The 57,671-nt window shown below is 48.2% G+C and carries 52 protein-coding genes and 2 tRNA genes (1 of these 54 running past the window's edge); 20 read left to right on the top strand and 34 right to left on the bottom strand.

Going from position 1 to position 57,671, the window contains the following annotated elements:
• Nucleotides 1-609 carry the 3' portion of an amino acid ABC transporter permease gene (locus AAIH57_RS24490; RefSeq protein ID WP_413037157.1) on the top strand. 42 nt of this gene lie to the left of the window's left edge, so 609 of the gene's 651 nt are visible here — the last part of the coding sequence; its start codon lies off the left edge, out of view; its stop codon occupies nt 607-609.
• A 102-nt stretch (nt 610-711) separates the two neighbouring features.
• On the opposite strand, the gene AAIH57_RS24485 is transcribed toward AAIH57_RS24490, so the two are convergent.
• The 11 genes from AAIH57_RS24485 to AAIH57_RS24435 all read right to left on the bottom strand — a co-directional run bounded on the left by AAIH57_RS24485 (nt 712) and on the right by AAIH57_RS24435 (nt 12,675).
• The gene (locus AAIH57_RS24485) at nt 712-2,067 is read right to left on the bottom strand and encodes an FAD-dependent oxidoreductase (RefSeq protein ID WP_430023320.1); all 1,356 of its coding nucleotides are present in this window, start codon (nt 2,065-2,067) and stop codon (nt 712-714) included.
• Between the two features lie 29 nt (nt 2,068-2,096).
• The gene (locus AAIH57_RS24480; RefSeq protein WP_175395884.1) at nt 2,097-2,951 is read right to left on the bottom strand and encodes a carbohydrate ABC transporter permease; all 855 of its coding nucleotides are present in this window, start codon (nt 2,949-2,951) and stop codon (nt 2,097-2,099) included.
• Nucleotides 2,935-3,768 carry a carbohydrate ABC transporter permease gene (locus AAIH57_RS24475; RefSeq protein ID WP_430023486.1) on the bottom strand — a complete coding sequence of 278 codons (834 nt, stop codon included), beginning with the start codon at nt 3,766-3,768 and terminating at the stop codon, nt 2,935-2,937. Before AAIH57_RS24475 ends, AAIH57_RS24480 begins: the two co-directional genes overlap by 17 nt.
• Nucleotides 3,769-3,881: 113 nt before the next feature.
• A complete protein-coding gene (locus AAIH57_RS24470; protein WP_430023318.1) occupies nt 3,882-4,574 on the bottom strand; it encodes a hypothetical protein in 693 nt (230 codons plus the stop codon).
• A 32-nt stretch (nt 4,575-4,606) separates the two neighbouring features.
• Entirely contained in the window at nt 4,607-5,899 is a 1,293-nt protein-coding gene (locus tag AAIH57_RS24465; protein WP_430023316.1) for an ABC transporter substrate-binding protein, read from the bottom strand.
• 130 nt (nt 5,900-6,029) lie between these two features.
• A complete protein-coding gene (locus AAIH57_RS24460; RefSeq protein ID WP_175395887.1) occupies nt 6,030-6,806 on the bottom strand; it encodes a response regulator transcription factor in 777 nt (258 codons plus the stop codon).
• Entirely contained in the window at nt 6,799-8,634 is a 1,836-nt protein-coding gene (locus tag AAIH57_RS24455) for a cache domain-containing sensor histidine kinase (protein WP_175395888.1), read from the bottom strand. The genes AAIH57_RS24460 and AAIH57_RS24455 overlap by 8 nt, the downstream gene beginning before the upstream one ends.
• A gap of 295 nt (nt 8,635-8,929) precedes the next feature.
• Nucleotides 8,930-9,121: an aspartyl-phosphate phosphatase Spo0E family protein gene (locus AAIH57_RS24450; protein WP_095361627.1), complete on the bottom strand. Its 192-nt coding sequence runs from the start codon at nt 9,119-9,121 to the stop codon at nt 8,930-8,932.
• Between the two features lie 229 nt (nt 9,122-9,350).
• Complete coding sequence (locus AAIH57_RS24445; protein WP_175395889.1) at nt 9,351-9,527, bottom strand: aspartyl-phosphate phosphatase Spo0E family protein; 177 nt, start codon at nt 9,525-9,527, stop codon at nt 9,351-9,353.
• Nucleotides 9,528-9,666: 139 nt separating this feature from the next.
• Nucleotides 9,667-11,037 (bottom strand): hypothetical protein, encoded by a 1,371-nt coding sequence (locus AAIH57_RS24440; RefSeq protein ID WP_430023313.1) that lies wholly within the window; start codon nt 11,035-11,037, stop codon nt 9,667-9,669.
• A gap of 252 nt (nt 11,038-11,289) precedes the next feature.
• Nucleotides 11,290-12,675: a transcriptional regulator gene (locus AAIH57_RS24435; RefSeq protein WP_175395891.1), complete on the bottom strand. Its 1,386-nt coding sequence runs from the start codon at nt 12,673-12,675 to the stop codon at nt 11,290-11,292.
• Nucleotides 12,676-12,939: 264 nt separating this feature from the next.
• On the opposite strand from AAIH57_RS24435, the gene AAIH57_RS24430 reads away from it, so the two are divergent.
• A complete protein-coding gene (locus tag AAIH57_RS24430; RefSeq protein WP_430023311.1) occupies nt 12,940-14,064 on the top strand; it encodes an LLM class flavin-dependent oxidoreductase in 1,125 nt (374 codons plus the stop codon).
• Between the two features lie 86 nt (nt 14,065-14,150).
• Here the strand turns inward: AAIH57_RS24430 and AAIH57_RS24425 are convergent, their stop codons facing one another.
• Nucleotides 14,151-14,729 (bottom strand): TetR/AcrR family transcriptional regulator, encoded by a 579-nt coding sequence (locus tag AAIH57_RS24425; RefSeq protein WP_430023309.1) that lies wholly within the window; start codon nt 14,727-14,729, stop codon nt 14,151-14,153.
• Nucleotides 14,730-14,992: 263 nt separating this feature from the next.
• Between AAIH57_RS24425 and AAIH57_RS24420 the strand changes: the two genes are divergently transcribed.
• Both AAIH57_RS24420 and AAIH57_RS24415 read left to right on the top strand, forming a co-directional pair.
• On the top strand, nt 14,993-16,201 hold the full coding sequence (locus AAIH57_RS24420; protein ID WP_430023485.1) for an MFS transporter: 1,209 nt from the start codon (nt 14,993-14,995) through the stop codon (nt 16,199-16,201).
• A 209-nt stretch (nt 16,202-16,410) separates the two neighbouring features.
• Nucleotides 16,411-17,832: an erythromycin esterase family protein gene (locus AAIH57_RS24415; RefSeq protein WP_430023307.1), complete on the top strand. Its 1,422-nt coding sequence runs from the start codon at nt 16,411-16,413 to the stop codon at nt 17,830-17,832.
• A gap of 115 nt (nt 17,833-17,947) precedes the next feature.
• Here the strand turns inward: AAIH57_RS24415 and AAIH57_RS24410 are convergent, their stop codons facing one another.
• The 3 genes from AAIH57_RS24410 to AAIH57_RS24400 form a co-directional block, all read right to left on the bottom strand.
• The gene (locus tag AAIH57_RS24410; protein ID WP_175395897.1) at nt 17,948-19,054 is read right to left on the bottom strand and encodes a Glu/Leu/Phe/Val family dehydrogenase; all 1,107 of its coding nucleotides are present in this window, start codon (nt 19,052-19,054) and stop codon (nt 17,948-17,950) included.
• A 154-nt stretch (nt 19,055-19,208) separates the two neighbouring features.
• A complete protein-coding gene (cdaS, locus tag AAIH57_RS24405; RefSeq protein ID WP_175395898.1) occupies nt 19,209-19,838 on the bottom strand; it encodes a sporulation-specific diadenylate cyclase CdaS in 630 nt (209 codons plus the stop codon).
• Nucleotides 19,839-20,029: 191 nt separating this feature from the next.
• A complete protein-coding gene (locus AAIH57_RS24400; protein WP_430023484.1) occupies nt 20,030-21,559 on the bottom strand; it encodes a DUF6359 domain-containing protein in 1,530 nt (509 codons plus the stop codon).
• A gap of 215 nt (nt 21,560-21,774) precedes the next feature.
• Here AAIH57_RS24400 and AAIH57_RS24395 point away from each other — a divergent pair, with 215 nt between their 5' ends.
• From AAIH57_RS24395 to AAIH57_RS24385, 3 genes are all read left to right on the top strand, one after another.
• Entirely contained in the window at nt 21,775-22,065 is a 291-nt protein-coding gene (locus AAIH57_RS24395; protein ID WP_430023305.1) for a hypothetical protein, read from the top strand.
• A gap of 151 nt (nt 22,066-22,216) precedes the next feature.
• Nucleotides 22,217-22,372: a hypothetical protein gene (locus tag AAIH57_RS24390; protein ID WP_175395901.1), complete on the top strand. Its 156-nt coding sequence runs from the start codon at nt 22,217-22,219 to the stop codon at nt 22,370-22,372.
• A gap of 127 nt (nt 22,373-22,499) precedes the next feature.
• Nucleotides 22,500-23,042, top strand: coding sequence for a GNAT family N-acetyltransferase (locus AAIH57_RS24385; protein ID WP_175395902.1), 543 nt, complete (start codon nt 22,500-22,502; stop codon nt 23,040-23,042).
• A gap of 109 nt (nt 23,043-23,151) precedes the next feature.
• Here AAIH57_RS24385 and AAIH57_RS24380 read toward each other — a convergent pair whose 3' ends face one another.
• Nucleotides 23,152-23,928: a Crp/Fnr family transcriptional regulator gene (locus AAIH57_RS24380; RefSeq protein ID WP_175395903.1), complete on the bottom strand. Its 777-nt coding sequence runs from the start codon at nt 23,926-23,928 to the stop codon at nt 23,152-23,154.
• 375 nt (nt 23,929-24,303) lie between these two features.
• Between AAIH57_RS24380 and AAIH57_RS24375 the strand changes: the two genes are divergently transcribed.
• The 6 genes from AAIH57_RS24375 (at nt 24,304) to AAIH57_RS24350 (ending at nt 28,500) form a co-directional block, all read left to right on the top strand.
• Nucleotides 24,304-24,780 (top strand): GAF domain-containing protein, encoded by a 477-nt coding sequence (locus tag AAIH57_RS24375; RefSeq protein ID WP_175395904.1) that lies wholly within the window; start codon nt 24,304-24,306, stop codon nt 24,778-24,780.
• 65 nt (nt 24,781-24,845) lie between these two features.
• Nucleotides 24,846-25,496 carry a response regulator gene (locus AAIH57_RS24370; RefSeq protein WP_175395905.1) on the top strand — a complete coding sequence of 217 codons (651 nt, stop codon included), beginning with the start codon at nt 24,846-24,848 and terminating at the stop codon, nt 25,494-25,496.
• Nucleotides 25,489-26,598, top strand: a complete 1,110-nt coding sequence (locus AAIH57_RS24365; RefSeq protein ID WP_430023303.1) for a PAS domain-containing sensor histidine kinase — start codon at nt 25,489-25,491, stop codon at nt 26,596-26,598. The genes AAIH57_RS24370 and AAIH57_RS24365 overlap by 8 nt, the downstream gene beginning before the upstream one ends.
• A 258-nt stretch (nt 26,599-26,856) precedes the next feature.
• Nucleotides 26,857-27,351, top strand: a complete 495-nt coding sequence (locus AAIH57_RS24360; RefSeq protein WP_175395907.1) for an Lrp/AsnC family transcriptional regulator — start codon at nt 26,857-26,859, stop codon at nt 27,349-27,351.
• A gap of 12 nt (nt 27,352-27,363) precedes the next feature.
• Nucleotides 27,364-27,951 (top strand): chromate transporter, encoded by a 588-nt coding sequence (locus AAIH57_RS24355; protein ID WP_175395908.1) that lies wholly within the window; start codon nt 27,364-27,366, stop codon nt 27,949-27,951.
• A 3-nt stretch (nt 27,952-27,954) separates the two neighbouring features.
• Nucleotides 27,955-28,500: a chromate transporter gene (locus AAIH57_RS24350; RefSeq protein ID WP_430023301.1), complete on the top strand. Its 546-nt coding sequence runs from the start codon at nt 27,955-27,957 to the stop codon at nt 28,498-28,500.
• A gap of 190 nt (nt 28,501-28,690) precedes the next feature.
• Here AAIH57_RS24350 and AAIH57_RS24345 read toward each other — a convergent pair whose 3' ends face one another.
• Entirely contained in the window at nt 28,691-31,057 is a 2,367-nt protein-coding gene (locus AAIH57_RS24345; protein ID WP_430023300.1) for an Ig-like domain-containing protein, read from the bottom strand.
• 223 nt (nt 31,058-31,280) lie between these two features.
• Between AAIH57_RS24345 and AAIH57_RS24340 the strand changes: the two genes are divergently transcribed.
• On the top strand, nt 31,281-31,901 hold the full coding sequence (locus AAIH57_RS24340; RefSeq protein WP_430023299.1) for a class I SAM-dependent methyltransferase: 621 nt from the start codon (nt 31,281-31,283) through the stop codon (nt 31,899-31,901).
• 283 nt (nt 31,902-32,184) lie between these two features.
• Here the strand turns inward: AAIH57_RS24340 and AAIH57_RS24335 are convergent, their stop codons facing one another.
• From AAIH57_RS24335 to AAIH57_RS24325, 3 genes are all read right to left on the bottom strand, one after another.
• On the bottom strand, nt 32,185-33,327 hold the full coding sequence (locus AAIH57_RS24335) for a glycoside hydrolase family 88 protein (protein WP_175395912.1): 1,143 nt from the start codon (nt 33,325-33,327) through the stop codon (nt 32,185-32,187).
• Between the two features lie 76 nt (nt 33,328-33,403).
• A complete protein-coding gene (locus AAIH57_RS24330) occupies nt 33,404-35,296 on the bottom strand; it encodes a glycosyl hydrolase (protein WP_430023298.1) in 1,893 nt (630 codons plus the stop codon).
• 113 nt (nt 35,297-35,409) lie between these two features.
• Complete coding sequence (locus AAIH57_RS24325; RefSeq protein WP_430023296.1) at nt 35,410-37,338, bottom strand: heparinase II/III domain-containing protein; 1,929 nt, start codon at nt 37,336-37,338, stop codon at nt 35,410-35,412.
• A 334-nt stretch (nt 37,339-37,672) separates the two neighbouring features.
• On the opposite strand from AAIH57_RS24325, the gene AAIH57_RS24320 reads away from it, so the two are divergent.
• Entirely contained in the window at nt 37,673-37,990 is a 318-nt protein-coding gene (locus AAIH57_RS24320) for a hypothetical protein (RefSeq protein ID WP_246310869.1), read from the top strand.
• Nucleotides 37,991-38,097: 107 nt separating this feature from the next.
• Here AAIH57_RS24320 and AAIH57_RS24315 read toward each other — a convergent pair whose 3' ends face one another.
• The 7 genes from AAIH57_RS24315 to AAIH57_RS24285 form a co-directional block, all read right to left on the bottom strand.
• Entirely contained in the window at nt 38,098-38,445 is a 348-nt protein-coding gene (locus tag AAIH57_RS24315; RefSeq protein WP_062322363.1) for a KGG domain-containing protein, read from the bottom strand.
• 169 nt (nt 38,446-38,614) lie between these two features.
• The gene (locus AAIH57_RS24310) at nt 38,615-39,271 is read right to left on the bottom strand and encodes an SGNH/GDSL hydrolase family protein (protein ID WP_430023295.1); all 657 of its coding nucleotides are present in this window, start codon (nt 39,269-39,271) and stop codon (nt 38,615-38,617) included.
• A gap of 105 nt (nt 39,272-39,376) precedes the next feature.
• A complete protein-coding gene (locus AAIH57_RS24305) occupies nt 39,377-40,183 on the bottom strand; it encodes an NAD-dependent epimerase/dehydratase family protein (RefSeq protein ID WP_430023294.1) in 807 nt (268 codons plus the stop codon).
• Between the two features lie 108 nt (nt 40,184-40,291).
• A complete protein-coding gene (locus tag AAIH57_RS24300) occupies nt 40,292-40,621 on the bottom strand; it encodes an AzlD domain-containing protein (RefSeq protein WP_430023293.1) in 330 nt (109 codons plus the stop codon).
• On the bottom strand, nt 40,612-41,343 hold the full coding sequence (locus AAIH57_RS24295) for an AzlC family ABC transporter permease (protein ID WP_430023483.1): 732 nt from the start codon (nt 41,341-41,343) through the stop codon (nt 40,612-40,614). Before AAIH57_RS24295 ends, AAIH57_RS24300 begins: the two co-directional genes overlap by 10 nt.
• Nucleotides 41,344-41,560: 217 nt before the next feature.
• Nucleotides 41,561-42,763, bottom strand: a complete 1,203-nt coding sequence (locus AAIH57_RS24290; protein WP_430023292.1) for a DUF2087 domain-containing protein — start codon at nt 42,761-42,763, stop codon at nt 41,561-41,563.
• 274 nt (nt 42,764-43,037) lie between these two features.
• Nucleotides 43,038-45,011, bottom strand: a complete 1,974-nt coding sequence (locus AAIH57_RS24285) for a methyl-accepting chemotaxis protein (RefSeq protein WP_430023291.1) — start codon at nt 45,009-45,011, stop codon at nt 43,038-43,040.
• Nucleotides 45,012-45,246: 235 nt separating this feature from the next.
• Here AAIH57_RS24285 and AAIH57_RS24280 point away from each other — a divergent pair, with 235 nt between their 5' ends.
• From AAIH57_RS24280 to AAIH57_RS24270, 3 genes are all read left to right on the top strand, one after another.
• Complete coding sequence (locus AAIH57_RS24280) at nt 45,247-46,671, top strand: serine hydrolase (protein ID WP_430023290.1); 1,425 nt, start codon at nt 45,247-45,249, stop codon at nt 46,669-46,671.
• 330 nt (nt 46,672-47,001) lie between these two features.
• Nucleotides 47,002-48,417, top strand: coding sequence for an N-acetylmuramoyl-L-alanine amidase (locus tag AAIH57_RS24275; RefSeq protein ID WP_430023289.1), 1,416 nt, complete (start codon nt 47,002-47,004; stop codon nt 48,415-48,417).
• 35 nt (nt 48,418-48,452) lie between these two features.
• On the top strand, nt 48,453-49,016 hold the full coding sequence (locus tag AAIH57_RS24270; RefSeq protein WP_175395932.1) for a GerMN domain-containing protein: 564 nt from the start codon (nt 48,453-48,455) through the stop codon (nt 49,014-49,016).
• Nucleotides 49,017-49,087: 71 nt separating this feature from the next.
• Here the strand turns inward: AAIH57_RS24270 and AAIH57_RS24265 are convergent, their stop codons facing one another.
• The 4 genes from AAIH57_RS24265 to AAIH57_RS24250 all read right to left on the bottom strand — a co-directional run bounded on the left by AAIH57_RS24265 (nt 49,088) and on the right by AAIH57_RS24250 (nt 54,500).
• The gene (locus AAIH57_RS24265) at nt 49,088-50,599 is read right to left on the bottom strand and encodes an MBL fold metallo-hydrolase (RefSeq protein WP_430023288.1); all 1,512 of its coding nucleotides are present in this window, start codon (nt 50,597-50,599) and stop codon (nt 49,088-49,090) included.
• Nucleotides 50,596-52,281, bottom strand: coding sequence for an ABC transporter permease (locus AAIH57_RS24260; protein WP_175395959.1), 1,686 nt, complete (start codon nt 52,279-52,281; stop codon nt 50,596-50,598). Before AAIH57_RS24260 ends, AAIH57_RS24265 begins: the two co-directional genes overlap by 4 nt.
• 79 nt (nt 52,282-52,360) lie before the next feature.
• Nucleotides 52,361-53,431, bottom strand: a complete 1,071-nt coding sequence (locus tag AAIH57_RS24255; RefSeq protein WP_430023287.1) for an ABC transporter substrate-binding protein — start codon at nt 53,429-53,431, stop codon at nt 52,361-52,363.
• 55 nt (nt 53,432-53,486) lie between these two features.
• Nucleotides 53,487-54,500, bottom strand: a complete 1,014-nt coding sequence (locus AAIH57_RS24250; protein ID WP_430023286.1) for an ABC transporter ATP-binding protein — start codon at nt 54,498-54,500, stop codon at nt 53,487-53,489.
• Nucleotides 54,501-54,669: 169 nt separating this feature from the next.
• On the opposite strand from AAIH57_RS24250, the gene AAIH57_RS24245 reads away from it, so the two are divergent.
• Both AAIH57_RS24245 and AAIH57_RS24240 read left to right on the top strand, forming a co-directional pair.
• Nucleotides 54,670-55,587, top strand: a complete 918-nt coding sequence (locus AAIH57_RS24245) for a LysR substrate-binding domain-containing protein (RefSeq protein WP_430023285.1) — start codon at nt 54,670-54,672, stop codon at nt 55,585-55,587.
• A gap of 128 nt (nt 55,588-55,715) precedes the next feature.
• Nucleotides 55,716-56,573 carry a CYTH domain-containing protein gene (locus AAIH57_RS24240; protein WP_430023284.1) on the top strand — a complete coding sequence of 286 codons (858 nt, stop codon included), beginning with the start codon at nt 55,716-55,718 and terminating at the stop codon, nt 56,571-56,573.
• A gap of 57 nt (nt 56,574-56,630) precedes the next feature.
• On the opposite strand, the gene AAIH57_RS24235 is transcribed toward AAIH57_RS24240, so the two are convergent.
• The 3 genes from AAIH57_RS24235 to AAIH57_RS24225 all read right to left on the bottom strand — a co-directional run bounded on the left by AAIH57_RS24235 (nt 56,631) and on the right by AAIH57_RS24225 (nt 57,579).
• A complete protein-coding gene (locus AAIH57_RS24235; protein ID WP_430023283.1) occupies nt 56,631-57,236 on the bottom strand; it encodes a short chain dehydrogenase in 606 nt (201 codons plus the stop codon).
• A 186-nt stretch (nt 57,237-57,422) separates the two neighbouring features.
• Nucleotides 57,423-57,493, bottom strand: a tRNA-Gly gene (locus AAIH57_RS24230).
• 12 nt (nt 57,494-57,505) lie between these two features.
• Nucleotides 57,506-57,579: transfer RNA gene (locus AAIH57_RS24225), tRNA-Pro, on the bottom strand.
• Nucleotides 57,580-57,671: the final 92 nt, after the last annotated feature.

Below are 57,671 nucleotides of genomic sequence, written 5' to 3'. Positions count from 1 at the left end.
CTGCTGCACGGATTTCTGATCACCTTGCAAGTCGCAGGGCTGTCGATTGTTTTCAGCTTTGTCCTCGGCACCGTGCTGGGTACCGTCCGGTATACCCGGATTCCGGTCCTGTCTCAGATCGTTGCGGTTATCGTGGATACGATTCGAAATCTGCCGCTGCTGCTGATCATTTTCTTCATTCATATTGTACTGCCCCAGCTGGGGATTAAAATGTCTGTCTTCTGGTCCACTGTCGTTGGACTGAGTCTGTTCGAAGGCGCCATGATCGCAGAAATCGTTCGTAGCGGTCTCAAATCGGTTGAGCGCGGTCAGGTGGAAGCTGCCCGTTCTTCCGGCCTGAGTTACATGCAGACACTGGGCGGCATCATTATGCCGCAGGCTCTCCGCCGTATGTCACCACCGATGGTTAGCCAGTTCATCTCGCTCTTGAAGGATACGTCACTGGCAATCATCATCTCGCTGCCTGAGCTGATGCACAACGTGCAGATCCTTGGCGGCCAGAGCTTCGATTATGTCATCCCCGCTCTGCTGCTCGCAGCCGTATTGTATTTTGCCATCAACTACACACTGTCCATCGTGGCCCGGCGCCTTGAGGCAAGGATGAATTGATGCGCTCGGATCTACCGAAAATGGTGTTAGCACATAAAGAGTCCAGATAAACACACCTCTGTGTCGATCTGGACTCTTTAGTATTCCCGTATTGTTTCGAACTCAAATCGCTGCTCCGTTCCGTCGTAGTTCCTTCTGCAGCAGCGTCACCGGAAGTGACAGCGGCTCAAGCTGCATTTGCACTGCCAATGCTGCCGAAGTTCCAGCGGCCTCCCCCGTTGCCATGCAGCTAGGAGTCAGCCTTGTCGTAGCATGAGCCTCATGCGTGGTGGAGATGCAGCGCCCTGCTGCCAGCAGATTGCGGATATTGCTGGAGATCAGACAGCGGTATGGGATGTCGTACGCTCCGTCCCCTTCAATAAACGCAGCCACTACGCCTTGGCCAGAAGGATCATGTATATCAATGGGATAACCACTTCTGGCGATGACATCGTCAAACTTCCGCCCTGCAACCACATCCTCCCTCGTCAAAGAATAATGCCCAATGATCCGTCTGGATTCACGTATACCAATCTGCGGAGCTACTGCGGATATTGAAGCCCGTTCGAATCCAGGCACGTCGCGCTGCAAAAACTCGGCGATCATGAGTACCTGCTTCCTGCCTTCCTGTTCAGCAGAGGTCAGATCCTCTGCATCGGTAGCATCCAATCCCTGAACCCTGGTGCAGTTAATCAGCACTTCATCTTCAGCCGGCCCGGTAAAAAATAACACCTGATCACGGTTAATCGGAACACCCGACTTCTGCCATTGCGAATAAAAACCACTCACCCCGGTTAACGGAATACGATCCAGCTCTGCGATAGGTGTCTTGGCGTAAAAATCTTCCGGATGCTCCATCATATACTGCTTTACTCGCTCAAGGTTTACGCCACGCATCCGAAATTTCATGGTCATGGGCTGGGACTGATGATCTCCATCCCGACCCTTCGCAACAGCAGCGCCAGCAAGATAAGCTGCATCCGCATCGCCACTGGTATCGACAAATATTTTCGCCTTAAGCTCCATTCGGCCCGACTTGTTTGTCAATCGAACCGCCTCCACCCGATGATCCAGAACAATCACTTCATCCACGAAGCTGTGCAGCAGCAGCCGAACGCCTGCCTCTTGCAGCATATCGGCCGCAATAACCTGATAAATGGCCGGATGGTATGGTGTAACGGTGTGTACAAACCCAACTGTATCTCGGAGATGCCCTGGAGAGCCACCTCGCTCCTTCAGCCGGTCAACGATCTCCTGGGCAATGCCTCTGATCACCTGTTCGCCGCTCTCTGTGTGGAAAGTCATCCAAGGGTAGACCATGGCGGCGGTCGACATCCCGCCAACGAACCCATATCGCTCTATCAGCACCGTACGCACGCCCTGTCGTCCGGCAGCAATGGCCGCCGCAATGCCCGCGGGTCCGCCTCCCACAATAACAACATCGGCTTGCTCCGTCTTCATGCTTATCCGTTTGCTCATGTTCCACTCCTCCTCCATCGATTAGCCGCCTATTCTTTCAGCCCTGTCATTGCAACACCCTCAATGAATCGCCGCTGCGCTATGAAGAATACAACCAGAAGCGGTACGGTTGCCATGACGGTGGCGCTCATCAGATAATGCCATGCCGTACCCACTTCATCCGTGAACAGGGACAACCCTAGCGGCAGTGTCATCAACTCGCGCGAGTTAATAAATATCAGCGGGTCAAAAAACTCATTCCAGATGGTCACAAAGGTAAAAATGGTCAGTGTCGCCATGCCCGGTTTGGCAATGGGCAGCATAATCCGCGCATATATCCGGAATCGGTTGCAGCCATCAATCATCGCTGCTTCCTCCAGTTCGGTGGGGACTGTAATAAAGAACTGCCGCATCACAAAGATGCCGAATACGCCACCTGCCCCGAAGATGGGAAGTAAAATCAGCGGGAGATGTGTATCAATCCAGCCCAGCTGCCGCATGAATAAAAACATCGGAATTGCCGTCACCTCGTGGGGAATCATCATGGCGCTCAGCAGGATAAGGAACACCACATTGCGGCCCTTGAATGGAATCTTGGCAAATGCATATCCGGCAAGGGAAGCAAAAAACACTGTACCCAGCACGACCACAACAGCAATATACACACTATTAAAATAGAATCGATGAAACGGAATCAATCGAAAAACATCGATATAATTCTGAAAACGAAACGGTTCCGGGATCCACTGCGGTGGATACGTGAATATGCTCTGGGGCTCCTTGAAGGACGTAGATATCATCCAGATAAACGGCACAATCATAATCAGCGAAATCAGGGTCAGCAACAAATACGTACCAATTGCACCTCCTGCTGTCCGCACAGACGGCTTAGGCATCGCCTTCATTGAATACCCACCTCTTTCGAAGCTGCCATTGCAGCAGCGTCAGGATCAGTACGATAGCAAACAGCACATACGCCAATGCGGAGGCGTAACCAAACTGAAACAGCTTGAACGCTTTTTCCCATATATAGTAGACCAACACCTTGGTGCTATTGCTCGGACCTCCCTGTGTCATCACATATATCTGCCCGAACACTTTGAGCGAGCCAATGACCGTCATCACCATGGTCAAAAACACGGTTGGCGTAATCATGGGAAGCGTCACGTGGAAAAAGGCCCTCCGCCTGCCTGCACCGTCCAGTGTGGCCGCTTCGTACAATGATCGCGGCACCTGCTGAATGGCAGCTATGAACAATACCATATTCAGGCCAACATTTTTAAGCACACTGGTCACAATAACCGCGGGCATCGCCAGATCCTGATTGTAGAGCCAAGCCGGTCCCTTGATGCCCATCATCATCAGAAGCTGATTGATCAGTCCCGACTCGGTTGCATACATAAGCTTCCATACAATTGCCCATACAATAAGGGAAGTCATGACCGGAACAAAGATGGCAGTGCGGAATATTCCGATGCCCCGCAGACTTTTGGATAGCAGCAAAGCGAGCAGCAGCGCCAGTACAATATTCAGCGGAACAAGTCCAGCTGTGAAATAAACCGTGTTTCCCAGTACCCGCCAAAACATTTTGTCTGTCATGATCTCGCGATAGTTATCCAGCCCAATAAAGTGATGATCTCCAAGCAATGGCCAATCGGTCAAACTCATGTATAATGCAAGGCCCATTGGAAAGAGCAGCAGCAGAGTAAAACCAAGAACCATCGGAGATACGAACAGCCATCCTGCAATCTGGGCCTCTCTTGCGAGCGGTCCTCTTCCTGAATGCTTGCGTGAATGGGTCAACTCTGGCCCTCCTCTTCTCATCCGTCTTTCTTCTACTTCAGTCTGTCCATGGCATTGCGAAAGCCATTTACGGCTTTTCGCAGCTCTTCCTCCGTTTTACCTGTTACGACTGCCCCAAGCATAATCGCCTTAATCCCGGTATCGTGCAGCACCCGCACATCCTCCTGTACCAGTCTCCGCTGGGAAGGGATCAACACGGGAAGCTGTGCTTGCATTACTAACCGGCGATACCGGAGGACATCTGAGAAGCTTAGCGGTGTGCCGTACTCCTCTCCGGGCACAATGGATGCTTCCAGCGCGGTAAAACCATAATGAGCTGCCTCCCTAATTAGAGAAGGGTCGTAGTGTTCATTGATGGCAAATGTTTTATCCAGACCGAGCTCACCCAACATGAAGGATGGTAAATGGTGAGCATATATGGAATAAAAATCAAAACCCAGACCGGAAAGCTTTCCCACATCTTCTTGTCGTGTCCCATCAATGCTACCCGAAGGAACTACCCCAAGCGGACCCGTAAATTGGGATCGGATTTCACGAAAGGTATCGATATATTCATCCAGCGGACCAAAATGGTTTCCACTGGCGCGGTGTCCGACATTGTAATGTACTTTTAGCGCGTCAGCGCCTTCTTCAATCGCTGCTTTGGCCAGTGCTGTATCGTTCGCGGGCAGGCTGACGACAAGCAGCATGCGTTGTCCGTACAGTGCCTCCTTCAATTGCCCCATATCCTTACCTCCTGCATTTAAGCCATTATTTATTATTGCAGCAAACCCTGAACCTCTTCCTGCATCTGCTTCAAATTATCCTGAGATGTGGCTAAACGGGCGAATAAACGATCGAAACCCTGCAGCACCGCATTATCGATATCCTGCCAGCGAATATGGCCCGGAATCAAGCGTGCTTTTGGCATTTCATCAATCACTGCCTGAACAATATGTTCCTTGCTTGGATTATTCGGCTGATTAATAAAAGCATCCGAATTCAGTACAGAGGTGCGCGGAGGGACAAAGTAAGTTGCTGTTGCCTGAATTCCCTGCTCACTGGCGAAAAATTTCAGCAATTTCTTTGCTTCTTCCGGATGCTTGCTATCGTTGAACAAGGCATATCCCGCCTGGCCCAGCATGGGCACACTACCCTGTGATCCTGAAGGCATCGGTGCGATACTCCATTCGAAATCCGTTATGTCTCTTGCTTTGGACACATAACTGTAGTTGTCGAAGAACATACCCACATTGCCCGCATCGAAGCTGACCTGCTCACCCGCCTTCGGATGCGATTCATCTGTAAACATCATGCGTTCCAATAAATCAAAGGTTTGCACACCATACAGATCATTCCAGGTGAACTGCTTCATCCCCTCATCGAAAGGCCCGCTGCCATAGGACCAGGCATAGGAGGAAAGAACAGCCCAAGTCTTCCAATCGCGAAAAAAGTTGGCACCGTAGATTCGGTTTGTCGCTTCCTTGCTGGTAATTGTTTTGGCTGTCTCTTCAAATTGTTCCCACGTCCATTGCCCTTGTGCAGCGAGTGTGTTGGGGTCGGTCAGACCAGCCTGGTCGAACAGGGATTTGTTGTAGAACATGACGACCGGAGGCGTGGAGAATGGCAAGCCAAGCAGTTGATCACCGTCCCGAAACAGATCCAGCGTACTTGGAATATAATCATCCAGCTTGAACTCTGCATCATCCTTGAATTCGGATACGTCTGCCAGAATGTGATTGGATTTGAATTGTGGAACCATCCGCTCAGAGACCCAGGCGATATCCGGAAGCGAGCCGCCGGCGGCAAGCACAGAAATTTTTTGCTGGTATTCCGCAAAGGGTACGGATTCCATCGTCACCTTGATACCGGGATTTTCCTGTGTGAAGCTATCAATCAACTTGTTATACACGTCCATATGCGCCTGATTTCCCCACATCATGAACTTCAGTTCAATCTCTCCATCTCCTGCGGATGCATTCTCAGGATCACTGCCGGAATCAGCACCTGCACAGCCAATTAATGCAACAATGATGAATACGAGCATCAACGTCAGTCCTGCCTTTTTCATGGAAATCCCCCTTATACGCTTAGTGATATACACGTGCAACCAAAGTATAGCGAAAGAATAACTTGTTCCTAAATCACGCCAGCTACAGAAATGGTATGGTTTTTCAAGGACTTAAAACGATAGGCACCTGCTACAGCTGTTCATCCGTGCTGAATCGGTTACGATATTCCCCTGCCGTCCAGCCCACCTGCTGTTTGAACACCAGCATGAAGTGTTTGGGACTTTGATGCCCGGACAATCTGGCTACATCATAGATTTTCAGTTGAGTGTTGACCAACAGCCACTTGGCCCGCTCCATGCGCGCCTCAGCGACGTATTCTGAATAATTTGTTCCCGTTTCATTTTTGAAGAGTTTGCTCAGATAGGTTGGGTTCAAATGAACAAGGTCCGCTATGTTCTGCAGACGCAGATCCCCATCTGGATGGAGCCTGATATATTCCTTTACATCCCGAATGATCTTTCGTGTATCTCCACTGCTGCACTCTGCTTCCCCCGGTGTATCCATCGTCTGGCTGGACGAAACACCGTATCTGCGGTCCAGCAGCAGCTGAATTTTCTGGATCGCGGTTACCCATTCATGGCGCTCCACTGGCTTCAACAGATAATTCAATACACCATACTCCATCGCTCTGCGAGCATACTCAAACTCGCCATAGCCGCTAATAATGACCATCAGCAGATCGGGGTACATCTCCCTTGCTTTGGATACCAAGGTCAGTCCGTCCATTTCGCGCATACGAATATCCGTAATCAGCACGTCAGGCACATCACTTCTCAGGAATTCAAGGGCCTCGGTCCCGCCAGCAGCTGTCCCCATAACTCGAAACTGGGGAGCCGTCTGGCTAATCATTTCCCGTAACCCTTCGAGGATGACTTTTTCATCTTCCACAAGCAGCACTTTATACATGCACGTTATCCCCTTTCTCCTGAAGCGGTATCGTAATAGTTGCGGCTAAGCCATGCCCTAAACTTCCGTAAACGCTCAAACTGGCGGCTTGACCATAAATAAGGTGGAGTCGCTGTGCGATATTGGTAAGCCCTAAGTTGTCTTCCGCGTTACAGCGCAGGGATTCGCTAGAGGGTATCTGGGATAATGACTCGTTCCATTCATCAATTTCTTCTTGGCTCAGACCTTTCCCATTATCTCGAACGGTAAGCAGCAATTCTTGATCAAACTGTAAGGCCGATACCCAAATCGTTCCCCCATCCTCCTGTCCTTCAATTCCGTGGTAAACTGCATTCTCCACCAGTGGCTGCAAAATTAATTTGGGGATTGGACAGCTCATTACCTCTTCTTCAAATTCAAAAATGACCTCCAGCCTACCGTCAAACCGTACCTGTTGAATGCGTACATAAGATTGGACAAAAGCTATCTCCTCCTGCAGGAGAACAATCCGGTCCACCTTATCAATCGTGTAACGAAGCAACTTGCCAAGTGCCGTCACCATATGGGACACTTCTGCATGCTTCCTGCGGATGGCCATCATATTAATAGACTCGAGCGTGTTGTATATAAAATGAGGATGAATTTGGCTTTGCAATGCTGACAGCTCTGCTTCCCTCTCCCGAATACCGAGCAGAAAAACCTCGTTAAACAAGCGGTGAATCTCTTCCATCATTCGGTTAAACCCCCGGCTGATCTGTCCGAATTCATCACTGCTGAAGCTCGTCACACGTTGGGTGAAATCCCCCTGCTCCACACGAATCATATTCTGCTTCAGACTAATTAACGGCCTTGTTACTCGGTAGGATAATAGAGCAGCCAGAATGGCTACTGCTGCCATGCACAGAACAGCGAACCCAAACGTGAACGTAAGCATTTCTCCTGATTCCTTCTGAATGACAGAACTGGGTGTAAGACTAATCACTGATAGTCCTGAATAATTTGAATGGTGCTGTACATACAGATAGGAACTCCCATCCAGTACCACCTTTTGGTTTCCTGCATAACCCTGAAGTTGTCCATGCTGCAGCAGTTGGTTGTACGCGGACCGTCCACCGATTGAAGTTCGCTCAAACACAAGGCGCTGTTTGCTGTCCACAATCATGAGACTCGCATTTTCCTCAAAATTCAGATTGGACAGCAGCTGGCGAAAGGCGTCCAGCCGGATATCAATCAGGATATATCCCAGCCGTTTGAGGGTGCTTGGATCACGGATCTCTCGAGCAACGGAGATATAGGCTTCTTCATTCTTGCCTGTGTAATAACTTGGATTATGCGGAGGGAGCAGTCGCCACTCCCCCTCTGAGCCTCCAAGCTCTGCAAACCAATCATCCTGCCTGCTGTCCCATACCGGCTTCACCGCTAACGAATCCAGGTTGGAGAACAGGATGCCACTGTTCGAGATGAGGTGGATGCCCCGAATTTCGGGGCGATCATAGGCTTGACCCGAAGTATAGAGCTTCATCTTTAAGTAATCGTCAGACTTTGCCCACGTAGCAGTCCCCATTGGGGCATTGTATTTCCCCAGAATGCCCAGCACCATCTGATCGTAGAGCGGCAGAAGTGATAAACGCTCGAAATCCTTAAGCAGCCGATTCAGATTGGTGTTAATCTGGCGAATAATATCAATAGTGAACTGCTCGGTTTTACGATCAATCGTCTGTGAAAAATGGTGATAGTTGACCCATCCCTGCAAACTTAGCGGAAGCAAAGTCAGTACCAAAAACAACACCAGCAGCTTGGTGCGCAGGTTCATGTTTCTTTTCGAATAATCTAGTGCTTTGTCCATCATTCACTGGATCCTCCCTCTCCCGTCATTCAAGAATTGCTTCAAAAAAATAGGAACGAATTGGATTTAATCATATTCAGTTTTAATGATGGTTAGCTATCCTGCCAACATCTCAATGGGTGCGGAATTTCAAGAGATGCAAGCTTCACCTCATCAAAAACAAAAACAGCCGACTGTATCGCTGACAGTCGACTGTTTTATATAAACGAATCTGGTCAATCAAAAGGGGACGCAATTTATCCAGTAGATGGATGGTATAGCGCTGTGTCGTTTTATCCAACTAAAAAAGCCGACTGCATTATGCAATCGGCTGTCTATTCATATATTGTTGTTTTCTATATTTGAATCGGTTATATTCATTGATCAGTTCGTCCAGTACCATGGATTGTTGAAGGACTTTGTAGTCTTGCATGCCATGATGCTCCGCCAAACGACTTAATTCTTGCCTGTTCCGTTCAATCTGGTCTACAACCTGACTTGGTCCTTTCATAGCATGCACCCCCCTCTTTGTAGACCATTTTAGGATAGATTGCCAAAAAATTCATATTTTTTTCCTTTGCAAATTAAAAAGTTTATTTACATAGTTATTCTTTCATAATCAAGCATTTTGCATCAGTTCTCTAACAAACTCAAAACCATCAATATGTAGATCGAAAAAAATATAACTGTCCACATATCGTATCCCTGAACGCATTTAATTCATTACTCAAAAAATTTTCTTAGAGAGTTTCACACTTACTAACAGCATTCATTTTGTAATGGTTATTAATTAGTTCGTCCAGTATTCTGGACTGAAGAAGAACTTTATGGTGCTGCATGCCATGATTTTGCACCAAGCGACGCAGCTCTTGTCTGTTCAGTTCGATATGTTCCTTGTGCCATTCTACTTCTTTCATGCCATGCACCCCTTTTTCAACATATTTTAGGGGAAGTTATCACAAGAAAATACTCTGGAAATAGATGCAAATAGACCGATACGCAAGTTAATGAAAAAAGCTGGATGCACAACAATTTCCCCTAAATTGATTATAAGTCTTATACTCCAAAATGTTGGGTACTTAGACTATCCATTAGCAAACTATACTGTTTTTCCTGCGAGTCACTGGCATGATTTCTGAACTTTCCATATAAATCAATAGATCTTATAGACATTAAGTCATCATCACTGGCAGATGAGAGCTTCAAACTGATGAGTAAATTCTCCATTCCTTGTTTGTACTTTTGTTGGCTGAGCCTATATTTCGCAAGTTCATAGTAAAATCGTATATACCTATGATTTATTACCTGATCAGTATATGTCCCTTTTACATATTCCTCTGTATTGAATTGTTTAATGTAGGGATCGAATCTCTCCAACGCAAAATCGATATCTAGTGCGTGTTGATTGGCTGCTTGTACAATAGTCACGAAGGCAGTTAAAATCTCCTGAGGATGATCATTGAGATAATCCAGATAAGATTCAAGCACCTTATGATTTCCTAACAACATTTGATATAAATATCGATTCCCCTTAGCCCAACTCTGAAAACGCTCTATTAATTCTTGCTCTTCTTCAGTCGGGTTTGGAATTTCAATGACTCGTTCATAAATATCGGTGTATTCTAAAGCCTTTTCATATTCTTGGCGAGCTTCACACACACCTGCCTTCAGTAAGTTTGCATATGCTTTGTACGTGAATAAGGGATAAAACGCAATTCTTTGTCTGCTTTTTCGTCTTCGAGATTGAAGACTAAGTTGAAAATCAACTTTTCTTTCCAGCTCATCAGCCAGATAATAAACCTTATCCCAGAGGTGTATTGTGAGGTATATATTGGCCAAGTCTTTAATTGCATCCAGTTGTATTTCCTCATCCAACTTTTCTACATAAGGTTCCATGTGAACTGCAGCGCTTAGATTATCGAATTTGCTCATGGTTTTATTGATTGAAAAAATGCGGTACTGACATAAAGCCAACCGTTCAGAGTGCTGATATTTCTCACTGTCAGCCACGCATTCATACAAAATAAGTGCTGCTTCATTCATCTCTTCGTTATAGATCTTCTCAGCCATTTCAAACAATTCTGAAGTATAAGATCGATCATCGGTTACCTGGACCACAACCTTTTTAATACAATCCAGCTTGTTTAGTTCGGCGCACCGATATAAAAAAGGTTCCAAGCGTCTCCAATGTGGGGCAGTTTCCACAAAACATTCCACGCAGTACATCTCATAGAAGTATCCCTTTTCAAGTCCCATACCAGAAGTAATTTGATCCAATTGATTCATGGCTATAGGTCTGCTTCCTTTAAGTATGGCACTCATCGTACCAACATTAACTCCACAGATACTAGAAAATTGTTGAAGTTTGTACCCCTTAACCTTGATATGATTTTCTATATGCGAGCGTATCGTAGGTGCAAGTTGCAAATATCTCACCCCCAACAATCCAAACTTCTTAATGATATGCCATGTATAATAAATGTAATTTTAATCAGGTCAATCATCACTACTATAATAAAAACAGCGCGTCCTAAATTTAGGAACCGCACTGTTTTTAATGAAATCTTTTAATAACACACGATTATTTACAAATCTCCTGTTCCATGTTGAGAGGAAAGTGTGTGCATAGGAGATGTATTTGTTACTGAACCTTCCAGAGGAAGGGTAATGAGAAAGAAACTAAGCAAGACTATATACAGGATATTCTTTTTTTTCATAATAATTCTCTACCTCCGTCATTAATGAATGATATTGACTTTCAATTTCCTTACTTGCCTTATTCCTATACTTCTCATATAGAGCCACACAATGAATAATATCAGATTGATTGTTTATCTTTATAGCAGAAGCTAAACATTCCATAAGTTGTTTCATGCCTTCCTCGTATCTACCACGAGCAAGGTGATATATGGACAATTCAACTAAAAAAGTTATATAAAGATCCAATTTGACTTGTTTACTATAACCTTGAATTAAGGTATCTACCGATGTCATTTGAACACCAAATTTATCAAGAACCTCATCCACGTCCATATCATACTTGTTCGCTGCCTCCATGATGTTAACCAGGGCAGGTAATAACTCTTTTTGATTTCTTTCAATAAAATCGACATAGGCTGGCAGAACATTTTTATCTCCCATTAATAAATGATAGAGATACGTATTGGCCTCTTCCCAACCTTTGAATTTAATAATATAAAAAATATCCTCATCATCAGGTTCTATAATTTTAATTAAGTCTGCGTATGCCTTTGTATAGCGTAAAGCTTCCTCATACTTGCCTAACCTTTCACTTGCAGTTGCCTTGAGCAGGCTTGAATAGGCTTTGTACACAAACAACGGATATGAAGTTACCCTGCTTGCTTTATCTACATTCTTCTTGGTGTAAGTTTGTATAATTTCGGCTTTACGACCCAATTCATCAGCCAGTGTGAACAACTTGTCCCAATAGCGGAGAGCGGAGTATGTATTCGCCAGATCCTTGATTGCATCCAGCTGTCGCTCTTCGTCCAGCCGGTTAATATACGGCTCGAAGTGAACGGCTGCTCTAAGATTCTCATGCTGGTCCTGGCCCAGAGACAAGGTGAAGATACGATACTGGCACAACGCCAGACGTTCGGAGTGCTGGTACTTCTCGCACTCGGCAACACATTCGTACAACATCCGCGCAGCCTTCTTCTGTCCGCGTTCAAACATGGACTCGGCCAGCTCAAACAATTCGGAAACATAAGAGCGATCATCCGTCACTTGCTGAATTACCCTCTGTATACAGTCCAGCTTGTCCAGCTCGGCACAGCGCAGCAGGAACGGCTCCAACCTTCGCCAGTGCGGCGCAGATTCCACAAAACATTCAGCACCATATATTTCGTAGAAGTGGCCTTCCTCCAGCTTCATGCCCTGGGTAATGAGGTCCAATTGAGCCATGGCAATCGGCCGTGTCCCTTTGATAATCGCACTTAAAGTCCCGGCGTTAACCCCCGATATATCAGCAAAGTATTGTAGGGTATACCCTTGTTTCCTGATGTAATCCTCAATATTTGAGCGTATCGTAGTTGTAGGTTCCATGTCTCCCACCTCCACAATGAAAATCCAGAAATTTGAATTTCTATGATATGCACAATTTTAATCCTAAATTTTACAGCGGTCAATAACAATCGTGGCAATTTCCTTCACATTTAGACATTTTTGCTGAATATATCCCGGCTTATAGAAAAAATCCATTAGAAGAATAGGAGCGGACATGTTAAAGTAAGTTCAACTCATAATATCCTACTATTTCCATAGGATTAAAAAAACAGATTCGCCAATTCCGTTCAAGGAGAAGGTCAGATGAAATTTGCCTTGTTTAGCCTCATGATGAACCTCCCCAATGCGGTAACCGGTGAAGCACTGACCGCACAACAGAAATTCCATAGCATTCTGGAACAAGCCAGTCTGGCCGAGCGTTTGGGCTTCGATGCATATGGAATTGGGGAACGGCACGGTGCGCCTTTTCTGTCATCCTCGCCGCCTGTTGTACTGACCGCTGTAGCTGCTGCTACCTCCCGCATTCGTTTGCTAACAACCGTCACTGTGCTCAGCGTGTTGGATCCGGTTCGAGTTGCCGAAGATTATGCAACACTGGATCAATTATCCGGTGGGCGGCTGGAGATGATCATCGGAAAAGGCAATGACCCTCGGCACTATCCGCTGTTTGGCATTCGTGAGGAGGAACAGTGGGATTCACTTGGTGAACGCTATGAGCTGCTAAAGCGCCTGTGGACGGAGGAGAATGTAACCTGGCAGGGAACGTATCGCCCGCCCCTTCACGATGTTACCACTTGGCCGCGCCCTCTCCAACACTCCATTCCGATCTGGCATGGCAGCGCATCGAGTACACGCTCCACCGAGCTGGCAGCGAAATACGGCGAACCACTCTTCTCCTCGAATTCTTTTCACCCACAGGCAAAATACAAAGCGTTGATTGACCACTATCGGGAACGTCTTGATTATTATGGTCATGATGCGAATCGTGCGGTGATCGGTTCCGGAGCGGGGAGCCTGTACCTTGCGAATACTCGTGAGGAAGCGATTCGTCGCTATACGCCTTATTATAATGCTTTTCACGCAACCGCTGCCGCCCAGCACAACCAGTCACCCTTCACAGACCTGGAGGATAACATCGCTCGCGGTCCTGTGCTCATTGGTAGTCCTGAACAGGTTATTGAGAAAATCATGGATTACCATGCTGCTTTTGGACATCAGGTGCTCAGCATCAGCGTAGATGGACTCAGTCATAGCGAGCAGCTAGAGCAGGTTGAGCGCTTTGCCCAGGACGTAGCGCCCGTATTACGACGTGAATTACCGAATTCGGTATGGAACGATCCCCCGGTATTAAGCCGGCAAATACCTTCCCCTGCCTCCCATTCTTCCGCCACATGGCCCTCAGCCATCTCCCCTACATTCCAGATATAAGTCCCCACTCAGATACGCATATCAAATTCAGGGTGATTCGTGAGAATCACCCTGTTCCTCCCTTATTCGACGTTCTTTTCTTTTATTTAAGTGGACTTAATCCCTGCAAACAGAGAATTCAAAAGTCTCTCTACAAACTCACTATCCATCGGTTCGCCAGTCACCAACATGCGATAAAAAACCGGCCCGTAAACGAGATCGATGCACAAGCCGATGTCCAAATCACTTTTTAATTCACCTCGCGTTACACCTTTCTCTATAATTCCCCAAGCTTCACGCCGGCGAGGCTGAATGTATCTGATCCGATATTCTACTGCAAGACCTGGATCTGACTGTCCTTCTCCAATGATCTCAGTAATAGCCTTACCGTCCAGACTCGTCAAAAATTGAATCATATTGCTCGCATGAATGCGTACATCTTCAAATACCGATCCTGTATCCGGAACAGGCAATCTTGCTGTCATGGCAGACATGTATCCGTCCATAATGACAGCCCCTTTGTTGGGCCACCATTTGTATATCGTCGCTTTGCTCACTTGAGCACGCTCCGCTATCTTTTCAACCGTAATCGCTGCAAAACCATGCTCCAGCAGCAGCTCATAGGCGGCTGCAAGAATGGCATTCTGGGTTTCCATGTTGCGGGGACGTCCTCTTTTGGCTGTCATCTGAATCCCTCCTTGAGGTAACCATCACCATCAAATTTTCTTAAAAACGATACGTTCATTATACTAAAATGCCCACTACATAAACAGTTTCGCCTTCTCGCAATGGTTACTTACTCAGAATAAAATAATGATGCCTATTTACAATACTAAACGTATCGTTTATTATATGTTTGTAATTAGTGAACGACACGTTTAGAAATTAAGGACTCAAGCTGCTTTACCCATAATGAAACTAATCTAATACCATGTGGAGGATGATAATGATGATCATGAAACACGATACGAAGGCAAAACAGATTCCGGGTTGGCTGATATTCCTTTTGGCTGCGGCTTGTGGACTTATTGTGGCAAATTTGTATTATGCTCAAACTGTGATCGGCCCGATTAGTGTAACAACAGGGTTATCGTCTGCTGCTGCAGGGTTGATCGTAACGTTAACCCAGATTGGTTATGTCATCGGATTGCTGTTTATCGTACCCCTCAGTGACATTATGGAGAACCGGCGGCTCGTAACCTCCTTTCTGATATTACTAGTCGTTGCCTTGGCTGCAGCTGCGTTCTCCACTCATGCTTTACTATTTCTGACGGCGTCATTGGTGATCGGCATAGGTTCCGTCGTCGCTCAAATTCTCGTACCATACGCTACCTATCTTACCTCGGAAGAGCAGCGCGGACGCGTTGTTGGCAATGTCATGAGTGGACTTCTTCTCGGTATCATGTTGGCTCGTCCCATCGCAAGCTTCATTACAGATGCATTCGGTTGGCAGGCTGTCTTCATTTTCTCTGCCATTGTCATTGCATTGTTAGCCCTGCTCCTGTCACGTGCTCTTCCTGTACGTCAGCCTCACCCTGCAATGAAATATGGTCAGCTTATTGTTTCACTGGGCACCCTGCTGAAAACCTTGCCCATGCTGCGTCGCCGCGCACTGTACCAAGCCAGCTTGTTTGGCGCCTTCAGTCTGTTCTGGACGATCGTGCCTTTGCGGCTCGCTCATGATTTTGGCATGACCCAGCAGGGAATTGCCTGGTTTGCACTGGCTGGTGTAGGAGGAGCCATTGCCGCACCTATTGCAGGCAGATGGGCTGATAAAGGCTTGACCCGGATACTAACCGGACTTGCCATGGTGATTGCCGCTCTCTCCTTCGGTCTTGCCTATGTATTCCAGGGTCACTCTACCGCTTCTCTTGTGCTGCTGGTCATTGTCGCCATAACGCTCGACATGGCAGTCTCCGGAAATCTCGTTCTGGGACAGCGCATCATCTACTCCCTCGCGAATGAAGCGAGAGGACGGGTAAACGGAATTTTTATGTCGATCTTCTTTATCGGGGGCGCCATTGGCTCATCGCTTGGAAGCTGGTCCTACGCATCGGGAGGCTGGAGTCTGACGACACTGATCGGCCTGATCATGCCACTGTTGGCGCTCGGCTATTACTTTACGGAAAAGAAAACCGGCGTTGTCAGCAACTCATAACTGCATCACTCAACATAGAAGGGCAGCCTAATCCCCAGGATTAGAGCTGCCCTTTCCTTACTTTTAAATTAAGTGTTTCCTTCGATCCGGCAAAGCTGCTGAAGCAGAAATGCAATACATTTTAATGTCCACGTTATACTTTCGTTAGAATTGGTCGTTATCCTTGAGTTATGGATTTCAACTCATCATTCATACGGAGGATAATTAATATGAACCTGAAACATCGTTTTATTCAAAAAACAGCCGTACTCGGCATGACCATCGCGATGATTACCGGCACCGCTTCAGCGGCAGCTTCACCTATTGCCAAGGAACAATGGGTGCAGGAGCATGCCCATGAGATTACATCCCTGACATCGGATAATTATAGTGACCTGGCCTTCCTGAAGCCATTACTGCAGGACAAGAAAGTTGTTAGCCTTGGAGAGAACTTTCACCGGGTTGCCGAGTACAGTGCCATCAAAACGCGCATGATTAAATTTTTGCATGAAGAACTGGGCTATGACGTTATTGCCTTTGAGTCGGGCATGGGAGATGCAGCTGTTGCTTATGAACAAGGAGCGAATCTGACACCTGCCCAGATGATGGAGCTCTCCATTTTCCCAATCTGGCACTCACAGGAAACGCTTGGTCTCTACGAGTATGTGCAGGAACAGAGCAAAACGGATCACCCCCTGATTTTGGCCGGATACGACATGCAGTTCACGACCGGGTACTTAACGCAATTTATCAGTGACTGGATTGGAAGTATCGACCCCGAAAGAGGTAAAGAGTACTATGCTTTTGAGATGCAGGGCATCACGGATCTGTACGCCGTCCTTAATACGTATGGAATCGACAGCGACAACAATCCGGAGTTCAAAGCGGCCATCCATCAAGTGAAGGATACCTATGTGCCGCAATATGAGAAATTGGTTCAATGGATTAACGAACACAAACCGGAGCTGGTTAAGTCATTCCCGGACAACCCGAAACTGGCTGACATGATGATCCGCGTCCTGAATGACCGGACCAAATTCATGGAGATGGCAGCCTACGATACACGGGAGAGCTACGAGTTCCGCGATCGTGCCATGGCGGACAATCTGGAATGGCTGATGGACGTGATGTATCCGGACAAAAAGTTCATTCTCTGGGCTCATAATGACCACCTCGCCAAGAGCACATCGACCATCCTTAATCCCCCGATTGGAGAAAGCGATGGAAATTCCGACCTTTGGCAATCCAGCTTCAAGAGCATGGGCGAAATAATGCATGAAAAACTGCAGGACGACATGTATGTGATTGGACTCTATATGAACGAAGGGCAAGCGAGCGAGATTTCCACAGGCAAAACGTTTGATATCTCTCCCATGCCTCGTGGCAGCCTGGAGTATACGCTGATGAAGTCTGGTTATCGTAATACATATATTGATCTTTCCGAAGCCAAAGACGCTACTAGTGCTGCATCTTGGTTGTCCCGCCCAGTCTTCGCTGCCGAGGATGGCATGGTGGATGAAGTGATTCATCCGATGTCGATGAACTTTATCCCTGCAGAACAATACGATGGCATTCTGTTAATTGATAAGGTCAAGGCACCAACGACCACTTATAAAGGCGGATTCAAAGACCAAGCGCAGCAGCAAAAGTAATCCCTTAACGCTGTGCATCTATCAAAAAAGGCAGGATCCCATTTGGGATGCCTGCCTTTTTTTTGCTTCTGTTAAGGAGCTATATCACTTGCCTAAATTCAAGGTAATCACTGATTTACCCGCGCAATCTCCGGGCACTCAGTGCATGATGACCTTGTTGCAGAAAGGTGCTTCGTGTATTCTTCATCAGCTCAATCCGGCGTTCGGCCAGACGGTCTGCGGCAATATAAGTGGCGATGCCTTCGGTACGGGACGTTTCGAAGATTTTCTCCAAACTGGCGTAGATCTCTCCGATCTTGCTCCACGCACGCTCTGCATTGTATCCATTCAATTCATCTGCGATGTTGATGACTCCGCCCGCATTAATCACATAGTCCGGAGCGTATACGATGCCCATCTCATGCAGTTTGTCTCCATGTCGGGTCTCCAGCAGCTGATTGTTGGCACACCCTGCAACCACTTTGGCTTTGAGTGTTTTAAGCGTATCATCATTAATCGTTCCACCAAGGGCGCACGGTGCATAGATGTCACATTCCACGCCCGTAATGTCCGCCGGATCTACAGCCGCTGCACCGAAGCGATCCACTGCCTGCTTCACGGAATCCTTGTGAATATCCGTCACAATCAAGCGGGCACCTTCCTCGTACAAATATTTGCACAGACTCATGGCCACGTTTCCGACGCCTTGAACGGCGACCGTTTTGCCTTCCAGCAGATCCGTGCCAAATGCTTCTTTGGCTGCCGCCTTCATCCCCCGATATACTCCCCATGCTGTTGCTGGAGACGGGTTCCCCGACGAACCGTAGCTTGGGGATATGCCTGTTACATAATCGGTCTCCTGATAGATCAGGTTCATGTCTTCTTCCGAAGTTCCCACATCTTCTGCAGTTACATAACGTCCGTTCAGACCTTGAATATATCTTCCGAATGCACGGAACATGGCCTCATTCTTGTCACGGCGCGGATCGCCAATAATAACGGCTTTACCGCCGCCAAAATTCAAGCCGGATACGGCATTTTTATATGTCATCCCCCGCGAAAGGCGCAGTGCGTCTTCGATGGCAGCCTCTTCTGAAGCATACGTCCACATCCGAGTGCCGCCCAGTGCAGGGCCAAGTGTTGTATCGTGAATGGCGATAATCGCCTTTAACCCGGAAGCTTTGTCCTGACACAGGACCAGTTCCTCATAATCATGGTGTTCCATTACTTCAAACCAACTCATGTTTCACCGTCTCCTCCAACCATTTTTGCGGGCAATTCGCAAGGTTTCTTTATTTTTGCCATCCTCTATTGTACCTAGATAAGCCAAGAATGTGCAAAATCACATCACTATGTAAGAGTCGCTTTTTGCAAAAAGCGTTCATTTTCGAGCAGCATTAATGGAGCGTCTCGACCACGTTGATTGGATGCAAATCCCCTTCTACGGCAAAAGATGCCTGTCCGGTCTCCTCGGAAACCACGAGCACAACGGCATCCGTCAGTTCACTCAGCCCCAGTGCGGCCCGATGACGCGTTCCGATTTTACGTTCCCCTGCTACAGCCTGTGACAGTGGAAGGACATTGCCTGCAGAGACGATCTGGTTGCCACGGATCAGAACCGCTCCATCATGCAGAGGCGCACCCGGAATAAATAGTGATTCAAGCAGTGCATGAGTAACTTTTGCATCAATCACAACGCCTGAATGAATAATAGGGTCAAGAGGCACCTCGCGTTCAATGACAATAAGAGCACCATATCTTCGATCGGACAGATGCTGTACACTAGCGGTCAGCTCAGCAAACTTCTCGGTGAAGGGAGACAGGTAACAATCCAGATAAAAAGAAGAAGCAAGTACCTCAATCTGCTTGATCTCGGTCCGAATCTCGGCGAACTGCCCCAGCAGACAGACACTGTCATTGTCAAAACGGGATAACGTCAGATTCATCCGATCCGCTACACGATGCAGATCTTCCTTCAGCCTTTGTCTCATGGACGAGCTATCACAATCTGCTTGCCGGTTCATCATTCGGAGCCTCCCCCTTCTATTCTGCATGCCAACATAGTTAACCTATACATTTCCCCTGGCAATGTTCATTTATACCAAAAGAAATTCACCGTTCACTATGCTGTGCACAGAAAAAGCCTGTCTGCAACGTTACCGCTACAAACAGGCTTCAATCCAAAAATCCTTTACTCACAACGTTGAGATGTTAGAAATTATGGAGTAACTGCGCCATAAGATCCTTTCCTGAACGTAGCTGGATCATACCATTTGTACCCTGCAGCCGGAGCTGACCATGGCTCGAGCTGCGGTTCTGTAGATGCAGCCGGAGCTTCGATGGCAAGCAGGCTTGTCGGTGTGTCTAATGTCAGACCAGACACCTGTGACAGGCTCGTATAGCTTTCTTTTACCGCGAGCCATTTCACGGTATTGACGAGGAACGTGGCATCATCAGCCTCTTTGAATCCGTCATAGGTCTTTTTGGAAGCACCCGTTTCTTCACGCAAATACTTCGGAGTCGCATCTTCCACAGGAGAGGAATCACCAATGAATGCTGCCTTGCCTGCACCTACCTTGGCTATGGCTGCATATGCACCTTCAGCACGTCCGCCGCCATTGTATACGCCCTGATCGACCGCGTTGCCCCATTTGGACACACCGCTTGGAATATAGACCAATCCTTTGGCCTTGTTTGGATCAATAACAGCCACCGTGGATCCTGCGTGCATTGCTACTGCATTCACTCCGCTTGTAATTCCAAATGACTGTGACGGAGCAACGATATCCGTGGCATTCACATCACCAAGTGCGTTGTAGCGGAAACGGATGCCGAAGTTTGTTGCCAGCCAGTCCGAGCTAGTAACCCCCTGCATGGCTGGGGATTCGGCTTCTGCCGAAGACATCCCCTTAGCCGGGTTCAGGAATGCCCCGCGACGATATCCGTTAAATACTTCGGAGGAGTCCCAGCGGTTTTTGTTGCGGTCTGCATTATAGTGATCAGAGATGAAGAACACGCTGCCGCCATTCTGTACGTATTGCAGCAGTGCAGCCTGCTCTGTCGCTTTGAATGGCACGTTGGCTTCGCCAATAACGAAGACATCATAATCTTTTAATTTAGTATAGGTAATGGCCTGCTCACCGAATGTATACGGGATGCTGCGTTCCAGCTGATCCACGGCAAAGCCTGCGTTTCGCAAACCATTTGCAAAGTCCGAAAATGCTCCATCAATGATCCAGTCCGCAGCTCCGGCAGTTTGGGCATGGGTGTTGTCGAACAATACTTTTTTGCCTGTGCCATCGGGCAGCGTCGTGCCAGGGTTCGGTTCGGGATCAGGGTCTGGATTGGTTGTTCCGGAAGAAAGGGAGATGGAAGTTGGATTTTTGAGTCCTGCATAACTGTTGTAAGCACCAAGTGATCCGGTTACGATGACCTTCTTGCCTACGAGACCCGGATTGGTAGCCAGTCCATATTGCGAGCGAAATGATGAGGAAACTTGCACATCCAATAATTTAGCGTTTGCCTTCTCTGAAGGGGAATCCGCAATCAGAAAGTTAAAATCATTGGCGTAAGGAGACGTAAACTTGGCTGTAAGCGAACCGGTGGCATGACCAACAATATAACCTTCGACAGTCGCCGTTCCTCCACCGCTCTGAGCAGCAATAGCCTGAGATACGGTAAGTGGTGCTGCTGCAGCCTGTACCGGACTCTGTAAACCTGGCCCAAGCAATGCAGTTGTCATCATCATGAAGACCAGGAATGCCCCGATCCAGTGCTGCCATAACGCCTTCTTCATGTTCTCCTTCTCCTCCTCGGATTTACCTTTTAATGGGTTGTCCATTTTAATTTAATCTTTCATATGATGAATTCCTCTTTGTTTATGTAAAATTTTTGAAAAAAGTTTGCTGCATAATTAACCTGCCCATACTATTTACCAAACACATGATAAAGGAGACACATACCATGAAGTTTATCTTTTTGCTGCTTCTGATCATCGTCCCTCTGATGATGGTATTTCTTGCTCTTCGTTCCCGGATGGTGGAGCGGCTGTTTCATGTCCTGGCTCTCATATGTTTCTATAGTGCAGCCACGGTCATTGCCGGAGATGTGTATGCCACCAATGCACATATGACCACCTTTACCACTGAAATTCACCATTTTTTGCTGAATGGCTGGTTCCTTTATCCGTCTGCTTATCTGGGTGTATACATCCCATATCTGTTATGGATGGGCCTCTTCTCGAAAAAAAATTAAGGCAAATCAGTGACTCGGCATTGATTTTTGGTTGAATTCATAGCATAATAAACTTATACGTGATAATGATTATCATTCTTGAGCTTGTCTCTCATTCCAATCAACTTTACATGAATTTTCGATCATATAGCTAAAGGGGAACGAACATCATATGAATACAACTCTGCAAAAAGCATCACTGCAGCTCGACGATTATCTGGATCTTCTGAACCTGGCAACAACCCTGGGTGATACGAAGTGGCAAAAAGAAATCATTCGCAAGCTGGCTTATACTTATCCTGCCGTTCAATGTAAACAACCACAATAACATATCGATGTTAAATGGCTCATGACAGATTCAGATCTGAATCTATCGTGGGTTATTTTTTTGTTTCAATCGTGATCTGGATACAGGTAGAATGGACTTAATCATGGACCCGGGGAGAGTGAATGACATGCAAGCGGAGACAGAACGGCTGACCCTGCGAGAAATTCGCATAGACGACTGGGAAAGCATACATACGTACACCATATCACCTGAAGTAACCAGGTATACGGCATGGGGACCCAACACGGAACAAGATACCACGGCTTACATTGAACAGGTTTTGCTAACACAACAGGATGAGCCAAGAAACCAATTCGACCTTGCGGTCTGCCTGAAAACAGATGGTACGCTGGTAGGCAGCGTAGGCATATACACGGAAGGCACCAATGCGGAGATGGGTTATGTGATGAATCCAACGTATCAGGGGAGAGGCTACGCTGCCGAAGCGAGCCTGGCATTGCTCGGTTTGGGTTTTAACACACTCGGTGTGCATCGAATCTATGCCAAATGTCGGCCGAACAACAAGGCATCGGAGAAAGTGATGCAGAAGATCGGCATGCAGTATGAAGGAATGATGCGGGAGCACTGGTTTTACAAGGGAGAATTTCACGATTCGTTGGTCTATTCGATCCTCGCCAGGGAATATGCGAGCCTAGTTCGTCAAGATTAAAGCACTTAAAAAAGCTGATATCGGTTGATACCGATATCAGCTTTTTTATCTCCGTAACGACCCCAATCGCCAATGAAGATTTAATATATGGATCGAAAACTCTGGCGAACTAAAGCCGGCATAACTCCGCTGGGCAGCTTGGGAATGTGGGACACCCACACATACAGCGCAGGGCTGCCAGATCACGAATCATCAATTTGCCATCCAGTGTGTCCAGCGTACCCTGTTCCTTCCATGCTCCCAGCATCCGTGTCACACTCTCCCGAGTAGCTCCAATCATCTCCGCAAGCTCCGTATGATTCAATTTCATCTCGAGTACGATCCCCTCAGGAGTGATTTTGCCATACGAGTTGCTGGCACGGATCAGTGTCGAAGCCAGAGCTCCAGCCTTGCCATAGAGCAGCAGATCCCGGAAACGCGATTGAGTAATGCGCTGTGAAAGTGCCATCCACTGCAGGAATTTCAAGGCAAGGTCTCCATGTTTACTAAGCACACTTTCCAGATCACTGAGCGAGATGATTGCAAGTTCACCTTTCTCCGTCATCTCGGCACTATAGCTATGATTCAGCCCGCCAATACCGCCGAACTCACCGATGAGATCCCCTTTTTGCTGAATCGAGAGAATGATTTCCTTGCCGTCCTCCGTCGATTTGGTCATTTTCACGCGCCCCGAACGAATGTAGTACAGATATCCGGCTTCATCACCTTCCAGAAAGAGACTATACCCCGACTTCACCCGTTTAGGCTGCATTTTGGCCTCAATCCAGGCCCACTGTTCAGCTGTTACGAACGAAAGTATTCCGCCTGTCTCCCGTGTCATCTTGCTTCCCTCCGCCTGTTCCCGTTCTGTCGCTTGGGTTGTTCTTTCTATAAATACCGTACCCATTTGTTCGTCCCCCTCGTGTTTCCTTATGAATCTATCTTATCGCGAAACCGGCGGGAACGTTATCGGGGGATTACCTGAACCTGGCTGATAAATTCCCTGAATTTGCTGTGAGAAAAGTCACATCCTATGATGGCATACTCATGTTGTCATGTAGTAAAGCTCTTGCTGCATAAGGATTGAGGGCCGTCTGTTAACCAAGATCAGTACATTGCAGAACCGAAATCGGGGGATTCCCTGAATTACAACCCGGACGAATGGGACTACAATAGAACTAACATACAAATATATATTTCAGGACACCTTGGTCAAAGGTTAACGATATCCATTTCACCGAGTCTAAGCTAACGGTATCATTCCAAAAAGGAAGTGTCTCTCATGCACGATGAACTGCCGTCCGGCATTCAGGAGATGATCAACAATCTGCGCCTGAACACATCCGCCGATTTTTGCGGACTTGCCTGTCTGTCCAGGTCCATGCTGCGCTGGAAATATACCTCCGGTGAAACCAACGAACGCGTAACACGCATGGAAATGCGTCCGGGACAAGACCTTGTGGGTACAGCTCTTAGGACAGGCCGCACGTCCCTGTCTGATGAAGGATCCACAAATGCCAGTACGCCGGGCCGTTGTCCGTTGATGATCGCGGAGCGGCTGCTATGTGCCATAGCCGTGCCTGTGTTCCACGAGGGCAGCGTACCTGATGCGGTGCTGCTTGTTGGCAGCAGACAGCCCTGCACGTTCTCACCGGACATCATCCGGCAAGCGGAGCTGGCAGCCCAAACCGTTGGAGCCCACTCTTTACGGATAAGCCCCTTGGAAGTACAGAAGGAAGAAGAGCTATTCAGAGATTAAACCTCTGGGTGGCTTTTTTTGGTATCATGATGATAGAACCAAGCAAGCGGACAGGGGGAAAACTAGTGATTCAATTATTGGTTGTCGACGATCATGTCGTTGTACGTTCCGGGCTGATTGCCCTGCTGGACGGCAAGAATGAAATCCGGATCGTGGGCGATGCAGCAGATGGAGACGAAGCCATTGCCAAGGCACAGGAATTGAAGCCGGATGTTGTATTGATGGATTTTAGCATGCCGCCAGGCAAAGACGGGTTAACCGCTACCGCCGAATTGAAAAAGTTGATGCCGGACGTGGCCATTCTCATTTTGACCATGCATGACGATGAAGAGTATCTGTTCCGTGCGATCCATGCGGGTGCTTCCGGATATATTCTCAAGAGCGCACCACACGAGGAGCTGCTAGCAGCTATCCGCTCCGTAGCAGATGGCAGTGCCTATCTGTATCCTAGTGCCACCAAACGGCTAATGAGTGAATACCTGGACAAATCCAAACAGGAAAACGCCGGGCCATATGACACCCTCTCTGAGCGGGAGAAAGAAATCTTGTCCTGGATCGCGAAAGGTTACGCCAACAAGGAAATTGCCGAGCATCTGGTCATCAGTGTCAAAACGGTCGAATCCCACAAAAGCAATCTGATGGAGAAGCTGGGCCTGCGGACCAGACCTGAACTGGTCAAGTTTGCGATGAAAAAGGGGCTGTTAAACTTTGAGTAGTGCACGCGAAAACAGACTTAGCGGACTTGCGGAACAGCCTGTACTGCAGCTGCTGGATGAGCTGGACAACCACATCACCGATGACGAGTTTCGCAGCAGACTGAAAGGTTCACTGCACCAGCTTAGTGATCTGAAATTTGCACTGGATGAGTCCTCCATCGTAGCCCTCACGGATCGCAAAGGAAAAATCCAGTACGTGAACGATAAATTTTGCGAAATTTCACAATATCAACGAGAGGAACTAATTGGTCAGGACCACCGGATCATCAATTCCGGATATCATGGCAAAACGTTCATGAAAAACCTCTGGGAAACCATCTCTTCGGGACGAGTATGGAACGGGGAAATTCGTAACCGCGCGAAGGATGGCAGCCACTATTGGGTGAATACAACGATTGTGCCTTTTCTCGACAATGACGGGGAACCCTATCAATATTTGGCTGTCCGCAGTGAAGTGACGAAGCTGAAACGGGTGGAAGGCGAGTTGCAGACGATGATGACCCAGGTCATGAATATTCAGGAAGAGGAACGCCGCCGAATTTCCCGCGAGCTGCATGACGGAATCGGACAGAGTCTCTTCTCGCTCGTGATTCAGATGGATCAGCTCCTGGCTGACAAGCCCCATTCCGGTGTGGAAGCTCTGCGTAAGCAGGTCACCGGGATTATGGAAGATGTACGGGGCATGGCCTGGGAACTCAGACCTTCCGTACTCGATGACCTTGGTGTCGTTCCAGCCATCCGTACTTATATTGAGAATTATACCCGCCACTACGGCATTGAAGTGGATCTGAGATGCAACCTGCGCAGACGGCTGGAAATGAATCGGGAGATCGCGATGTACCGAATTATCCAGGAAGCATTAACCAATATCGCCAAGTATGCCGATGTCGCCGAAGCACAGGTAACCGTGGAAGATTCACAGGAAGGCACGGTTGTAACTATTGCGGATCAAGGTGCCGGGTTCAATGTGCAAACCGCAGGCAATGGCGTCGGATTGTTCAGTATGGAAGAACGTGCTCGCGGTGCAGGAGGAACGCTGACGTTATCTTCCGAGCCTGGTGAAGGTACAAGCATTACGTTTCATCTGCCCAGAAGTGTTTAGACAGGTTCGAATGTGGGCCCTTGCCCACTGCCTAGAGAAAAAAGCTGCTCATGGATTTATTCCAAGAGCGGCCTCTTTGGGTTTACTTTTGGTACAAATGACAAAATGAAAGCTCATAATCGGATAAATTCAATATGATGGATAAATATGTTGACTCCAATTACGATTCGTCATTAAAATATGAATGCTGCATGCAAATTGTATTGTTGAAGGTTAACATTTTATATTCCATATACAGAACGAAAAGGATGGTCCATCATGTCAGAAAAACGCTCCTCCAAAGGAGGAGAAATCCCGCAAATGTACAATCTGGACGCGATCGATCGGAAAATTATAGCCGCTCTGCACCAGAACAGCCGGATCTCCTACACGGATCTGGGTACGCAGATCGGTTTGTCCCGTGTGGCCGTTCAGGCTCGTATCAATGCTCTATCCGAAAAGGGCATTATCGAACGATTCACGGTAGTGATCAATCCAGGTAAGGTTGGGCTTCAGGTCTCCGCTTTTTTTAATGTGGATGTGGAGCCGCCATTCCTGGACGAAGTGGCCGAGAAGCTGGACGATGAGCCGGCAGTGACCAGCCTCTACCATATGACAGGCCCAAGTACACTGCATATGCATGGTATTTTTGCAGACATGGAAGAGATGGAGCAGTTTTTGCTGGAGAAGCTCTATAAGATGCCTGGTATCGTGAAGGTCGAATCTCAGTTGTTGTTAAAACGATATAAAAGCCGAATGGGCATGAGACTGTAGGAGGAAAACTGCATGGGTTGGAAAGATTACACTGGTCTTGTTACGGGTATGGTGCGAACCGGGATATTGGGTTATGGCGGCGGTCCTTCGGTTATTCCGCTGATCCGCTATGAAGCCGTCACCCGTTACCAATGGGTGAGTGATGAGGAATTTGGCGAGATTTTGGCGATTGCCAACGCGCTGCCAGGACCTATTGCGACCAAGATGGCCGCTTATCTCGGTTATAAAACCAAAGGCGTGCTCGGCGCCATCGTTTCTGTACTTGCACACATTTTGCCAACAAGTATTGCCATCATTGCTCTGCTCGGCTCCATGTACGCGCTGCGTGAGTCGAAGATCGTTGCCGGCATGGTGGCAGCCGTTCGCCCAGTGATCTTTGTGATGCTGGGCATGATGGCTTATGAATTTGCCAAAAAGGCATGGTCCGGACTGGGTAAAACCTTTGCCGTCCTGTTTGGCGTCATCGCGTTTGTTCTATTGCAGCTGCTGAATATTCATCCCGGAATTGTAGTAGCCGTCTTTCTTGGCTATGGGGTGTTTCACCTGGATCTGGTTCAGCGCTTCAAGTCCAAGCGCAGCTCCGACAAGGAGGTGTCCTAAACGATGCTTCAGACGTGGTGGGAGTTGTTTTGGGGATTTTTCGTAGCGAATATATTGGGATACGGAGGCGGTCCTGCCTCCATCCCGTTAATGCAGGAAGAAGTGGTCAACCATTATAAATGGATGACGACAGAGCAATTCGGCGATGTGCTCGCGATCGGAAATGCTCTCCCGGGTCCAATCGCAACCAAGATTGCCGCATTTGTCGGTTATCAGGTGGCTGGCTGGTTCGGGGCATTTATCGCCAGTTTTGCCACGATTGTCCCTTCGGCAGCCGCACTGATCCTGCTGCTTCGCCTGTTGAACAAGTATCGTACTTCACCCAAAGTGAAAGGTATGACACTGCTTGTGCAGCCGGTCATCGCAGTGCTCATGATTCTGCTCACTTGGGAATTCGGCCAAGTATCTACCGCTTCCATCGGGATCTGGCAGACACTTATCATCGCCGGGATTTCGTTATGGGTGATGACCAAAACCAAGCTGCATCCCGCTATTCTAATTGTGATTGCTTTTGCATACGGTGCGCTTGTTCTGTCCCATACGATGTAAGTGATAGATCAGGGATGACTGATTACGGATTGAACTCAAAGATAACGGACTGACACGAACAGGCTGCTTTCAATGCTAGATGCAAGAACAGTATACGAATATCCATACAAAAAAACGGTGACGCCAGCATCATGCTGTCGCCACCGTTTATTAAATTACACACTTCACGTTCACATATTAAAAACAAACTTTATTTCGCTTCAACTACGACCGTCACTTTGGTTTTCACGCCAGCATAGCTTACCGTAATTGTTGCTTTACCTTTACCATTAGCCTGGATAATGCCATCTTTCACCGTTGCTGTTGCAATGCGGGATGACTTCCAGAGTGCCGGTTTGGAGACATTTGCTTCGCTGCCATCTGCATACGTTGCTGTTGCCACCACGGTAACTTTGTCACCCGGTTTCATGGTCAGGGTTACCTTATCGGTTTGCAGATATTTCAAAGTATCTACATCGATGGCCACAGTTACGGACTTGCTGCCGTATTTTGCAGTTACTTTCGCTTTACCTGAACCAATTGCTTTTACTTTGCCTTTGGTTACCTGGGCTACTTTGTAGCTGTTGGTTTTCCATTCGGCTTTGTCCGTAACGTCACGTTCGCTGCCGTCGTTAAAATAAGCTACAACAGTAATATCAGCTGTCTCGCCGGATTTCATGGATACGGCAGGCTCCGATGCCTCAATGCGGGCAATGACGTCTACTTCGATCGCGATCGTCACTTTTTGGGAACCATACTCCGCTGTAATGTTGACTTTACCGCTTCCGTTCGCCGTAACCAAACCTTTTTTAACGTCAGCTACACGAGCGTTACTCGTTTTCCAGGTTGCTTCTGAAGTTACATCCAGCGTATTCCCATCTTCATCTGTCCCGGTCAGGGTAATCTGCTGCGTCTCTTTGGAAGCCAGTGCGATAAAGTTTACGTCCGCTTCAAGCCCGCTTGCCATACCAACCTCAACAGACATGGTCAGTGTTTTTCCATCCACTTTAGCAGTAATTGTTGCCTTGCCGACAGCGATACCTTTGACTTCGCCATCTTTGGACACTTCGGCAACCTTATCACTGCTGCTGCTCCACTCTACATCTTCAGTAACAGCTTTGGATGTGTTTCCATATACAGCAAGGACCTCTGCCGTAAAGGTATCACCCACACCGATTGATTTTTTCTTATTTTGCATTTCATATTTGTCCGGGACATCCACACTTACAGTGATTTTGACCGTTTTGCCGCCATAAGCCACTGTAATGGTTGCCTGCCCCGATTTGTAAGCAGTAAGTTTTCCTTCGGATACATACACAATATCTTCATCGCTTGAACTCCACGTTGCTTTGGATGTCACGTTCTCCGTGCTTCCGTCCACATACTCTGCATTGACCGTAAGTTCTTTTTCTTTTGTTCCAGTCAAACTCATTGCCAGTTTATCTTCAACGTCTACAACGTCCAGATAACGTGCCGTGTCTACATCTACCGTTATTTCAACGGTTTTACCACTGTAGCTAGCTTTGACCGTAGTTGTACCTTGGCCAATGGCCGTAACTTGCCCTTTATATACGGTAGCAACCTTTTCATTACTGGACGTCCACACTGCCGTATTGGTTACATCTGCATCTGAACTATCCGGATAGATTGCCGTCAACGTCAGTTGTTTGGAACGATCCGTATTACTCAACTTGAAGAATAACTTTTGCTCATCGATCTTCAGATTGCTCGTCCGGTCCACATCCACATCAATCGAAACCGTCTTAGTGCCGTACTTAGCTGTGATTACAGCAGAACCCGCAGCATAACCCGTGATGGTGCCTTTAAGTACATCAGCAATTTTCTCATCGCTGGAGCTCCAATCTGCAAGAGAAGTTACATCTCTGGTCGTTCCATCTGGATAGGTTGCCGTTATAACGACTTTGTCACTTTTGTTCAACAGCAGGTTCACTTGCTTTTTGTCTGTATCGATCCGCTTCACGACTTCGACATTTACCTCAACGGTAACAGACTGTTTTCCCACCTTACCTGTAATTAGGGCAGTACCTGCGCTTTGGCCAGTGACCTTCCCGTTAACTACAGTCGCTACCTGATCGTCATCAGAAGACCATTCCGCAATTTCGGACACCGATTCAGAAGTGTTATCACTGTAAGTTGCAGTCAATGTGATCTGATCGGATTCTCCTGTACGAATATCAATGGTTTGCTTATCCTTGGTCAACGCCTTAACCTTTTTGGTTACATTCACCTGAATGGATTGAGGCTTATTTTCGTAGGACACGATGACAGTTGCCTGCCCCTCACCTTTGGCTGTAATTGTTCCGTTATATACCGTAGCCACCGCAGTGTCATCACTGCTCCAGCTTGCATTTACTGTAATATTGCTTGTCGAAGCATCCGTGTAGACTCCTGTAGCCGTCACCGAACTGGATTCTCCTACTTCAAGCGCCACTTCATTTTTGGAAACTACAATCTTGGACAGTTCCTTATCTGCCGCAGCGGCCAAGCCTACGTTGGAAATACTCAGCACCAATACCAGCATCATCACCATGTACTTGGTCAATCTTGGCTTTAACATCATTTCCCCCCGATTAATCATCATTTTTTTCCTTAAAGTTAATGTCGGCAAGTTCTTTCCAGATGTTTAGACTTTCAGCGATTTTTCAGGAAAATGATTGGAAATGAATGCTTAAAACTGTCTTTTTCCCAAGGAATCATACCTGCCAGCATTCCGCATAACCTATCTATATTGCTATCTCATAAGCGCGAGCAACTGAATTGTACAGGATGGGAGGGGAAACATGCGGCAGCCTTTTGATTACATCGGATATTGGGAGCAAACATACCGTTCCGGGGAAACTTCTGGACGTGGGTCTTACGGGGTTCTGGCTGAATTCAAGGCCGAGGTCGTGAACCGATTGATCCAGCGAGAGGGCATTTCCAGTGTCATCGAGTTTGGGTGTGGGGACGGCAATCAGCTGCAGTATATGAACTATAAAGAGTACCTGGGTGTAGATGTCGCTGCCTCTTCGGTGCGCCTGTGCGCCTCGAAGTTTGCCACCGATTCCTCCAAAAGCTTCATGCTCTATACACCTGGTCTGTGGATTAACCGGGGCTTTCTGATGGCTGACCTTACGGTCTGCCTTGATGTACTCTACCACATCACCGATGAGACCGATTTCCGCAATACGCTCTATGATATTCTGCATTCATCGAAGGAGTGGGTGGTCCTGTACACACGTTTAAAAGAAAACGGCAATCCGGGTGTCGACACCATTCAGGATCGCAACCTGTTCCATTACCTGTTCGATTATCCCGACTTCAAGGTACAAGAGATCATCCCCCAGCGATATCCCGATCAGTCTTCAGCGGACTTCGTCGTCCTTAGACGCACCCCTTCAAGCAAAAAAACAACTAAATGAAGCAAGCTCAAAGCGAGAAAACCACCCTACAACAGTCCAATGGAAACTGGACTGCGTCAGGTGGTTTCTTATTTGAGCATTTTGCATAAATCCAATAAGCGACTTCCAATCTTTAATATATAGATCGAAATGGTCCTATTCGTCTATATATTGTACCCCGAAGCGAGTGGAATCCATTGATGCAAAATGCTGATTTATGAGGAATCAGGCAGATCGCCCTTTCATTTCTTCATCCCTATGATCGGCGCGATCATTGGATAATTCAATTCCCGAAATGTTGGCCTTAAAATAAACCTGGACGCCCGCGCAGCTTCGCCAGCGCCTCCATATAGAAATAGTCGCCGTATATGATCGGCACGTTCAAACCCCGCCCCTCCGGGTAATGCACCGTTCCCTGCATGATCAGCCCCTCTTCCGCCGCTGACTCGCCTGAGCTGTAGCGCTCATGCAGGCCGCGCACGATGCGCTCCCCCGCTGCGGCATATGCCTCTCCGCGCGGCGACAGCTTCGCCAGCTCCAGCAGACCGCTCGCGGCAATCGCTGCGGCGGACGAGTCCCACGCCACCTGATGCTCCGCTGGTGCGCGAAAATCCCAGAACGGCACGATATCTTCGCCAAGCATGGCGAGGAAGAAATCGGCCGCGCGTTCCGCTGTCTCCAGATAGCGGGCTTCGCCCGTATACCGGTAAGACAGCGCAAAACCATGCAGCGCCCAGGCGGTGCCCCGCGCCCAGGCGGAACCTGGAGCATGGCCCTGTCCGCCATGCTCGCACAGCTTCTGCCCCGTGAGTGGGTCGAACTCCACCACGTGGCAGATGGACCCGTCCGCGCGGATGAACTCACGCGCTACGGTGTCCGCATGTGCTTCCGCCAGCAAGCGGAAGCGGGGGTCTCCGCTCTGCTCGGATGCCCAGTAGAGCAGCGGCAGGTTCATCATGCTGTCAATGATGGCTACGCCGCGTGTATCCATGGTGGACGAGTTGAAGTTCCAGGCACGGATGAACTGGCCGCGCACGTTGAACCGAGCTGCAAACAGATTGGCTGCAAGCATCCCCCGCCGCCGGCTGTCCATACTGCCCGTCTGGCGGTAGGATGCTACGCCGCTAAGCAGCCAGATGAATCCCAGATCATGGTCCACCGAATCAGGATTACGGAGGCAGCCTTCCAGCTGCCGTTCACAGCTTTCGGCAATGCGGGACAACGGGGCGACGGCTCCGTCGTCCGGAGATTCTCCATACACAAGCCACAACAGCCCTGGCCAGAATCCGGCTGTCCACCACTCGGGATCATTCCGGTCATACGTTCCCTGCGGGGAGATATGCGGAAAAGTATCCTTGATTCGCTGTGCATTCCGGAGTGTTTTGTCCGCTCCCTGCCGCCATGCTTCTTCCACCCATGTTACCGATGTTGATGTATTCACGAGCATTGCCTCCTCTTATCATATCCTCTTCTTGCCCTCACACGTGACGTTGCTTCATATATATAAATTGGATAGACTCACATCATTGTCCCAGACGAACCGTAAACGTTATCCGCTGACTATCGCTCAAGACCATCCGTGCTTCCTTTAACATACCATTGCGAGAAGCCACGGTATAATTTTGCAGACGAATCTCCGCTCCTTCATTAAGCACGGTTGATTCCACATACGCTCCCCGGAACTCACTCCGAACACGATCACCGGAGACGGTGATGACCGCCTGCTCCTCTCCATCGCTGAACATCAGCGGGATAACAGCTCCGGCCGCTTCAATCTCCCCTTCGAACTCATATGTGACTGTTAACAAACCCGGCTGCTGTGTATAATACGCCCGAAGGGACTTCAGTCCGACCAATGGACCGATCCAGTCTACCGTAAACCTGTTGGTTTCCTGCCCCTCATCCTCTTCCACGTTGAAAACGATAGCTCCCCCTCCATCGGAAGGGTTGATTCCGGTATCCCGATTATATTCCGATCCGGAAGGGATACCTGCAGCCAGGCTGTGCCACTGACCATCCGGTGTCCGCCAGGCCGGACAATAACTGATCGGCAGGGTTTCCCCTTCTGAAAATTCAGTGAATCCGGACTCGGTATGTCCAGCAGCAGCCGGGCCAATGAGTCCTGGGAGCCCCTGCTGGTGAATCCGTACCAGTCCGGGAACCGTATATGGATCATTCAGAGCCGTATGTAATACCATTTGCTGGCCCGGTACTGAAGCCGTAATCGTCTCAAACCAGCCGTCCATCTGAAGGACTCGCATCCCCACCTCTGACGGAATGGGTAATTCAGCCACTTCATCTCCCGGATCACACAGGTATGCATTGGCCAGTGCCGCAGCCGTCCACAGGGTGTAACACGTATGGTTGGTATATATCTCGTATCCGTGGCGTATTTCCGGAGCATACCGGTTCCGAACGATATGCAGACGGCCGTCCTTCATTTTCCACCGGTCCACGGCAGCAAAACAAAGATTGGCTGCACGAGCAAATACGCCTGCCATCATGGGATCACCCATCTGCTTCGCAGCTGAGGCATGACTGGAGAACACATACGCAGCCGCCGCTTCATTCCATTGATGCTGTGAGCTGCGTCCCCGCGGAGGAATTTCACCCAGCGGAGATAACGTCAGGAGCGAAGTGAAAGCCCCGCGCCGGGTGGACTCAGCCAGGGAAGATGCACATCTTCCATCATATCCGGCGTCCAGCATGACACCCAAGTGGTAGCGGGTAGCAATATCGTACGCAAGCGGACTGTTTGGGCGATCCAGCGGACCATCCTGATACAATCCCAGCGCTGTAAAACGCGGCAGATGATAGCTCTCCAGATAATGATCCATCCATTCGGTCCCTTCACTCGCCAGCTGCTCGCGGTAGCGAAGGTATTCACCTGAAATCATGATTGCATTCCAGTTAATCATCCGGTTGGGGTTGTCCATTTTGGACATTGTAAATACATAGGTTTCTTCCGGTTCAATCTGTTTCAGCCCGGCTGCCCATTGAGTCGCTTGTTCAGGCAGTAGCGGCTTTAGCAGCACGTAGGCTTTTAGCATAAGTATGGGAAAGAAGTCGGCATGATTGTCCGGAACCTCGCCGCGAACAACCAGTGAGATACTGTGGGTCAGCGCAGCTGCAGCCGAGGTGAGCAGATCAGCCCGGCCCTCCTTTACCAGAACAGCAGCTGCAAATGCATAGGCTGGTGTGGAATAATAGCGCTCCCGATCAGAGAAGGGATCCAAAATGGCACCGTTCTCCTGCTGATATCCCGAGTAGGCACGTACAATGTTTTCGATGAGTGCTATTTTACGCGCCCGATTCCATCCACTAGGTTCTACATGCTTGGCCTGTTCCACCTCTGTTCGGAACCTCTCCAGTTCATCTTTCCATGGATATCCTGCATCCGATGTATACGTTAACAAAACAAATCACCCTCATTTCCGATCCCCACTTCAATATGGGACTGAATTGGTTTGAGTCGTCATCAGGTTTCCGTTACATTAAACCGGCCTTATCTGTCTACTGCTTTTATGCCTTATCTTGAATGTATAGTGAATCTTAATCTGCACCAAGTCTCCGCTGCAAAATGATCCCGGGACACCCTGTCGTCATCCGCCGTTTCCCGTAAGGTTAATGCCGTCCGGTAAAATTTCAGGGGCAGGTGGTCGTGATCCACAGTTTCTACCTCTTCCACCCATGCATCCCATAGTTCAGCATCGTAATGCAGGGTCACAACTGCCTTGTTTCCTTCCCACTGGACCATTGCTTCCTGCATGACAGGATGAATTCGGCTGACAAAATGCTCAACGACTCGCGGTTCTTCAATCCGTTGTCCCTCTTCCCGGGGATCAGGGAATTGCTGCCACTGATAATGGTCTTCAAGGAGAAGCTCCGCTTCGGAAGTTCCAGAGGGGCCGCTCCAGCTCAAACGCCTGATATATCTTGCCAGTCTTGGTGCCTCTGGATAAGCCGACGTCAAATCAAATGCGACCTCTATCCCTTGCGGCGACGATTGCCTGGTATATAGTACGCTCGCTTCTGCCTGCCGCCCTGATTGTTGAACCGCTCCTTCAATGACCGGAACGCTATGCCCCCGAGAGCCAATTTGGAAAATGCTTTCCCGGCCAGGTGCGAAATAGGCCTGAGTATACTCGCCTGAACCTGGGTCACAGAGAATGTTTTCTCCTCCGCCATGAAGAATAAAGTGTCCCAGATCATTATGATTATGGGGCTCTGCGTTATGACCGCCCTTTACCGAAAAGGCTGCTGTCATTTCCTCTTGATCTCCTGCTGCCAGTGTCCCTCGGGTTATCAGCCACGTCAGATCCTCCAGGTAAACGAAGGCTGCCGGCTCCTCTGCTGCACTTTTTTCTTCAAATAGAGCCTGATTACTCCATAGTATATTGCGCAGAGCATGGGCCCATCTGCGGCAGGGGTCCTCGGTCAGAAGCGGGATGCGATGCTCCATGTTGAATTGAATCTGCTGCCGCTTGGACAACAGAGAAAGCAGCCCAGGCGGAATCGTCTCCCGCTCACGACTGTCCGAATAATTGACAAACACCCCGCCCGACAGATGAATATTTCCGGGGAAAGCCGCAATGGCTCTCGTTTTGGGATCAGACAACATATCCAGTTCCCCTGCACTGAATATTCGCAGCATTTCTGCAAAATACGCATAAAATCCAAACCCGTATACCCAGTAACCGATACCTTCAGCGCATCCCCCATCTAATCCATAACCGCTCAAAAAGGCATTCATGGAATGAATCGTCTGCTGCACCGCTCTGGCCCTCAGCTGCTCATCTTCCAACAGAAGGAGAGCCGCAATCCCGCAGCCGCCGCTGCACACTGCTGACCAGTTGTGATCCGCGTTCTCCCAACCGTAAGTCCGCTGCTCTCGGTACAACGGGGTGAAGATCCTGCCCTCTATCTCAGCACGCACCATCTTGACCACACGCTCGTCCAAAATGTCATTCAACATGATAATAATCTCTGCAAGCATTTGTGCTGTTTCTGCAGCGAACAAATCGATATGTTCTCTCGCGCCAGCTTCTTCCCCTTCAGGTACATGAGCGGACAGACACCAGGTGTGTTCGGTACAGACACTCCAGATCAGGTCCTCCAGTACGTGCAGGCGCTCGGCAGACGGGGATGCAGCGACCAGTAATCCCAGTGCAGTTAGCCTTCCCCGCCGCTCAAAATAGGCCAGCTCATACGCGTGACGTTCACCTGTCTCCCTGAATTGACGATATAGGGAAAAGGATAGTTCAGGCAGGTTCTCCGTACCCGCCCTCTGTTCATATACTTCTAGATCTGACCAGAAGGAGGCATAGTCGGGATCATTCAACGTGTCAGCCAATCTGTCTTTCCAACGATAGATGTACTCCAAACTACGGGTTGCTCCATGTCTCATGGCCATCATGATGTAATCGGCCGTCCAATTTAATCCAGGGTGAACTGTCATAATAATTCCTCCCTATTTATGTAACCGATTTCATTTTAGCCCATAGTTTAGCAAAAATGAAGGGAGTTCGGACGAATACTTTTGTAAAAAAAATAAATAATGAAAATAACTGAAACTTTTCAGACGTTTTTCTCGTAAAAGGTATGTCGGTACTCATTGTCTATGTATTTTATTCCATTATGAGGACAGGTGAACCATACTGAATACTGAATTATTTAATCAGGCTGTAACTGAACTGCTGCATCGCTCCGATAGCCGTGTGCTTGTCCACGTTGAGCCCCATTTTCCGGACAGTCGTCTCGTCGGTGGTAAATATCACATGGGAAGCCACACCGTGTATTTATATAAAAAAGAAATTATGGAGCAATGCCGAATGCTGTTTGGTTCGCTGGCTCCATTAAAGGCTTATATTTATGTCATTCTGGCTCATGAACTGGGGCATGCCGAGGATGTGGAATTGGTGGATCTGTCCAACCTCCTCGATGGACCTCTTACAGTTTCTGAGCAGGCGGAAATTCGGCTGCGTATTGAAGAAAACGCCTGGCGTTATGCAGAATCCCTGCTATTTGATATGGATCCCGTTTTCTTGCGTACTATCATTGATGAATCCCTGTTCAGTTATCGCCAAGCGATTGAACCACATATCGCCTGACCCGTTAAGTGCGCAGCTCTAACAAACGACAAGGCCAGACTCACCCTTTTCCACAGGTGAGATCTGGCCTTGTTTGCTTGGATTATATGATGTTTCTATTCAATTGATTAATTATTCCGATTACGGGACCGGGCTTGTCCGCCCTTGCGCCCTGCCTCTTCGCGGCTCATTTTGCCATCTTGATCATCGTTTCCATCATTATTGCCCCGGGCGCTTCCGCCCTCCCGTCCAATCTCTTGATAGAACTCACGGTCGTGGGATTTCGAAGTTGCTTCCCCACCTTTGCTGCCGATCTCCTGATAAAAATCTTTGTCATGGTTCTTCGCGGTTGCCTCTCCGCCCTTGCTGCCAATCTCTTGGTAGAACTCCTGATCATGATTCTTGGAGGTTGCTTCTCCACCCTTACGTCCTGCTTCTTCACGGCTCATTTTTCCGTTTTGGTTATTTTGTGCCATTTTGAATTCACTCCTTATCGGGTATTGAGTATAGTATGCTACGCTTTTTAATTACCCTCTCATTTGGGATTAAAACATAAGATTTCTAAATATGTCATTTTTCTATATTTTTTCACGATATCTGATGTAAAAAAAGCAGAAGATCTGCAACAGACCCTCTGCTTCTATTTTATTGAATTTTAAGTGGACTATTCTGTACGACAGACAACCATTGACGGGCGATTAGCTCGTGACCGGCTGCCGTTGGATGTACGCCATCCCATAACCAATAGGATGCGTCAGCCTTTTCAGTGGCCTGATTGAATACATCCTGTAACGGAACCAGCACAGCACTAAATTCAGTGGCAAGCTCGCGAACAAGACGTTGATAGTGACCGATACGCTCCTGCCACATATCCCATCTCTCCACCGTAGCTCCGGTTTTCAAAATAAAGGGCTCCATCAACACAAGACCCGTACCAGGCAGCACTTCCTTCGTTTCCTCCAGCAAGTGTCGGTATGCCCGTCCAAGACGGTCTGTAACCCCACTGGGCTCACCATTCATTGTACGCCAGGCATCATTAACACCGATCAGAATGCTGATCAGGTCCGGCTTCAGGCTGAACGTATCCTCATTCCAGCGTGCATACAGATCGGATGCCCGATCCCCACTGACCCCCCTGTTGTAGAAGCGTGGCTGCTTCCCAGCCAGCTCCGCACCCAATCTGCTTGAGATCAGATAAGCATAGCCGTGCCCCAGAAAATGATTCGGATCATCATTCCGCGATCTTCCCCCGTCTGTAATGGAGTCTCCCTGAAACAATATTACGGATGGACTTGTACTCATGATTCAAACCGTTCCTTCCTCTTATGTAAAATGGAAACCTTAATCCTACAGTCTCCATTTTATCCCTTTCAGGAACAATAGAAAATAGCGTTTTCAAATCTTCAACTAAACGCCTTTCTGGTCTTTGGCCACATATCCTCCGCCCTGATACTTGGTTTCATCCTGCTTATCCGGTGCGCCTCTGCGCTTCGCCTCTTCCCATAGCTCCGCCGCATCATCTTCTGGACGGTATCCAATCTTCTCCTCCAGGTAACCTATATCATAATAATTGTCGGTATTTGCGGAAGTTCCATACAGATTGAGATATCTCATTTCCGGATTGGCCTCAATACAGCACGCGGCGAGCTGCACCATGTCCCTGGGCGAAATCCAGATATGTGCCGAACGCTCGGAATGCGGGTGATCATCCCCCGAGAAGTTGCCAATTCGAATGTTGAATGAAGAAAGGTCATATTTGTCCACATAATATCGGCCGAGCAGTTCAATATAACATTTGCTGAGGCCATAGAAGCTGTCCGGACGATACGGATCATCCACTTCAATATCTTCTCCTGTTCGATAAAAACCGGTAGCATGGTTTGAGCTTGCAAAAATTACGCGCTGAACACCATTCATTCGGGCTGCTTCATATACATGATAAGCTCCGGTTACATTGATAGGCAGAACTTTTCCCAAGAAGTCCTCTTCATCCTTCGCCCACGCAATATGCAGCACCGTATGCACTCCCTGCATTAGTTCTTTCAGACGGTCCGCATCCGTGACATCCATTGCTACTATGCCTGCCCCAGGATCATCATTCAGGTCTGCCGCAACAATATCATACTTATCCATGCCCCTCAGACCTTCCAGGAGACTGCGACCGATGACGCCCGCAGCTCCAGTGATCAACAACTTTTTCCTCGTATGCTCCATTCATCTCGCTCCCTTCATTGGTGACGGATATTAAGTTCAACCCAATATATGTCTATAGAACATTATTAACCGTTAGCCTGAAGGAATTACCTGTACACATGAAGTCCTCTATCCCATCCAGTATCGCAGAATCATCATCGCTACAATTCCAACAAGAACGGTACCTAGAAGGCTTCGGGTCCAGATCGCCACGACGAAGGTAGGCAGGGCCGCCCATAGCGCAGCATTTTGTGTGAGCGGCACCAGTTGGCTGCCAGACATAAAGAGCTCCTGACCAATCAGGGCTGCCATTACGGCTACCGGTACATATTCCAGCCAGCGGAGCAGCCATACCGGAATCTGTATTTTGCTGAACAGCATCAGCGGCAGCACCCGGGGAATAAAGGTCAACAATGCAGACCCGATAATGATCCAAAATACATCCCATCTTACTTCCATCTTTCCATCACAACTCCCATCGTTGCTGCGACGACTGCAGCCACTATTACGCTCATGCTGCCCAAGGAGGCCATGCTCGCGAATACAACGCATACTACCGAGATTACCGCTACATAGATGTGCAGCTTTCTGTTTTTTCGATGAATTAACTGCAGTACGATCAGGCCGATAAACATGGCGGGCAGGGCAAAGTCCAGCCCATACTGCTCCGGATTCGTAATCCAGCGCCCAAAATAAGCACCTGCCATGTTGGCCGCGAACCAATTCAGATATGCTGTAATATTCAATCCATGCATCCACCGTTCACTCAACGATTGGCGGCCAACTGCACGTGTCATGGCTACTCCGAACGATTCATCGGTGAGCAGGGAACCAATCCACATGTTTTTGAGTGGAGTCAGATGCCTGAAATACGGGGAGACCGCCGCACTGAGTAACAAGTGACGCAAATTGACAAAGAATATGGTGAATATGATGGCTGCTGCCGATCCATTCGATGCCAGCATGCCTGCGGCAATAAACTGGGCCGAACCTGCATATAGAATCAGACTCAGCAGGGCTGTTTCTGCCAGACTGAGACCTGCGGTCATTTCGATTACACCCGCTGCAAAACCGATGCTTAGATACCCCAGTAGCGTTGGAATACAATCTTTTACTCCCTGCATAAAGGTGGCATTGTCCGAAGTTTCCATGATGTCTTGTGGTTCCGATGCCAAGGGCATTGTTTTATTCAATTCTGCTGCAACTCCTTCTCTTCCCTTTGGGTGATGTTTGTTCGTGTCCTTTATATTAATTCAGAAATATACCACAAGATGAGATATTGAGGGAGAGACAGATTTCTTTTTCACAGAACAGATGGGATCTATATGGGCATACAAAAAGCCCATTACCTTTTAAAGTAATGGACTTCAAATAGCTGGAGACATCTCTTGTTGATGATTACTCACCAGAGTCTTTTTTATCTCCGTGATATCCTTGTTCACCGTATGGCTCAAGCTGATCCATCCAGCGATTTAGACATTTGGCCAAGGCATCCTTCGTATCGAAATAGGGATTATCCTCTTTTTTCAATACTTCCAGCACTTCAATGGTGAATGCATCATCCCCATATTCATTCCACTCTGCCTGCAGCTGTTTATTCAGATGACTGCCCATTTGCAGCATGAATTTCTGACCATTAATCGTCTTGAGATTCAATGTGCTGTCCAAAAAGACTTTACCGTTGCGTTCATTGCGGATTTGGTAAACTCCCGCTTCGGTCTTGACCTCTTTGGCCTGTTCCTGAAGTTCCTTGCGCCGATTCATTTCTTCGTTCTCTCCTTTCCTGCTTCCCGTTTCTGATTTCTTGTCACTCTTCTTCTGTTCAATCTCAGCTGAGAGGTTCAGCCAGTACTGACTTCCATCCTCTTTACGATTCATGAATCCGTAGTCAATCAAATACCTTCTTAGCTCCACGTAATCGTCATAAACTTGTTTTAACAGCTCATTAACCTGTTTCTCGGTATACTGATGGTCCGGCTCAAACCGTTTGGCAATTTCAGTAAGAACAATGAATTTATGCTTTTGCTGCATGTGAAAACTCGACAGGGGACCATCTGTCCCTTCAGGGAAATACTTGCCAAGCACTTTTTCCCGGTCCTGTTCCGAAATATCAAATTGTTTGGCGTTGATCGTATGCACCTGTCTTGTGACAGGCAAGACCAGTTCGGCAGGCGCGTAGTCATCCTTGCTTTTGAGCAGTTCCATCAATGCCAGGAAGATTTTCGCCTGCCGCTCTTTCTCCTTCAGCACAAACCGATGATTTCGAATGGTAGAGGCACTTCCGATCCCGAGAGCCTTCTGCACTTCGGTATCCTTCTTCCCCTCATAAAACTGGCCAAGCAGCCCCCGCTGCACATCGGACAGGCCCGTCACACTTTTATCCAGCTCCAACAGATATTCAAATACCGACCCATGAGCCTTCTCGATATGAACACGCATATAACGCTCTGCTTCATAGAGGACGCCTTCCTCGGGATAGATGATGCCCGCTTCCGTTTTATGGCCGCAGCAGATACATGTGAATGTTGGCCCTTCTGTGAGATATCCCCGCTTGATCTCTTCGAGCGTGGCCGTCTGCAACAATGGTTCCGATGATTTCATTGAACGATCTCCTTTACTTCTTTTACATGCTTATAATCAAACACAGAATTATTTAATTTGTTTGTTTATTTATAGATATAATATACTTTTGTTTGTTTTATGTCAATTCATATAAACTGGTTCACTGAAAAAAGGCCCCTGCCTAGGCAGTGATAACCTTAAGTTGGTTTCTTACGTCATGACATATCCTCTACAGACAAAAAAGAAAAAGACTACAGGATTTTAAGTCCTGTAGTCTAAATTGTCGCCAGCTTCGGTAAAGCTGAGCATCCGATTATAATTTGAAGCGTTCGATCATGCTCTGCAGATCTTCAGCCATTCGGGACAAAGCGGCAGATGAAGCTGCAACTTCTTCCATCGTGGCAAGCTGCTCCTGTGCAGCGGCAGAACCATCTTCCGTCCCGGAAGCAATCTGATCGGATAATACGATGGTATCATTCACTGCTTTGGTGACGTGGTTCATTCCACCATCGATCTGACGAGAGGCTGCGGACACTTCTCCGGCTTGTGCAGCAACAAGCTGCACAGCATCACGAATCGTGCGGAATGCATCCCCTGCTTCCGTAATAAGCTCTGAACCTTTGATCATGCCTTCCCCTGTGCGTGCAAAGGTAGACTGTACCGCGTACGTTCTCTCCTGCATTTCAAGCATTAATTCATTAATGCGCTCAGCAGAGCTGCCCGAATTTTGTGCCAAAGCTTTGACCTCATTAGCTACAACGGCAAATCCGCGCCCTTGCTCTCCTGCTCGTGCTGCTTCAATGGTTGCATTCAATGCAAGGATATTGGTTTGTTTGGCTATCGTGGTAATTTCGGCAACGATCTGAACAATCTCTTCATTTTTCGCCCGGAGATCCTCAATAACTGCTGCCATAGCTTCACTCTCTTCATTGACCTGCTGAATATGAGCGACTGCCTCCTCCACAGTAACCATCCCGGCTTCAGACTTGACCGATGCCTCCCCTGCAATGCGGGCTGCTTCCTCTGCACTTGAGGAGATCTCTTTGACTCCAATGGACATCTCTCCGACAAGCTGCCCTGTTGCCGCAAGACTGTCGTTTTGTTTGGTTGTTCCTTCTGCTGCATTCTGCATCAGTTCAGCGACCTGTTCCGTTGCTTTGGACGTCTGTTCCGAACTGGCCATCAATTCCTCGGAAGATGCTGCGAGCTGGCTTGATGTATCGTGCACTTCTCCAAGAACATTGCGCAGTGAAGTCGTCATGGTATCGAAACTGTCTCCCAGCTGTCCAAACTCATCCCGCCGTTTCAGCCCTACGTGAACCGTAAGGTCCCCGGCGCTTACCTTGGATGCGGCCTGGGTCAGCTGCTGCAGCGGACGAATAATTCCTCGGATGATGAATATGAGCAGGATCATTCCAATGACCAATGAACTTCCCACAAGTGTGTAGGTTCGAATCATAATCGGTCTAACCGCTTCATCTGCTTCAGAAGGAAGCATTTCACCGACAATTTTCCATCCCGTCGCCGGGTTGGTGAAATATACAGCTTCCACTTCTTGTCCTTCATACGTATACTTCACGGTTCCCTTGTCGCTAGTATACATTTGATTAATATAATCTTGGTCTGACTGCACACCCGATTCGATATTGTAATGGAACAGGAATTTCCCGCCATTGTCCAGCATATACAGCTTTCCTTTTTCACCAATATGAATCTGATCTACGTTTTCTTTCAAGTGGTTAAGACTTACGTTGGCTCCAAATACACCTTTACCGTCAGCCAGCTTGGCAGAAGCAGTCACAACCCACTCTCCTGTTGTTGCCGACTGGAATGTGTCCGAAATGATAGGCTCACTCGCTGCCATACCCATCGTATACCAGCTGCGTTCCCGTGGATCATAGATCTGTTGTCCAGGATCAGGAGACTTCATCCAGCTTCCATCCTCGGCACCAATCGTCAGTACGCCCAGTTCTTTATGGGTTTGGGACATATGATCCATTTGTTTTTGCAGTGCTGGTGATTTATTAATAACATCCTCAGAAGTAAAACCCGCAGCGAGCTGTGCGGCGTTATCCTTCTCCATGTTGAGCATCTGATCAATCTGTAAACTGAGCATCTCTGTTTTGGCCTGTGCAGAATGCAGGAGTTCTTCCCTGACCCGCTCTGCGGCTTTATCATAAGATAACCAACCAACGGTGATGCTTGGCACGATCAAAAACAGGAGCAGTGCAGCGATCAGACGTTTTTTTACGGTTGGCACAAACCATTGTTGAAACCTTTTCTTCATTTAACTATCCCCCATCATCATCTTCACCTTTCTTTTTATCGGACGAACATCATGAAAACATTATGTATGAATACTAAATATCGTCGAAATTCCATTATTTCTGTTAGGCTCTTAAGTTTGCTGGCTCTCCATCCGTTTTGACCCCCTCTACGAGATCGTTTACAATATTGCGTAAGCTGGTTATCTATGAAAAGTCTGGAAGGAGAGGATCCACATCACACGTAAATCGCTTCATGTGCATCAGTCGGCATACTTATCCCTATTTCGTATTCTGCTCGCGTTCATTCTCGTTGCAGGCCCGGTGCTGGGACAATTCAGCACATCCATATCGGCTGCCCAGAATACTCAAGCAGTTCTTATTGAAGTTAATGGTGAACCACAATCTTGGAAGAATATACCTCAGATCTATAAAGGAACAACGTACGTACCTTTAAGGGATGTCGTCCAATCGGTGAAAGGTTCCTTGAAATGGAATAACCGTACCAAAACGGCTACCATCACCGTTGGAAGGGATACTTTGGTTCACCAGGCTGGCAGCGACTCGATCAAAGTCAACCATGTCCGTCTGGATGCAGGAGTGAACTCCCGTACGGTTAGGGGTACTCTCATGGTGCCTGTTCGTCCTATTGCAAATGCCTTGAAGGCAGATATTAAGGTCGGACGCACCGCTTCAGGTCAGCTGAGTGTGAACATCCAAACGGATAAGGTCAGTTTGCTGGACAGCGAAGTCACCAGCGTGGACGCTTATTTGCGTGAAATCCAATTCCCCGGCATGGCCCTCATTGCTCGCGATGGCGAAGTACTGCTTCGCCAGGGATATGGCCTGGCTGATGAAAAGACGCTGAACCGTCCGGATCAGAAGACGAGAATTGCTTCACTGAGCAAGTCTTTCACGGCAGCTTCCATTCTCAGCCTCGCGGAAGAAGGCAAGCTGAATGTACAGGATCCAATCTCCAAATATATCTCTGGTATCCCAAAGGGCGATGAGATGACTCTGCATATGCTGTTATCCCAAACCTCCGGGCTTCCATCCGCATTTGGCCGGGGTGAAGGAACCTCGCTGGAAGAAACGGTAGAAGAAATCCGGCATAAAACACTGAAGTTTGAACCAGGCACCGCCTATCTCTACAGCAACAGCGGTTACGTGCTCCTGGCTTATGTCATTGAACAGGTATCCGGCATGAGTTATGCCGACTACGTTAAGCAGACGATCTTGCAGCCGCTCGGCATGAAAAACTCCGGAGAGGCATCCCGGCAGGTCAAGACAATCAGTGGTTTCGTTGCGGAAGATAATCAATGGGTACCTGCTCCTTATTATGTTTCACAATCGGGATCAGGGACGATCTATTCGACCGTGGACGATATGCTGAAATGGGACCGGGCACTTTACACGGATCAGATCCTGAGCCAGGAAACGATTGAACAGATGTACAAGCCATACTCGGACAAAAATTATGGCTACGCCTGGATTCTCAAGGAAAACGGCGATAATCGTACCGTCTTCCACAATGGCAGTGGTGGCGGCTTCGCCACAGCCTTCTCTCGTAATCTTTCAGATGATGTTACTATCATTCTTCTTGGCAACCACGCCGGAATGGACATGACCTCCCTCATGGATGAAGTGGAGGCACGCACTGCCCAAGCATTGCAATTGCAATAATCAACTTATACGCAGCTCAAGAGACGACCCTGATGAAGGGTCGTCTCTTTGAGTTAGTATACTGCCATTTGCAGGGATGAGCCAATTTGGTTCAAGTCCTTTTTAGAAAACAGGATCTGCAATTCAAATCAGATTCACCGGAAGCTTTCCGGCCTTGGGCATCCCTATTCATAAATAAATAAATTAAATAAAGCAATAAAAGAAACATTTTTACAATTCTGCTGTTTATATAATGTAGTTAAATTTTGGGAGAGAAATTGTCACTCACGGATTCGTTGTCTTTAAATTGATGTCGGTGAGTTACAAGCTCTAATATTGTAGAGGTGTATAATGAAGAAACCCATTTTTCTCATGTTTTTAAGCCTGTTTTTTCTTTTCTTGTTTTCTACTCAGGGAAATGCCGCTGCCAATACGTCTAAAATCTTCTTGAATGGAGAGGAATTATCTCTCTCGCATGATGTTCAGGTGACCATCGTAAATAAGAACGTCATGATTCCAATCCGAGTTGTTGCAGAAAATCTGGAGTTCAATGTCGATTGGAATCAACAAGCCCGTCAGGTGAAAATTCAGCAAAACGACAAAGTGATTTCTCTAAACGTTGATCAGAAGCAAGCCACAGTTGCTGATAAACAGGTTACCCTGAATACAGCTCCGCAAATTTTAAACAAAACGCTGGTGGTGCCCATTCGGTTTGTCAGTGAACAGATGGGACTTAGCGTAAAGTGGAACAACCAAGAGAAGATCGTATACTTAACCGATAACAGTAAAGGGCCCGATGGAGAGCCAGGCAATGATTCAGGAGATAGCGATACCATCTCGTTAACCCATGTGACCGACATCATTTTTGCCGATAATCAGTTGGTTGTGTCCATGGATGGAAAAAAAGTGCTGCCCGTGATAACCACCTTGAAGAACCCGGATCGACTGGTTGTGGATTTGCCTGGTACGGTCTTTGGTGATATGACGCAACCGCTTGATCAAGGGTTGAATGGCAAACTGGACGTAAATGGATATCCCAATGTAACAGAAGTAAGATATTCCCTTTTTAAACGGGATCCCGGACAAGTCCGGATTGTTGTTGAGTTGAACAATGTGAAAGAAGTACAGTTCGAACAAAACGTAATTGCCGACAAGCTGCTTATCGATCTGAACGTTTCGGGAGACAACGTCACACCCGTGCCAGTGATTCCCGCCCTCGATACAGGACGTAAAGTCGTCGTCATTGATCCAGGTCACGGGGGCAGTGACCCAGGGACAATCAGTATCACGGGCAAACCAGAGAAGGACTACGTTCTGGCAATAGCGCTAAAAGTACAAGCTCTCCTGCTCAACGAGCCGGATATTGAACTGGTCATGACACGTGACACTGATATCTACCCTACACGTTCCGAGCGCGTTCAACTGGCGAATCAGTTAAATGCGGATGTGTTTGTCTCCATACACGGCAACAGTGTAACGTCTTCACCTCAGGCATCAGGTACAGAAACATATTATTATCAGCGAACCGGCAGCAAGGACCTGGCCAATATTATTCATCAACGCTTGGTGAAAGCTTTGGGATTCAAAGATAGAGGCGTCAAGAATGGCAGCTTGCAGGTGATTCGGGAAACGACCATGTCAGCCGTGCTCCTGGAAATTGGTTTCCTGAGCAATGCTGCCGAAGAGAAAGCCATGTCATCCGAGGAAGTTCAGACGAAGGCTGCACAAGCGATAGTGGATGGAATCAAGGAATATCTAGGGATATAAAATATAACGTTATACCAATCGAAGGATGTGATCTATTGAAACGAAAGATGGGATACGTACTACTTTTCTCGTTCATTCTGATGATTGCAGTGGGGTGCGCGCAGAAGCCAGTGAGTGAATCCGGGACGAATGAGCCCAAACAATCCGGAAGCGTACAGCCTCCCAATAATAGTGGGACTCAGGTTGAACCGAACAAGGAGCAGAAGCAAACCGTTGAAGTATTCTTTGCCGATACACAGGTGTTGGAACTGAAAAAAAGAGAAGTTGAGCTGGCATTCGCAGATAACGTCGACGCCGACAAATACAAAAAAACATTCGAAGCCCTGCAAAATAACGATGATGCACAGCTCGTCTCTCTATGGGAAAAGGTTGAATTGCTGTCTATCGAATTTGCTGAGGACACAGTGACATTGGATGTTCATATCCCGGATGAAGCCAAGCTGGGCACCAGTGGAGAATTGCTGGCGTTGGAAGCTTTGACTACAACGATGTTTCAATTTGATGAAGTCAAACGTCTGGATGTGCTGGTGGATGGTGAAGCCGTAGATAGCTTAATGGGGCATTCGGAACTGGAGCATCCCATTCAACGGGAATCATAGTTCATAATAAACAAATGAAAAGGACGTCCCCAGAGACGTCCTCAACTGATACGATACGATACTACAATAGCTTACACATAGAGCTCATCTCCGGGAGAGAGGGAATGGATCGCTCTCCCGGAACTTGGGTGCTGCTTGGATAATTCCTCTCTTAGTCTATCCGTCTCGGCCTTGTCCGCATGCACAAGCACAGTATGCCGGGCAGGCAAACGCTGCAGCATTCTCTCGACATCCAGCCAGCCCTGATGAACTTTATAACGAATTTTCTGCACTCCACAAAGTCCATACTCAACGGGATTCTGTATTAGCTTCTGTGCAAAAGTACCAAAAGCCGCATGTCCGGTGAGCAGGATCAGATTCTCCTCTCTGTCTGCCAGTTGATTATAGTACCAACGGGCAAGTGAAGACTGCATCATGCCATCCGGAATGAACCATAGCGAAGCAGCATATTGATTCAGCAGTCGCTCCCGATCCTCCCGGCTCTGGGGCAGCTGCCAAGATTTATCGCCCAGAAAACGTTCAATGACATCCATTAATGGTAATGGACTCTTGAGACGATCTTCCTTTTCTCTGAGCCAGTATGGAACACGCAACAGTTGCTTCATGCCATCCACCAGCCCCTGCTCCACAATCATCGGAACTTCCGGAAACTGCTCTTGCGCCCACAGTATAATCTCCTGACCACGGCCTACCGAAGGCATGGGCAGTAAGACTTTGCCACCACGAGCAATCGTCTCGCGAATGGTCTGGCCCAGCTGTGCCAATTTGTCTGTCTGTGTATCGCGGTCCGTTCCGTATGCAGCATCCACAATCGCCAGATCCATCGGTCGATTCAAGCGCCCTTTTGTTAACGAAGGAGTCAAGGAAATCTCGGACAACCCAGAGATCCCCGTTGACATTGCTATTTCTGCCAGCGGCTCTCCGGCTAATTGAATGCCATCACTGACAGCCATGCCTTGAGACAATAGCAGGTTATTGACACGGCTGCCTGTTCGCTCTCTGCTTCGAAACACGCTTGCCAATTTCAGTGCCTCTGCAGCACAATCTTCCTGCAGAAGCATGGACTCAGACGTATAGTCCCCGGAATAGAAGATCCGTCTGCCCTCCAACTCAAGTGCAAACCATACAGATCCTGCGAGGTGGCCACTGCGCCCCCATAACACGTGCAGACCAGGAATCATCTTAAACCAGATTCCAGCCTTGGCCTCATCTTCCAGATATCGGTAGCGTATTGACTGCACATCTATTTCCTCGTAGGGCAGACCATGCCCTGCGCGCTCCATGTTGCTGCGCCACGCCCGGAAATAGGTATCCAGCTGCTCCCTTGTCTCACGTGTTGTCCATACTTCACCCTGGTAACCCATCTTATACAACAATGGAATGGCAACGGAATGATCCTCATGAGCGTGAGACAACAGTACGGCATCCAGGTTTGAAACGATATCCGGTTCGATGAGTGGGTACTCGCCTGCGCCTTCTTTTTTCACGCCGCAATCCATTAAAATGTGAAACCTGTCTCCGCTCAGGAGATAGGCGGAGCGGCCATGTTCGCCTGCCCCGCCCCATACGTTCAGTTTGATCATGATGCATTCCACTTTCTCTTCGAATTCAGTAGCTCAATGCCGAGCAGCATCAGTACGGTCATGCCAACAGTCACCACCGCCATGGCCATGCCCAGTGAAACCTGCCCTTGTTCAAACTGGGCAAAAATATAGGTAGCGGACGTCTGCATCGACGGCGGGAGAATCAACAGCGACCCTACCAGCTCCCGTGTGGCGATGGTGAAAGTCATCATCCAACCCGCCAGCATGCCGGGAATAATCAGGGGTACAAGAATGCGACGCAGAATATACAGTGGGTTCCCGCCAAATACCTGGCCCGCCTGAAACAAGGTTCCGTCAATCTGAGTGAAGCTTGATTTTACGTACTGCACCGTATAAGGCAGAAACAGTACGACATACGTCAGAACAACCATCCCGTATGTGTTGTACAGGGTAAATGGCATCCATGGAGAATTCCAGAACAGGATTAGACCCACGACCATGACAATGCCCGGTACCGTATTCGGCAGCAAACTGAACAGATCAATGACACGCTGCATGAATGAAGAGGATTTGCCGATCGCCAGCGCAAATCCTGTACCGATCACAACCGCAACTGTGGAAGCGGCCAGTGACAATCCCAGACTATTGCCGATGGCTTTCATGCTGACCGAACCCCATGACAGCAGATCCCGATAGTGATCCAACGTTACGTTGTCCAGGGACAACCCGGCCCCGCGCAGCTTCATTGTCGAAGCAGCAATGATGGAGAAGTACGGGATACCCACAGACAGGATTAGCAGTACGGCAAGATACAGACCGCACAGCCAGCCGGCTCCCCCACGTAGGGAATATCGTTTCGAACGCTGCCCTTTGCCTCCCACCAGACGATACGTGAATCTTCGACTCATGGATGACTGCATGTACCACATCACCAGACACACGGATAACAGTACCGATGCCAGTGAAGTCGCCTTACCAAAATCAATGGGCCAACTGGAGATATATTTGTGAATCTCTGAAGTCATGACATAGTATCCGATGCGGCGTCCGAAGGTTGCCGGGGTTCCGAATTCTGCAATCGTTTTGACAAAAACAAGCATGATCCCCATCCCATAGGAAGATAACAACAGAGGTAAAATGATGCGTCTGAACCGGTAACCCGCACGTGCCCCGTGCACGGATCCCGCTTCTTCCAGATTGCCGCCGATACGAATCAGCGCATCCCGTAACAGCAAGTACAGAAATGGGAACAGATGCAGGCTCATAATCAGCACCATGCCCCAGAAACTGAAGAATAGCTCGCTCCACTTCTCAGCTGATGGTACCCACTGCTGCAGGTATCCCCCTTTTTGCATAAACAAAATCCAGCCCATGGAGCCGATATACGGCGGGGTCATAAAGGGAATCATCAGGATTACATCCACCCAGCGATGCTGCCCCATACGAGTCTTGGCCATCATCCAGGCAAGCGGCAGTGCCAGCAGTGTGGTCCCAGCAACAACACAGATGCCCAGCCAGACGGAATTGAGCAGCACGCCGGATAAATGATGACCCGTAATCGTCCGAATCGGAGCCATCCAGTCCCATTGTCCATCCGGATAAATGCTTTGCCAGAAAATCAGCAGCAGCGGCACGCCAATACTTATAGTCAGCAGAAAGAGGGCCAGAATCACGCCCACTCTCCGAAAAATACGGTTGTTGTCCAATACAACAGGTTTCACTGCTTTCACCTCACATGACTTCACCAAGACACTCGTTACACGTGTTGTCGAATGTTCCTCAGTATTGATTTCAGCGATCTTATTTGAAAATCTCGGAGAAACGAGCCGCTGTCTCATCACCATGTTCACTCATCCAGTTCCAATCCACTTTCAGCTGCGGGATATCCTTCAGATTGGCCCGGTTGGTCGCTTCAATGTCTTCCCGGCCAGGAATCAGGTACGCATCTGCAACCAGCTTCTGCGCCTCATCGGACAGCAGGTAGTCGATAAACGCCTTGGCATTCTCCACATTTGGACTCGACTTCAGGATCGCTGCCGGTCTCGGACTGATTACAGTCCCTTCCTTGGGATATACGATATCCAGTGGTTCACCTTTATCTTTGGAGGAATATGCCATATAGTCGACGCCAGCGGCAACAATGCTTTTGGCACCCGTAATCACCGGATCAAGGGCTTCCTGGTTGGCTCCCGCCATGGCAACGCCGTTCGCTTTGTAGCTGTTCAGCAAATCCCAGCCTTGGTCCCCATTCACACTCAGGTATCCTGTAATGAAGTCCAGCGCAGAACCGGACAATGTTGGATCAGGAATATTCACGGCATCTTTCCAAGCTGGTGTAGCGAGCTCAGCCCAGCTTGTCGGTGGTGTAGACACCAGTTTGGTATTGTATACGATCCCAAGCGCCGAAGCACTGGAGCTGAAATAGTTACCTTCCGCATCCGACCAGTCCTTGTTCAACTTGTCGGCATTTGCTGCTTCAGGATAAGGTAACGTTAAACCGTCGGCTTTTAGTGCTTGTGCTGAAGGCAGAGAAGCCAGAATGACGACATCGGCCACAGGGTTGGATTTTTCTGCTTCCATACGGGCAAGAATCTTACCTGTTGTTCCCTGGAACATCTCTACTTCAATACCTGTTTTGGCCGTGAACCCGCTCACGATATTATCCGCCAGCTTTTGCGGCCCCGCACTATACAACACCAGTTTGCCACCTGCTGTTTCTGTTGTTTGCGCTGCTGCTGCCGCACTACCTTCCCCAGCTGATTGTCCTGCGTTTCCGCCCGTTGAATTCGTGCTGCATCCGAACAAGCCGATACTCATTACCGCTGTTAACAGCAGCATTGCACTTTTTTTCCGTGTTTTGATTCCCAACATCTCATTCCATCTCCCTTGGTTTTATATATATTTCCTATTTCCCACTTCACGTTTCCTAGTACGCCGCTGCTATAACTTCCCGCTTCACATCGGTGGCTTCATGCCCAGCCATCCGGCAGATGCGCTCCGGCGATATATACAGCTGAACCTGCTCCCCTACGCGAACCCTACTGTCCAGATAGGCGGTCCACACGCCCAGCCCTTCCATTTGAACCCGAATCTCATAACGCTCTCCTACATAACTGACACTCAGTACCGTTGCCTGATAACGCAGATCATCGTGACTTGTCCTGTTCCAGGTCACATGTTCCGGCCGTACCATGGACTGATTCGGTGTCAGCCAGTTGGACTTTCCGATAAACGAAGCAACAAATGGATCACTTGGCGATGCGTAGATCGTTTCCGGGGTACCTTTTTGCAATATCCGTCCCTTTTCCATGACTACAATCTCATCTGACATCGACATTGCCTCGACTTGATCATGTGTTACGTACAATGCGGTTAGCCCCATATCCCGAACCAGAGACATCATCTCAATCCGCATTTCTTCCCGCAGAACAGCATCGAGTGCACTAAGCGGTTCATCAAACAAAATCACTCCGGGTCTCACTGCTACCGCTCTGGCAAAAGCAACCCGCTGCTGCTGTCCACCGGACAGCTGATGAGGATAACGATCTTCCATGCCTTGCAGGCGAACCATGCCGAGCGCTTCGGTCACTTTCTGCCGTAGATCCGTCTTTTGCTTTCCTGCCTTTAAGCCGAATGCCACATTTTCGAAAACCGTCATATGCGGCCATAATGCAAAATCCTGAAACACCATGCCCAGATTACGCTTATGGGTCGGTACATCGATCCGTTTGGCTGCTGAAAAGAGACACTGATCACCTGCAATAATCTCTCCCGCATCCGGCTGTTCCAGTCCAGCGAGCATGCGCAGCAGTGTTGTTTTTCCGCAGCCCGATGGACCGAGCAGTGTCGTAAACTGACCATGCTGCAGCGTCAAATCTGTAGGCAATAGTGCAGGCGTACGATTGAATGATTTTTGAACCCCTGAAATCTCCATTTTCATAAGCATCCCTGCCTGTCTTCTTGTACTTTCCTCAGTCTAACGTCCGCTCTCGCAAGTTGTATGTTATGAATGTAAAAATGAAATTAACTTTTTAGATGAATTCTGTTGATGTTCATAGATTAAATCTATATAAGATGAGCAAAATGACGCGAGAGGAGTGTTAAATTCATTGAATCTGATCAAACTGCAAATTGTAGAACTGATTGATAAGCATCACCATATGACCAGCGTGGCCGAGATTCTGGGCATCAAGCAGCCCACGGTTACGTTTCATATGAAATCACTGGAGGAAGAGATGGGGGTACGACTATTCGAATCGCGCAGCGGGAAGACATTTCTGTCTGAGGCTGGACAGGCCCTTCTTCATTATTCTGTGAAAATTAATGCCCTGACCCAAGAAGCCCGCCGGGTGGTCAAGGAATACGACAGCCTTTACCGGGGTACGCTTCACATTGGGGCGAGCTATGTACCTGCAACCTATTTGCTGCCATCAATGCTGAATACATTTTCGCAGGAGTTTCCTGGCATTCGAATTGTGTTGTCAGTCAAACCGTCCCCTGTCATCCGTGAGATGTTAATACGGCATCAGATTGATCTGGGGGTAATCTCTTCCGAACCTTTTGTTGGTCCTGTCCTCCAAGCAGAGCCGCTGTGTGCAGATGATCTGGTATTGATTTGCGCTCCGCAGCATGCCTTGACCCAGAGAGAAGTGTTGGAGCCCGAGCATATTTCTCAGGTGCCTTTTGCCTTGCATGGGAACGAATCAAGCACACGCCGTTTGACCAACCAATGGCTGGAACAGCATGCGGTGCGGCTTCGCAGTACGGTGGAGATGGATTCACTCGAGGCGATCAAACAGCTGGTTTTACTCGGAGGTCATATATCATTCATGTCACGCATGGCCGTACAATGGGAAGAGCAGCATGGCTTGGTTCAGGTTCTTCCCATCCCGGGTGAGCAAGCTCCACGACATATATACACAGTACATAATAAGGACCGTCATCCTTCAGTCCAGGTGAACCGGTTCAAGGAAGTTCTGCAGGAAGGGGTACATGATTTCCCGCCATTTCTCGGCTTGGCCCCATAAAAACTATCGTTTGCCATTCATCAATTCTATGCAGGGTTAACGTAATACTCGTCCAACGTTAATCACTTCCACATACTCGGGCGATAAAGTGGGTCTGTACATTAATCCAGCCTAGGGAGTGATTGGTTTTGAAAAAGTGGAAAAAGGTAACTGCCTCATTCATGCTGAGCATCGTCACATTGGGAAGTAGTTTGACGTTCCAGGCACCCCAAGTTTCAGCGGCGGCCAATGCCGTGCCAGCCTATGAAGTGAAGTTTCTGGCTAAACCGGAATTAGTATTGAACTCGGATGGAACCCTTCGGAATGAAGTCGTTCAGACTCTGGCTCTGGATTCCACACCAAGAAACATCAGTGCAGAGTACTTTGACACCAATTCTCTAAATCTGAACCAAGCCGGATGGGATGTCCGTTTTCGGAAAAAGGATGATAAAAACAATTATGAACTGACCTACAAGAAGCGGTACCCTGTAATTAACGGTGATATTAATGCAGCACTAACACTGGCAAATCAAGAAGGATTTGATGCGTCTGACGATAATTACGAGGCTGAGATCGATTGGGGATATGGCAAACAAACACTGAGCTTCTCCAACACCAAAAAAGTGGATACCAAAGCTGCAGGCGTACAGCTTCCTTCCGAGCAGGACGCACTGACCATGCTGCTTGACAAGCTGCCGGGCAAACTGAAAAACTGGTCTTCTTCAAACTGGGGTAAGCAAGCACTCTCGCAATCCCGTGCTCACGGGCCGATCACGTTCCAGCGCTATGAGGGCACATGGAATGGACAAGACCTCACGCTTGAAGTATGGCCAATCCGTAACGCAGATGGTACTGGAATAGAGAATCTTGTTGAGGTTTCTTTTAAAACCGATGATACTGCAGCTGTATCCGGTCTGCGTACCGAGCTGCTGCAAGTATTGGAGAACAACAACTGGCTAATCCCTGCGGATGGCCTGAAAACACAAACCATCCTGGAACGATACTAATCGCTTGATACACAAAGCTCCTCTCCCTAAGCATAGGAGAGGAGCTTTTTTCACAAGTCAATATACTTTAAAGGTTTGAGCCGTTTCGATGCCCAGCGCACTTTGAATAAATGTATTAGCTACTCGCTCCACAGGTACGGGGTTAAAACCAATAAAGAAGTCCTTATACTTCTCAGCTGACTCTTCAAACAGATTAGGGCTGACCGAATTCAGGCGAATACCTCTCGGCAGTTCATAGGCTGCCGCTTTGGCGAACGCATCAATCGCACCATTGGCCATTGCACTGGAAGCACCTTGTGCAATAGGATGATCTTTGATAATGCCACTCACCAGCGTGAAACTCCCTTTGTCGTTCACATAGTGTTGGCCAATTAATACGACATTGACCTGGCCCAACAATTTGCCCTGTACACTAATCATGTTATTCTCGGGTGTCAGCTCTTCCAATTTGGCATAATGCGTCTGACCTGCCGCGACAATGACGTAATCAATGTTTGGAACAGCTTCAAAAAGAGCCGCAATGCTATCGGTTGAGGTCATATCCACCCGATAATCACCGGAATTCCTCCCTGCAGTAACTACTTCTACAGACAGCTCATTCAACTTGGCCACAATCGCTGTACCTAGCGTTCCATTTCCTCCAATAACGAGAGCTCTTTTCACACTACTCCTCCTCCTTAGGTCTGATCCTGATAATGCATCAAGGAAATGCACCTGTATCTTATTTAAACAAACTCATCCGATGAGATCAAATTACAAATTCGGTGCATTTATAAAAAGAGTGGGGTAGGTATTAGATATTGAAAAAAATAAAAAAACCTCTTGCACAAAAGCAAGAGGCTTACTGTAAGCGGGTGATGGGAATCGAACCCACGCTATTAGCTTGGAAGGCTAAAGTTCTACCATTGAACTACACCCGCATAAGAATAAAATCGGGATGACACGATTTGAACATGCGACCCCCTGGTCCCAAACCAGGTGCTCTACCAAGCTGAGCTACATCCCGATATTAGTGAAAAATAATGGCGCGCCCTGAGAGATTCGAACTCCCGGCCTTTTGATTCGTAGTCAAACGCTCTATCCAGCTGAGCTAAGGGC

The sequence above is a fragment of the Paenibacillus sp. MABNR03 genome (genome assembly GCF_050455445.1).
Taxonomy (GTDB): Bacteria; Bacillota; Bacilli; order Paenibacillales; family Paenibacillaceae; genus Paenibacillus; species Paenibacillus xylanilyticus.
The sequence above is the reverse complement of the archived record's forward strand: the minus strand, read 5'-3'. Positions and strand labels throughout refer to the sequence as shown.

What these genes read in the sequence shown, in the direction of transcription:
- AAIH57_RS24485 (WP_430023320.1), bottom strand. Translation starts at nt 2,067, where the DNA reads ATGAGCAAACGGATAAGCATGAAGACGGAGCAAGCCGATGTTGTTATT.
- AAIH57_RS24480 (WP_175395884.1), bottom strand. Translation starts at nt 2,951, where the DNA reads ATGAAGGCGATGCCTAAGCCGTCTGTGCGGACAGCAGGAGGTGCAATT.
- AAIH57_RS24475 (WP_430023486.1), bottom strand. Translation starts at nt 3,768, where the DNA reads ATGGTTCTTGGTTTTACTCTGCTGCTGCTCTTTCCAATGGGCCTTGCA.
- AAIH57_RS24470 (WP_430023318.1), bottom strand. Translation starts at nt 4,574, where the DNA reads ATGGGGCAATTGAAGGAGGCACTGTACGGACAACGCATGCTGCTTGTC.
- AAIH57_RS24465 (WP_430023316.1), bottom strand. Translation starts at nt 5,899, where the DNA reads ATGAAAAAGGCAGGACTGACGTTGATGCTCGTATTCATCATTGTTGCA.
- AAIH57_RS24460 (WP_175395887.1), bottom strand. Translation starts at nt 6,806, where the DNA reads ATGTATAAAGTGCTGCTTGTGGAAGATGAAAAAGTCATCCTCGAAGGG.
- AAIH57_RS24455 (WP_175395888.1), bottom strand. Translation starts at nt 8,634, where the DNA reads ATGATGGACAAAGCACTAGATTATTCGAAAAGAAACATGAACCTGCGC.
- AAIH57_RS24450 (WP_095361627.1), bottom strand. Translation starts at nt 9,121, where the DNA reads ATGAAAGGACCAAGTCAGGTTGTAGACCAGATTGAACGGAACAGGCAA.
- AAIH57_RS24445 (WP_175395889.1), bottom strand. Translation starts at nt 9,527, where the DNA reads ATGAAAGAAGTAGAATGGCACAAGGAACATATCGAACTGAACAGACAA.
- AAIH57_RS24435 (WP_175395891.1), bottom strand. Translation starts at nt 12,675, where the DNA reads ATGGAACCTACAACTACGATACGCTCAAATATTGAGGATTACATCAGG.
- AAIH57_RS24430 (WP_430023311.1), top strand. Translation starts at nt 12,940, where the DNA reads ATGAAATTTGCCTTGTTTAGCCTCATGATGAACCTCCCCAATGCGGTA.
- AAIH57_RS24425 (WP_430023309.1), bottom strand. Translation starts at nt 14,729, where the DNA reads ATGACAGCCAAAAGAGGACGTCCCCGCAACATGGAAACCCAGAATGCC.
- AAIH57_RS24420 (WP_430023485.1), top strand. Translation starts at nt 14,993, where the DNA reads ATGATCATGAAACACGATACGAAGGCAAAACAGATTCCGGGTTGGCTG.
- AAIH57_RS24415 (WP_430023307.1), top strand. Translation starts at nt 16,411, where the DNA reads ATGAACCTGAAACATCGTTTTATTCAAAAAACAGCCGTACTCGGCATG.
- AAIH57_RS24410 (WP_175395897.1), bottom strand. Translation starts at nt 19,054, where the DNA reads ATGAGTTGGTTTGAAGTAATGGAACACCATGATTATGAGGAACTGGTC.
- cdaS (WP_175395898.1), bottom strand. Translation starts at nt 19,838, where the DNA reads ATGATGAACCGGCAAGCAGATTGTGATAGCTCGTCCATGAGACAAAGG.
- AAIH57_RS24400 (WP_430023484.1), bottom strand. Translation starts at nt 21,559, where the DNA reads ATGATGATGACAACTGCATTGCTTGGGCCAGGTTTACAGAGTCCGGTA.
- AAIH57_RS24395 (WP_430023305.1), top strand. Translation starts at nt 21,775, where the DNA reads ATGAAGTTTATCTTTTTGCTGCTTCTGATCATCGTCCCTCTGATGATG.
- AAIH57_RS24390 (WP_175395901.1), top strand. Translation starts at nt 22,217, where the DNA reads ATGAATACAACTCTGCAAAAAGCATCACTGCAGCTCGACGATTATCTG.
- AAIH57_RS24385 (WP_175395902.1), top strand. Translation starts at nt 22,500, where the DNA reads ATGCAAGCGGAGACAGAACGGCTGACCCTGCGAGAAATTCGCATAGAC.
- AAIH57_RS24380 (WP_175395903.1), bottom strand. Translation starts at nt 23,928, where the DNA reads ATGGGTACGGTATTTATAGAAAGAACAACCCAAGCGACAGAACGGGAA.
- AAIH57_RS24375 (WP_175395904.1), top strand. Translation starts at nt 24,304, where the DNA reads ATGCACGATGAACTGCCGTCCGGCATTCAGGAGATGATCAACAATCTG.
- AAIH57_RS24360 (WP_175395907.1), top strand. Translation starts at nt 26,857, where the DNA reads ATGTCAGAAAAACGCTCCTCCAAAGGAGGAGAAATCCCGCAAATGTAC.
- AAIH57_RS24355 (WP_175395908.1), top strand. Translation starts at nt 27,364, where the DNA reads ATGGGTTGGAAAGATTACACTGGTCTTGTTACGGGTATGGTGCGAACC.
- AAIH57_RS24350 (WP_430023301.1), top strand. Translation starts at nt 27,955, where the DNA reads ATGCTTCAGACGTGGTGGGAGTTGTTTTGGGGATTTTTCGTAGCGAAT.
- AAIH57_RS24345 (WP_430023300.1), bottom strand. Translation starts at nt 31,057, where the DNA reads ATGTTAAAGCCAAGATTGACCAAGTACATGGTGATGATGCTGGTATTG.
- AAIH57_RS24340 (WP_430023299.1), top strand. Translation starts at nt 31,281, where the DNA reads ATGCGGCAGCCTTTTGATTACATCGGATATTGGGAGCAAACATACCGT.
- AAIH57_RS24335 (WP_175395912.1), bottom strand. Translation starts at nt 33,327, where the DNA reads ATGCTCGTGAATACATCAACATCGGTAACATGGGTGGAAGAAGCATGG.
- AAIH57_RS24325 (WP_430023296.1), bottom strand. Translation starts at nt 37,338, where the DNA reads ATGACAGTTCACCCTGGATTAAATTGGACGGCCGATTACATCATGATG.
- AAIH57_RS24315 (WP_062322363.1), bottom strand. Translation starts at nt 38,445, where the DNA reads ATGGCACAAAATAACCAAAACGGAAAAATGAGCCGTGAAGAAGCAGGA.
- AAIH57_RS24310 (WP_430023295.1), bottom strand. Translation starts at nt 39,271, where the DNA reads ATGAGTACAAGTCCATCCGTAATATTGTTTCAGGGAGACTCCATTACA.
- AAIH57_RS24305 (WP_430023294.1), bottom strand. Translation starts at nt 40,183, where the DNA reads ATGGAGCATACGAGGAAAAAGTTGTTGATCACTGGAGCTGCGGGCGTC.
- AAIH57_RS24300 (WP_430023293.1), bottom strand. Translation starts at nt 40,621, where the DNA reads ATGGAAGTAAGATGGGATGTATTTTGGATCATTATCGGGTCTGCATTG.
- AAIH57_RS24295 (WP_430023483.1), bottom strand. Translation starts at nt 41,343, where the DNA reads ATGCCCTTGGCATCGGAACCACAAGACATCATGGAAACTTCGGACAAT.
- AAIH57_RS24290 (WP_430023292.1), bottom strand. Translation starts at nt 42,763, where the DNA reads ATGAAATCATCGGAACCATTGTTGCAGACGGCCACGCTCGAAGAGATC.
- AAIH57_RS24285 (WP_430023291.1), bottom strand. Translation starts at nt 45,011, where the DNA reads ATGAAGAAAAGGTTTCAACAATGGTTTGTGCCAACCGTAAAAAAACGT.
- AAIH57_RS24275 (WP_430023289.1), top strand. Translation starts at nt 47,002, where the DNA reads ATGAAGAAACCCATTTTTCTCATGTTTTTAAGCCTGTTTTTTCTTTTC.
- AAIH57_RS24265 (WP_430023288.1), bottom strand. Translation starts at nt 50,599, where the DNA reads ATGATCAAACTGAACGTATGGGGCGGGGCAGGCGAACATGGCCGCTCC.
- AAIH57_RS24255 (WP_430023287.1), bottom strand. Translation starts at nt 53,431, where the DNA reads ATGTTGGGAATCAAAACACGGAAAAAAAGTGCAATGCTGCTGTTAACA.
- AAIH57_RS24250 (WP_430023286.1), bottom strand. Translation starts at nt 54,500, where the DNA reads ATGAAAATGGAGATTTCAGGGGTTCAAAAATCATTCAATCGTACGCCT.